Origin of the sequence: Burkholderia sp. AU4i, assembly GCF_000466765.1 — a bacterium.
GTDB lineage: Bacteria > Pseudomonadota > Gammaproteobacteria > Burkholderiales > Burkholderiaceae > Burkholderia > Burkholderia cepacia.
Map to the genome: position 1 here is coordinate 1 of NZ_ASSI01000215.1, position 53,309 is coordinate 53,309.

The 53,309-nt window shown below is 66.3% G+C and carries 44 protein-coding genes; 16 read left to right on the plus strand and 28 right to left on the minus strand.

Going from position 1 to position 53,309, the window contains the following annotated elements; translation table 11 throughout:
* Window positions 1-369 precede the first annotated feature (369 nt).
* From bla to L810_RS49875, 8 genes are all read left to right on the plus strand, one after another.
* Window positions 370-1,236, plus strand: coding sequence for a class A beta-lactamase (gene bla, locus L810_RS36615; protein WP_373453115.1), 867 nt, complete (start codon window positions 370-372; stop codon window positions 1,234-1,236).
* Window positions 1,237-1,321: 85 nt separating this feature from the next.
* Window positions 1,322-2,134 (plus strand): hypothetical protein, encoded by an 813-nt coding sequence (locus L810_RS47750; RefSeq protein WP_141667349.1) that lies wholly within the window; start codon window positions 1,322-1,324, stop codon window positions 2,132-2,134.
* 321 nt (window positions 2,135-2,455) lie between these two features.
* Window positions 2,456-3,715, plus strand: coding sequence for an MFS transporter (locus L810_RS36620; RefSeq protein ID WP_021163200.1), 1,260 nt, complete (start codon window positions 2,456-2,458; stop codon window positions 3,713-3,715).
* Between the two features lie 272 nt (window positions 3,716-3,987).
* The gene (locus L810_RS36625) at window positions 3,988-4,455 is read left to right on the plus strand and encodes a RidA family protein (protein ID WP_042977712.1); all 468 of its coding nucleotides are present in this window, start codon (window positions 3,988-3,990) and stop codon (window positions 4,453-4,455) included.
* Between the two features lie 18 nt (window positions 4,456-4,473).
* The gene (locus tag L810_RS36630) at window positions 4,474-5,211 is read left to right on the plus strand and encodes a class I SAM-dependent methyltransferase (RefSeq protein ID WP_042977713.1); all 738 of its coding nucleotides are present in this window, start codon (window positions 4,474-4,476) and stop codon (window positions 5,209-5,211) included.
* A 113-nt stretch (window positions 5,212-5,324) separates the two neighbouring features.
* Window positions 5,325-7,217 carry an SAM-dependent methyltransferase gene (locus L810_RS36635; protein WP_021163203.1) on the plus strand — a complete coding sequence of 631 codons (1,893 nt, stop codon included), beginning with the start codon at window positions 5,325-5,327 and terminating at the stop codon, window positions 7,215-7,217.
* A 233-nt stretch (window positions 7,218-7,450) separates the two neighbouring features.
* Window positions 7,451-7,975 (plus strand): chloramphenicol phosphotransferase CPT family protein, encoded by a 525-nt coding sequence (locus L810_RS46355; protein WP_162175309.1) that lies wholly within the window; start codon window positions 7,451-7,453, stop codon window positions 7,973-7,975.
* A 652-nt stretch (window positions 7,976-8,627) separates the two neighbouring features.
* On the plus strand, window positions 8,628-9,116 hold the full coding sequence (locus L810_RS49875; RefSeq protein WP_081052508.1) for a DUF3592 domain-containing protein: 489 nt from the start codon (window positions 8,628-8,630) through the stop codon (window positions 9,114-9,116).
* A 26-nt stretch (window positions 9,117-9,142) separates the two neighbouring features.
* Here L810_RS49875 and L810_RS47755 read toward each other — a convergent pair whose 3' ends face one another.
* Both L810_RS47755 and L810_RS36645 read right to left on the minus strand, forming a co-directional pair.
* On the minus strand, window positions 9,143-9,625 hold the full coding sequence (locus L810_RS47755) for a hypothetical protein (protein WP_141667350.1): 483 nt from the start codon (window positions 9,623-9,625) through the stop codon (window positions 9,143-9,145).
* Between the two features lie 158 nt (window positions 9,626-9,783).
* Window positions 9,784-10,434: a GntR family transcriptional regulator gene (locus tag L810_RS36645; protein ID WP_257009021.1), complete on the minus strand. Its 651-nt coding sequence runs from the start codon at window positions 10,432-10,434 to the stop codon at window positions 9,784-9,786.
* Window positions 10,435-10,487: 53 nt separating this feature from the next.
* On the opposite strand from L810_RS36645, the gene L810_RS36650 reads away from it, so the two are divergent.
* Window positions 10,488-11,654 carry a pyridoxal phosphate-dependent aminotransferase gene (locus tag L810_RS36650; protein WP_042977716.1) on the plus strand — a complete coding sequence of 389 codons (1,167 nt, stop codon included), beginning with the start codon at window positions 10,488-10,490 and terminating at the stop codon, window positions 11,652-11,654.
* 174 nt (window positions 11,655-11,828) lie between these two features.
* Here L810_RS36650 and L810_RS36655 read toward each other — a convergent pair whose 3' ends face one another.
* Window positions 11,829-13,175, minus strand: coding sequence for an MFS transporter (locus L810_RS36655; RefSeq protein ID WP_021163208.1), 1,347 nt, complete (start codon window positions 13,173-13,175; stop codon window positions 11,829-11,831).
* A gap of 296 nt (window positions 13,176-13,471) precedes the next feature.
* Here L810_RS36655 and L810_RS36660 point away from each other — a divergent pair, with 296 nt between their 5' ends.
* The 3 genes from L810_RS36660 (at window position 13,472) to L810_RS36670 (ending at window position 17,689) form a co-directional block, all read left to right on the plus strand.
* Window positions 13,472-14,509: a LacI family DNA-binding transcriptional regulator gene (locus tag L810_RS36660; RefSeq protein WP_175851698.1), complete on the plus strand. Its 1,038-nt coding sequence runs from the start codon at window positions 13,472-13,474 to the stop codon at window positions 14,507-14,509.
* Between the two features lie 188 nt (window positions 14,510-14,697).
* Window positions 14,698-16,479, plus strand: a complete 1,782-nt coding sequence (locus tag L810_RS36665) for an IlvD/Edd family dehydratase (protein WP_021163210.1) — start codon at window positions 14,698-14,700, stop codon at window positions 16,477-16,479.
* A 31-nt stretch (window positions 16,480-16,510) separates the two neighbouring features.
* On the plus strand, window positions 16,511-17,689 hold the full coding sequence (locus tag L810_RS36670; RefSeq protein WP_021163211.1) for a fumarylacetoacetate hydrolase family protein: 1,179 nt from the start codon (window positions 16,511-16,513) through the stop codon (window positions 17,687-17,689).
* A gap of 170 nt (window positions 17,690-17,859) precedes the next feature.
* Here the strand turns inward: L810_RS36670 and L810_RS36675 are convergent, their stop codons facing one another.
* From L810_RS36675 to L810_RS36715, 9 genes are read right to left on the minus strand one after another with little or no spacing between them, the layout of a single operon-like run.
* Window positions 17,860-18,138, minus strand: a complete 279-nt coding sequence (locus L810_RS36675) for a hypothetical protein (RefSeq protein WP_021163212.1) — start codon at window positions 18,136-18,138, stop codon at window positions 17,860-17,862.
* Window positions 18,139-18,193: 55 nt separating this feature from the next.
* Entirely contained in the window at window positions 18,194-19,717 is a 1,524-nt protein-coding gene (locus tag L810_RS36680; protein ID WP_021163213.1) for a UxaA family hydrolase, read from the minus strand.
* Entirely contained in the window at window positions 19,714-20,874 is a 1,161-nt protein-coding gene (locus L810_RS36685) for an altronate oxidoreductase (RefSeq protein ID WP_021163214.1), read from the minus strand. Before L810_RS36685 ends, L810_RS36680 begins: the two co-directional genes overlap by 4 nt.
* Before the next feature lie 31 nt (window positions 20,875-20,905).
* Window positions 20,906-21,916 (minus strand): zinc-binding alcohol dehydrogenase family protein, encoded by a 1,011-nt coding sequence (locus tag L810_RS36690; RefSeq protein WP_021163215.1) that lies wholly within the window; start codon window positions 21,914-21,916, stop codon window positions 20,906-20,908.
* A 22-nt stretch (window positions 21,917-21,938) separates the two neighbouring features.
* A complete protein-coding gene (locus tag L810_RS36695) occupies window positions 21,939-22,814 on the minus strand; it encodes an amidohydrolase family protein (RefSeq protein ID WP_021163216.1) in 876 nt (291 codons plus the stop codon).
* A complete protein-coding gene (locus L810_RS36700; RefSeq protein WP_021163217.1) occupies window positions 22,811-23,827 on the minus strand; it encodes an aldo/keto reductase in 1,017 nt (338 codons plus the stop codon). Before L810_RS36700 ends, L810_RS36695 begins: the two co-directional genes overlap by 4 nt.
* A gap of 36 nt (window positions 23,828-23,863) precedes the next feature.
* A complete protein-coding gene (locus L810_RS36705; protein WP_011549866.1) occupies window positions 23,864-24,811 on the minus strand; it encodes an ABC transporter substrate-binding protein in 948 nt (315 codons plus the stop codon).
* 42 nt (window positions 24,812-24,853) lie between these two features.
* Window positions 24,854-25,885, minus strand: coding sequence for an ABC transporter permease (locus tag L810_RS36710; protein ID WP_011549867.1), 1,032 nt, complete (start codon window positions 25,883-25,885; stop codon window positions 24,854-24,856).
* Window positions 25,878-27,422 carry a sugar ABC transporter ATP-binding protein gene (locus tag L810_RS36715; RefSeq protein WP_021163218.1) on the minus strand — a complete coding sequence of 515 codons (1,545 nt, stop codon included), beginning with the start codon at window positions 27,420-27,422 and terminating at the stop codon, window positions 25,878-25,880. The genes L810_RS36710 and L810_RS36715 overlap by 8 nt, the downstream gene beginning before the upstream one ends.
* 233 nt (window positions 27,423-27,655) lie before the next feature.
* Here L810_RS36715 and L810_RS36720 point away from each other — a divergent pair, with 233 nt between their 5' ends.
* On the plus strand, window positions 27,656-28,357 hold the full coding sequence (locus L810_RS36720; RefSeq protein WP_021163219.1) for a FadR/GntR family transcriptional regulator: 702 nt from the start codon (window positions 27,656-27,658) through the stop codon (window positions 28,355-28,357).
* Between the two features lie 147 nt (window positions 28,358-28,504).
* On the opposite strand, the gene L810_RS36725 is transcribed toward L810_RS36720, so the two are convergent.
* From L810_RS36725 to L810_RS36745, 5 genes are all read right to left on the minus strand, one after another.
* Window positions 28,505-30,925 carry a glycoside hydrolase family 3 N-terminal domain-containing protein gene (locus L810_RS36725; protein ID WP_021163220.1) on the minus strand — a complete coding sequence of 807 codons (2,421 nt, stop codon included), beginning with the start codon at window positions 30,923-30,925 and terminating at the stop codon, window positions 28,505-28,507.
* A 156-nt stretch (window positions 30,926-31,081) separates the two neighbouring features.
* Window positions 31,082-32,248 carry an ABC transporter ATP-binding protein gene (locus L810_RS36730; RefSeq protein ID WP_021163221.1) on the minus strand — a complete coding sequence of 389 codons (1,167 nt, stop codon included), beginning with the start codon at window positions 32,246-32,248 and terminating at the stop codon, window positions 31,082-31,084.
* A 72-nt stretch (window positions 32,249-32,320) separates the two neighbouring features.
* Window positions 32,321-33,166 carry a carbohydrate ABC transporter permease gene (locus tag L810_RS36735; protein ID WP_021163222.1) on the minus strand — a complete coding sequence of 282 codons (846 nt, stop codon included), beginning with the start codon at window positions 33,164-33,166 and terminating at the stop codon, window positions 32,321-32,323.
* A 2-nt stretch (window positions 33,167-33,168) separates the two neighbouring features.
* Window positions 33,169-34,086, minus strand: a complete 918-nt coding sequence (locus tag L810_RS36740) for a carbohydrate ABC transporter permease (protein WP_021163223.1) — start codon at window positions 34,084-34,086, stop codon at window positions 33,169-33,171.
* Window positions 34,087-34,123: 37 nt separating this feature from the next.
* Entirely contained in the window at window positions 34,124-35,419 is a 1,296-nt protein-coding gene (locus tag L810_RS36745; RefSeq protein ID WP_021163224.1) for an extracellular solute-binding protein, read from the minus strand.
* 315 nt (window positions 35,420-35,734) lie between these two features.
* Here L810_RS36745 and L810_RS36750 point away from each other — a divergent pair, with 315 nt between their 5' ends.
* Together L810_RS36750 and L810_RS36755 are read left to right on the plus strand one after the other, a co-directional pair.
* Window positions 35,735-36,793, plus strand: a complete 1,059-nt coding sequence (locus tag L810_RS36750; protein ID WP_051392377.1) for a LacI family DNA-binding transcriptional regulator — start codon at window positions 35,735-35,737, stop codon at window positions 36,791-36,793.
* A gap of 302 nt (window positions 36,794-37,095) precedes the next feature.
* A complete protein-coding gene (locus L810_RS36755) occupies window positions 37,096-39,201 on the plus strand; it encodes a TonB-dependent siderophore receptor (protein WP_042977732.1) in 2,106 nt (701 codons plus the stop codon).
* 43 nt (window positions 39,202-39,244) lie between these two features.
* On the opposite strand, the gene L810_RS36760 is transcribed toward L810_RS36755, so the two are convergent.
* The 6 genes from L810_RS36760 to L810_RS36785 form a co-directional block, all read right to left on the minus strand.
* A complete protein-coding gene (locus L810_RS36760; protein ID WP_021163227.1) occupies window positions 39,245-40,498 on the minus strand; it encodes an arsenic transporter in 1,254 nt (417 codons plus the stop codon).
* A 37-nt stretch (window positions 40,499-40,535) separates the two neighbouring features.
* The gene (locus L810_RS36765) at window positions 40,536-41,801 is read right to left on the minus strand and encodes an MFS transporter (RefSeq protein WP_042977734.1); all 1,266 of its coding nucleotides are present in this window, start codon (window positions 41,799-41,801) and stop codon (window positions 40,536-40,538) included.
* Between the two features lie 13 nt (window positions 41,802-41,814).
* Window positions 41,815-42,360: a hypothetical protein gene (locus L810_RS36770; RefSeq protein WP_021163229.1), complete on the minus strand. Its 546-nt coding sequence runs from the start codon at window positions 42,358-42,360 to the stop codon at window positions 41,815-41,817.
* 40 nt (window positions 42,361-42,400) lie between these two features.
* Window positions 42,401-43,171: a hypothetical protein gene (locus L810_RS36775; protein WP_021163230.1), complete on the minus strand. Its 771-nt coding sequence runs from the start codon at window positions 43,169-43,171 to the stop codon at window positions 42,401-42,403.
* A 168-nt stretch (window positions 43,172-43,339) separates the two neighbouring features.
* A complete protein-coding gene (locus L810_RS36780) occupies window positions 43,340-44,725 on the minus strand; it encodes a sigma-54-dependent transcriptional regulator (RefSeq protein ID WP_021163231.1) in 1,386 nt (461 codons plus the stop codon).
* Entirely contained in the window at window positions 44,707-46,206 is a 1,500-nt protein-coding gene (locus L810_RS36785; RefSeq protein ID WP_021163232.1) for a sensor histidine kinase, read from the minus strand. Before L810_RS36785 ends, L810_RS36780 begins: the two co-directional genes overlap by 19 nt.
* Window positions 46,207-46,399: 193 nt before the next feature.
* On the opposite strand from L810_RS36785, the gene L810_RS36790 reads away from it, so the two are divergent.
* Window positions 46,400-47,356 (plus strand): mannuronate-specific alginate lyase, encoded by a 957-nt coding sequence (locus L810_RS36790; RefSeq protein ID WP_021163233.1) that lies wholly within the window; start codon window positions 46,400-46,402, stop codon window positions 47,354-47,356.
* A 189-nt stretch (window positions 47,357-47,545) separates the two neighbouring features.
* Here L810_RS36790 and L810_RS36795 read toward each other — a convergent pair whose 3' ends face one another.
* From L810_RS36795 to xylB, 5 genes are all read right to left on the minus strand, one after another.
* Window positions 47,546-47,875: a hypothetical protein gene (locus L810_RS36795; RefSeq protein WP_021163235.1), complete on the minus strand. Its 330-nt coding sequence runs from the start codon at window positions 47,873-47,875 to the stop codon at window positions 47,546-47,548.
* Between the two features lie 38 nt (window positions 47,876-47,913).
* Entirely contained in the window at window positions 47,914-49,149 is a 1,236-nt protein-coding gene (locus L810_RS36800) for a sugar ABC transporter permease (RefSeq protein WP_021163236.1), read from the minus strand.
* Window positions 49,146-50,705, minus strand: a complete 1,560-nt coding sequence (xylG, locus tag L810_RS36805) for a D-xylose ABC transporter ATP-binding protein (RefSeq protein WP_021163237.1) — start codon at window positions 50,703-50,705, stop codon at window positions 49,146-49,148. The genes L810_RS36800 and xylG overlap by 4 nt, the downstream gene beginning before the upstream one ends.
* Before the next feature lie 60 nt (window positions 50,706-50,765).
* Window positions 50,766-51,794, minus strand: a complete 1,029-nt coding sequence (xylF, locus tag L810_RS36810; protein ID WP_021163238.1) for a D-xylose ABC transporter substrate-binding protein — start codon at window positions 51,792-51,794, stop codon at window positions 50,766-50,768.
* Between the two features lie 115 nt (window positions 51,795-51,909).
* Window positions 51,910-53,309, minus strand: a 1,400-nt coding sequence (gene xylB, locus L810_RS36815) for a xylulokinase (RefSeq protein WP_257009022.1), incomplete at its 5' end; no start/stop codon positions are given.

Consider the following 53,309-nt stretch of genomic DNA (forward strand, 5'->3'; position numbering starts at 1 on the left):
GAATAAATCAGCGTTTCCCTAGAAACATTCCCGAAATCTACTGAGGCGCAACCTTGTGGTGCAGTGATCGATCTGGTCTCTTATGACAGGCTTTTGTAGGCGACTCGGGGCTCTAGATCTGCCGGCTGATAGAGGCCTGAGTGACCTTCATTTTCGATGTCGTACAAGCGAAACTCGGACAGCCGCGCTGCCGACTTAAAACCGCGAAGGTCATTCAAGGGCGACTCGTTTGCATGTCGGAGGTATAAATTTTCCTTGGACGTCGCGCAATATTTCATTGTTTTTCGCTCGGACGAAGAGGTGCGATATTGGCGATTCTTCCGGGGAGGTGGTTAATTGATTACACGAAGGCAATTCACCGTTACGGCATTGGCCAGTGCGATAGCCGGTGTTGCGGCTCAAGCAGTTTGCTCGGCGGCGCACGCGCAGCAGGGCACGGTGCTCGCGAGCCCGTTTGAGATGCGACTAGCGCAAATCGAGGCGCAGGTCGGCGGGCGACTCGGCGTGGCAATACTCGATACCGCTAGCGGGAAGCAAGTGGGTTGGCGCATGTATGAGCGCTTTCCGATGTGCAGCACGTTCAAGATCCTGTTGGCGTCACTGGTGTTGATGCGTACGGACCACGGCCAAGAAGATCTCACGCGTAAGATCGTATTTTCGAAGCGCGAAGTGGTGCCTTCTTCACCCGTCAGCGGCCCGCGCGCGGACAGTGACGGGATGACGATCGCGGAACTCTGCGAAGCAGCGCTCACACACAGCGACAATACGGCGGGAAATCTATTGCTTACAAGCGTTGGCGGCCCAACAGGACTTACTGCCTTCGCACGCAGCATTGGTGACAAATTCACCAGACTTGATCGCAACGAGCCAGCACTTAACGAAGCAGCAGAGGGGGATCCGCGTGATTCGACGACGCCGGCCGCGATCCTCTCGGACATGCACGCGCTTTTGCTCGGGAGCACCCTTTCGTCGAGTTCTCGCGACCAGCTCATCGCCTGGCTTGTCTCCAACAAGACCGGAGACGCACGTTTGCGCGCTCGATTGCCAAAAGACTGGCGCATCGGTGACAAGACGGGCACAGGCGATCACGGTACCGTCAACGACATTGCTGTTGTATGGCCTGCGGGCCGCGCGCCGGTCTTCGTAGGTGCGTACCTCACGGGAGCGACGAACGCGACCTCGACACAGCGCGATGAGGCTATCGCAAAAATTGGCGAACTGGTCACGGAAATATAGCGGCGTCGAGAAGTCTATTGTTCCGCTTACGTTTATACTTGTGTTCTTAACGAAATATTTATAATTAAAAATTGATCTATGCGTTATGGTAAATTTTCTGTTTAATAAAACAATTATATCTTTCACATCTGTCTATTTCATGATTTTACGGTGCGCGGTTGCTTCGCCGTACATGGGACATGGTAGTGTATCCGATGATCCGTTCAGCACCCCATATTTCGCGAAAATCGATGGCAACATGGTACTCTCAGTTACCTTGCCACCAAAGCTATTGGGGCTGGACATGAACGACCGGAATTCAATCAAGTCCGAAACGGGCGACTTCAAACAAGCACGCTATACTTTCCCGGACGCGAAGGTTCCGAAATCAATCCTACACGATCTGACCAAGATATATCTTTATGATCGTCGACGCGATGTACCAATTGTGTCTTCGGGAAGGGACTGGGTAATCGCGGAATTTTTCAGGGCGGGATCCCATATACCCGTTTCACGCTTTCGGCTGCTGGGTAGGAAGGTCGAACGCCAGGAACAGCTGGATGAGACTGGACGAACGATTAGGATCATCGCTATCGGCTGGGCTCGCTCGTCCACGGCGGAAGATGACGAGACAACAGATATGTCAGAGCTCGGTCAACATCCCGTGTGGATTCGAGTATTCAAGGTATCTCCTGCGGGAAAGAAAATACTCGTTGCTTTAGCCTGGCGACGGAAGCGTTTCGCTACGGCACCTGAGATCTATGACGAACCAGACGACAAGTTGCTCGCTTTCGGTCTACCGAATGGAACTGTGAAGTGGCATACAAAGGCCGAGTTCCTGAAAGCGTGGGATATTGACCCCAATGCTACAAAGTTATTGGGAAGGTCCGTGTCGACAGAAAAATCGCACCAACCATGACCAATCCTTACTGGAGTCTTATTTTTCCGACTACTCTGAACTATTCGCACTAGACAGAAAATTTCTTCAGTCTTTGTCACGCGGTACCCGAGCACTTTTTCCGATTTCGCTTGCACCTCACGTTACGTCAGCTTTTATGGTTCATACGGACGAGACGGCCTGGGCATTGACGTGGCGCTGCAGCTGGCTCTTGATCTGAATGGGCCGTATGCGCATGGCCATTGACCACGTATCTGATCCGCTGACCGCGGGCTGAAGCAGCGTGCCAGGCGCGCGTGCTTACGTCCGCTTGTCCAGATTCATCAGTAGGGAGCCACTTTCATGGCGTTAGCCGCCGAACTGAAACAGAATGCTTCGCTGTATTTCCTGGCGTTGGGTGCCTTTGCGATTGGTACCGAAGGATTTATGCTCGCGGGGCTGCTGCCGATCATCGCGACAGATCTGTCCATCAGCGTCGCGGAGGCGGGGCAGCTCGTGACCGTCTTTTCGATTGCGTACGCGATCAGCTCGCCGATCCTGACGACGGCCGGTGCGGGCGTGAACCGGCGGCATTTCCTGATTGTCGCGCTGCTGTGCTTCGCAGCCGCCAATTTCGCGGCTTGCGCATCGCCCGGCTATCTGCCGCTGCTGGCCGCGCGCGTCCTGCTAGCCGTATCGGCCGGCCTGTACATGCCGAGCGCGAATGCGCTCGCCGGCTCGCTGGTCGCGCCGGAGCGTCGGGGGCGTGCGCTCGCGACCGTCCATGGCGGGGTTACGATCGCCGTCGCACTTGGCGTGCCGCTCGGCGCGTGGATCGGCAGCCACTTCGGCTGGCGTGCGACCTTCGCCAGCATCGGCGTGTTGTCCGCGCTCGTGACGCTCGGGGTGATGGTCGGCTTGCCGCGCGGGGTCGGCGCGAACCTGTCGGTACCGTCGCTCGCCCAACGGGTGGCCGTCGGGCGCCAGCCCGCCGTGCTGGTCACGCTGCTCATTACGACCCTATGGGCCGCCGGCATCTGGACTATCTATCCCTATCTCGCGCCGTTCTTGACAGGCCGCCCTGGCTTCAGCGGCGCCCAAGTGGGCGTCGTGCTGCTGCTGTATGGCGTGTTTGCCGGCATCGGCGTATCCATCGGCGGTCGTGCGATTGATCGTCTCGGCAGCGGGAAGGTATTGATCGCCTGTCTGATCGTAATGACGCTGTCGTATGAGAGCCTGACCGCCAGCGCGCTGCACCTGGAACCCGCGCATGCGCGCGTCGCGATCCTGATCGCGATCGCCGCATGGGGTGCAGCAGGCTGGGCGTTCAACCCGGCTCAGCAAACCAAGCTGATCGACATCGCCGGCCTTGACGTCGCGCCGGTCTCGCTGTCGCTCAATTCATCGTTCACGTATCTCGGCTTCGCGCTCGGCGCGGCGCTTGGATCGTTCATCGTCGCGTACCGCTCCGTGACTGACATTGGCGCGATCGGTGGAGTGTGCGAGGTCGCTGCGCTGCTCATCACGCTGGTGACCCATCGCCGTGTCCGGCCTACGGCGACGCGCATTCACGGCGCGGTCCCGGCTGCCCCCACGCCCGCCGAACGTTCGACGCAGCCATGAAACGACACGAATGCAAGACAACGTAACGGGACACGATGAGCCCGTAGTGCCTTCGTCACGGTTGACGTCGACAGCGCCGGACTGACAGAGGTCTTGACCCGACGATCGACATTGACGGATCGTTGTGGGCGAGTCGGAAATCGTGATACGAGGAAAGGTACCTCACTCACGCGGAGGCGATCGTGATGGAGGCACCGGCAGACGTGTCAAACTGATGAGCGAAGCCGTCGCACCTTTCTGGTTCAAACCGATCACCAAAACCGGGGACTGCTATGACTACCGAAGAGCGACTCAAAAGTTCAGGGTTAGTACTGCCTCCAGTTCCTTCTCCTATCGCCAACTTCGTGAGTTGGCGGCGATCCGGCCAGATTCTTTATCTATCCGGTCAGGGGCCACGCGATGCTTCCGGCATGATTATCAGCGGGAAATTAGGTCGGAACTACAGTGTCGAACGAGGCTATGCCGATGCCCGTCAAGTGGGTCTGCAGCTTTTGTCGACAATTCAACAGGCGGCAGGATCGCTTGATCACATTGCCGGCGTTTTGAAAATCTTCGGCATGGTGAACGCAGCGCCGGACTTTTGCGATCATCCGAAGGTCATTAACGGCTGCTCGGACCTGTTTGTGGAGGTACTAGGCGATCGCGGTCGGCACGCCAGGTCGGCGGTTGGGATGGGTTCGCTACCCAACGGGATGTCGGTGGAAATCGAAGCGATCGTCGAGATCGTGAACGGGCACTAAGACATCGATGGTGACGCAATGACGAATGCGATCTCGCGGCACTACGATACGCTCCTTGCAGAGCACTACACCTGGATGTTTGGAATGCCTTTCCGGGACAAAGTGGATGAGCAAAGAAAACTGCTCGAGGCGCTGGGAGTAGTGGCCGGCAGGCATGGAACAGCACTCGATCTCGGCAGCGGGCCCGGATTCCAGTCGATTGCACTCGCGAGCCTGGGTTTCGAAAAAGTCGTTGCTGTCGATACGAGCCAGACGCTACTAGACGAACTCAATAACCAGAAGGGCGATCTTCCAATCGAGACGGCCTTCGCTGATCTGCGAGGCTTGGATCGCCTGGTCGTTCCTCGGTCTGCGGAGGCAATCGTGTGCATGGGTGACACGCTCACGCACCTGGACAGCATGCAGGACGTGAAGGACGTGTTCAGGAAGGCGCGAGATGTCTTGCAACCGTCGGGCCTTCTGATCCTGACTTTTCGGGATCTCTCCATCGAGCTAACGGGGTTGGACCGGATTTTCCCCATTCGCGCTGATCGCGATCGCATCATGACGTGCATGCTCGAATATGGCCCAGATGCCGTTGTTGTCAATGACCTTGTCCATGTTCGAGAAGCGGGAGCCTGGACGCTTCACAAGAGCAGTTATCAAAAGCTCCGGCTGCATCCTGATACGCTTTCGGACGAATTGAGGCGAATGGGTTTCACCGTGAGAACAAACGCGCCAATTGGCAGAATGCACGCACTTGTCGCGGAGAAGTGATCGCAGGCCGTGGGAGGAAATCACGCGTTGAAAGTTGCTTGCACAACCTTTTATATTTCCCTTGCACCTGACGTTGCGTCAGCTTTTATAGTCGGTACCGACGACTGGGAAAAATGCGACTGAAAATCGGCGATCTGGCGAAGAAGGCGGGACTTAGCGTCCGTGCGTTGCATCACTACGATGCAATCGGGTTGCTGTCGCCGTCGCAGCGTACCGAGGGCGGTGCGCGCCTTTATGGGCGCGACGATCTCATCCGGCTGCACCGCATCGAAGCATTGAAGCGGTTCGGGTATTCGCTTCCGGACATCAAGGCCAGCCTCGATGGTCAGTTCGCCGATGCACCGCTTCTGCTTCTGCAGCGCCAGATCGCAGAACTCGACGCGCAGGCGTCGCGCGCGCAGCGTCTCGGTCGTCACCTGCGATACATCGTGGACATGCTCGCCACCGACGGCGAGACCACGACAACCGACTGGCTGAATGCTCTGGAGCTGATGAACATGGTTCAAAAACACCTCGATGACGACGAATTCGATGCGCTGCTGGCGGCCGGCCCTGAGTCGATGCCGTCGACCGATCCGGCATGGTCCGCGCTGATAGACGAAGTTCGCGAGGCCGTGCAACGGCCATTGCCGACTGACAGCGACGCAGCCGTGGCGCTCGCATGGCGCTGGATCCGGCTTGTGGTGCGGATGACCCGCAATGACCCAACGCTCGCCGCCAAGCTGATGACAATGCAGCTCGACGAGCCGCGTGCACCACAACTCGTCGGCATCACCGCGCCGATGCTGGCGTGGATCAATGAAGCATTCGTGCACGCGCGCTGCGCGCTATTCGCGAAGTATCTCGGTGCGGCGCAGATGAGGGAAGTGCGTAGTCGCCAGTTCGCGATGATGAACAGCCGCGCCTGGCCCGCGCTGGTAGGCGATTTGCGCGCGCAGATGGAAGACGGGGTCGATGCAGGGGCGGCACCGGTACAGGCGATCGTCAAGCGCTGGCAGCAATTGTTTCGCGACAGCTTCTGCGGGGAGGACAAGGTGCTCGAGGCGCGCGTGCTCGATGTAATGATGCGCGAGCCCGATCTGCAGCTCGGTGTCGGCATCGACGACGCGTTGCTTGCCTATCTGCACCAGGCGAACTTCGCTGGCCACGGCGTGATCGCAGCCAACGCCGGACCCAAGCCGAGCGCGTTGATGGTAGCCACGCAGCGGGCTGCGCACCAGTTGCTCGATCGGCCTCTGGTGCTGGACGATCCGGTCGCTCTCGCTGTCCTTGGTGCGACTGAAGCCCAGGCCGTGCACGACAACATCGACCGGTTCCGGCATCCGGCTTCGGTCGGACTGCGCAGTTCGGTGATCGTACGCAGCCGGTTGGCCGATGACGTGTGGGCGGCGGCGATCGAACGAGGTGTTCGCCAGTATGTGGTGCTCGGCGCGGGGCTCGATACCAGCGCGTACCGGCATCCCCATGCGGCCGGGCGTATCTTCGAAGTCGATCTGCCGGCGACGCAGGCATGGAAGCAAGCGCGCTTGCGCGAGGCCGGCATCGCGTTGCCGCCATCGCTGCATTTCGTACCGGTCGACTTCGAGCGCGTCGGCTTGGCCGAGGGTCTTGCACGTGCCGGTTTCGACGCGGATGCGCCGGCCATATTCAGTTGGCTTGGGGTGACGATGTATCTCGACGAGGCGGCGGTCATCGATACGTTGCGTTTCGTCGTCGATTGTTCCGAAGGCAGCGCGGTGCTGTTCGACTATGCTCTGCCGCTGTCGAGTCTGCCGCCGATCCTGCGTATCGCGATGGAGCAGATGACGTCGCAATTCGCCGAGCGCGGGGAGCCGTGGAAGAGCTTCTTCGAGCCCGACGCGCTTGTCGAAACGTTGGTCTCGCTGGGTTTCGGCCACTGCACCACGTGGACGCCGGACGATTTGAATCAGCGTTATTTATCGAACCGCACCGATGCGCTGCTTCTCGGAGAGACGCCCACACGGCTGGTGCTGGCGACGGTCTGAATCCAGTGCCGCTTTCTGTTCCGGTGTCGATCGGTTAGCCGGCCTCAGTCAGCTATTCGACGGGGCGGACAAGGTAAGCGCAAAGTCCTATCATAAGCTCCAGGGTTATGGAATCGGGGCCTTACGGTCGGGGTTCGAAGTCCGCGATGCGAATTGACGACTTTATTTTGGCGAGACTGTTCATAATATCGTCAACTTAGCCGCGGGACCGCTTGCTCCGCGAGGATTCTGGAGTGACAGATTTAATTTGCGTGACGTTGTCCAAGTATCTGTGCGAGAACCTGCAGGAACGCTACTTACATGTCGAGCTTGATGCATTCCGGCAGATGGAGCCTGCCAATTATTGGGACGTCGAAAAGCCGTTGGCACGAATTCGCGTAGCAGCCCTGTGTCGAGCAATTAATGCAACGGCGGTTACATTTTCAAGACACGGCCAGGCCGTGATCGTCGATCATGTTCTCTCGCCCGAGGCGTGGCGCTACATGCTCGAAGACATGATCGGGCTACCGGTACTGATCGTTGGCGTTTTTTGTGAGCTCGAAGTCCTGATGGAGCGTGAACAGAACCGCGGCGACCGTAAGCTCGGACTGGCCGAGTCTCAATTTCACTCGATTCACGCTAATCGGCACTACGATTTCATCGTAGACACATCATCTTCGAGTAGCGCTGAATGCGGTCAGCTAGTGCTGGCGTGGTTGCAATCGCAGCCGACGCCTGCTGCATTCGCGAAAATGAACCAGCAGTTTTTCTGTAGCTAAGATGGGCAGGTAGCTGCCGCCCGTCATCGCGGACACCTGAGCGGATGGCCAGCTTCGAGCGATCGGGAGCGTGCCGCTGGTAAACTCGGGCCGCCAAAGCAATTTTTTCCGGTCACATGAGCACGCAACCCACCGCAGCACCTGCACCCGTCACCCCCATGATGCAGCAGTACCTGCGCTTTATCTGACAAGGCCTGACGCACAAAGCCACGCCGAGACCTACGCCGATAGTTTTGGCGATGGGCCGCTACCGACGGTGGATTCAACCGGTCGATGCAACACCTCCACTGCTTACGCAGCTTCTAGTGTGTTGCATCGACCGGTTGAATCCACCACCGGATGGCGAACTTCGTGCGATCCCGTCCGGCCCACTGGTAAACTCGGCGGGCCAAAGCAACTTTTTCCGTTCACATGAGCACCTAACTCGCAGCAGCACCTGCAACCGTCACCCCAACGATGCAGCAGTACCTGCGCGTTATCTGACAGGGCCCGGCTAGAAAAGCTACGTCCAAAGCTACGCGTATTCCTTGGGAATTGAGACTCTTGATCTATTTCGGCCCGTCTGTCCCCGTGTACGACTTCAACCAGGCCAAAAAAGAGCGATCTCAACCGAGACAACGGATTACAAGTGAAAACAAGGACAAATACGCGGATGTCCATCATCGTCTGGACAACTCTAGTTCTGGCGGGGAGTGTCATCGTCTGGATCGGAAACGCGACCGCGTCGCGAGTCTATTTCGTGATAGTAGAGCGGTCATGGTCCTCGACCGACGCGACCGTTCTATCATCGGAAACAATTTCTCGATCCCAGAAGAGCGGGAGGATCTGGACACCGTCGTGGACATACTCGTATATCGTGCACGGTCGTCGATATGTGAGTCAAAGTAGCAGCACCATTTACGGTTACAACGCGACATGGTACGGATCGCAAGAACTTGCCAAGCGAGCTGCGCTATCCCGCCCTGCTGGCTATACGCTGCCAGCTTACTTCGACCCGGCCGATGCCAGTCACTCGGTCTTGGACCGAGCAACGTGGCGAGGAGAGGACTGGATCACGCTGGCTCTTCTTCTGCTGCTGCTCGCTTCAGTTGCGAAGGGGCTTCAAAGCTTCTGGCGGGCCCATTCGAAGAGGGACGGGTAGGCTACGCGCAACCGGTTTAGGGGCAGTCATCGTCGATCAAGGCGCAGCTCACGCCACACTTGCATTCCCTGATACCAACCGACAATGGGTATCAGTGTCGCCGCGCCGAAAGTTAAAATCATTGAAACGGCAAGTAGATGCTCGCCCGCAACCGGCCTGAAAACAAAACCTAAAACGACGACGGACGCGAAAAGCGCACCAAACAAAATGGCGGCAAATCGCAGAGACGCTATTGAGGCAACGCCCTCAATGCGCCCACTCTGATGGTCGCGCCAACCCTCCAATGTTTGCCAATCGTTCGGATTTCGGAGTACTGCGGTTACGATCATTCCGCTCTCAACTCGAACAGTTCCGAGAATCTGCACAGCGTATTGTCGCTGACCGTCTATGGTGGCATTGAATGTCGTGTGCGTCCCGAACCTTGTTCGGGTCATTGCCGCGCCCGACACATCATCGATTGCCGCTGTAACTCGGTAGAGCTTCACTTTTCTAACGCCCCAGTCATCCATCGACACTGATTGTCGACGATTCAGGCAATCGCGTCGAGCGACTCTTCCTGGCCGGATGCCGCCCGACGCGTTTGACTATAGCTACCCCAGAGAAAACGCCAGCCATTTCCCATACCAGCCTTCCGCACCGGTCAATGCCCCCGGCCTGACCCACATCCCTACCGCCCACCCAACGCCTGAGCCAGCGCATCCCCCGCAGCCAGAATATGCGCGGACAGCGCCGCACACGCCGCGTCCACATCCCCCTCGCGTATCGCCCGAACGATGTCCCAATGTTCGTCGTTCGAGCGATCCTGCCAGTCGAGTTGCTGCCACGTCGCATACAGATGCCGTGAACTGGCCCGATGCATGTCGCCGATCGCGGCGACGAGCCGCGGCATCCCGCACGGCGCGGTCAACGCCCGATGAAACCTCAGGTTCAGCGTGCCCAGCACGGCGATGCCGCGCGCCGCCGCCTCCTGATCGAGGATCGCATCGAGTTCCTCCAGCGCCCGTGCGTCGAGCGCGGGAATCGCCTCGCGCAGCGCCAGCGCCTCGAAGGCCGCACGCATCTTCGCCATTTCAAGCACGTCCGCCGGCTCGAGCGGCGCCGCCCGCACGCCCCGTCGCGGTTCCACCACGGCCAACCCCTGCGCTTCCAGCCGTCTGAACGCCTCGCGCACCGGCACATGACTCGCGCCGAACTCTGCCGCGATGTGGTCCTGACGCAGCCACTCCCCCGGCGCGATGACGCCCGAGATGATGCGGTCCGCCAATGCGCTGGCGATCCGATCGGCCAGCGAGCGATCCTCCTTGACTTCCAAATTCATTCCGACCACCATGCATAGATTATCTATTAAATTGTAACAAATCCGGAGGCTCGATGCGCCACCACCGCCCTGTCCGTCTGCAGCACATTGCCGGCATCGGCGTCGATCGCATGGGCTCGATCGCCGATCATGCCGACGTCGACCTTTTGCGACTCGAAAATCTCGATACCGACCTCCCACCCACTTCGGAAGCGCTCGCCTTCACCCGAGAAGCCATTCAGCGAGACTCGGCCAACTCCTATTTGCCCTTCGTCGGTCAGGATCGGCTGCGCGCGAGCGCTGCCGCCCACGTGTCGGCGCTTTCGGGGCAGCGCTTCACGGCCGACCAGGTGGTGGTGTCGGCCGGCGGACTCTCCGGCATTCTGAATACGCTGCTCGCCACCGTCGAGACGGGCGACGAAGTCATCGTCACCGATCCGACCTACGCCGGTCTGCTGAACCGCATCCGCCTGGCGGGCGGTGTGCCCAAGCAAGTCCCGTTCGCCTTCACGCCGGGCGGCGAATGGAAGCTGGACCAGGCGGCACTGCGGGCAGCAATCGGTCCGAAAACGCGGGCCATGCTCCTGATGTCTCCGTCAATGCCTTCGGGCGGCTTCTTCGATGCGTCCGACTGGCAACTGATCGCGAGCCTGTGCGTGCAGAACGATCTGTTGCTGATCCTCGACAGCGCGATGGAACGGCTGCTTTTCGATGGACGCACGGTTATCCATCCCGCCGGCCTGCCCGGCATGGCCGAGCGTACGGTCACGGTCGGCGCGGCGTCGAAAGAGTTGCGCATGATCGGCTGGCGGGTCGGCTGGATCGTCGCGCCGGAATGGCTGATTCCGGATCTGGTGGCCGTGTCGCTCGCCAATGTCGTGGTACCGGTCGGCATAGCCCAGGAGGCCGCGGCGGTTGCGCTCGAACATTCCGCATCCGATCTGCCTGGCTACGTGAGCGAACTCGAGAGACGGCGGGACACGGTCGCCGCCGAACTGTCGGGGCTCCCGTTCGGCATGCCGGCGGGCGGCTGGTCGATGCTGCTGCGCGTCGCCGATTTCGGTCTGACCGGATCGCAGATGTCGGAACGGTTGCTGCGCCGAGGCGTATGTGCGACGGCCATGACCGGATGGGGCGTCGCCCACGGCGAGCAGTACGTCCGTTTCGTGTTCTCGAACGAACCGGTCGACCGGTTGCGCACGCTCGGGGACAAGGTGCGCTCCGCACTGGAGGACGCATGACGGCCGCTCACGAGAAAGCGGAGTCCGCCGGGCGTCCCTGGCTGGAAGCAGCCGGAATTCCGCGTGTGGTGGTCGAGCAAACTCACACAAGATCGAGCCGCGTGACGTGATGCATCCGGCGCCGAGGCGGCGCGATGCCCCCGCCCCGGCCGGACGTAACGTCGCGCGAACGCCCTACCGCCCCACCGGCGGCCGCAGGATATCGCGCGGAATCGACGCGATCAGCACGCAGCTGACCAGCAGGCAAGCGCCCAGCGCATAAGTCCCGTTGTTGATGTTGCCGGTCATCTGCTTGGCGACGCCGGTGATCATCGAGCCCGTGAAGCCGGACAGGTTCCCCACCGAGTTGATCAGTGCGATGCCGGCGGCCGCGGCCGTGCCGGACAGGATCTGCCCCGGAAAGGTCCAGTAGATCGGCATCAGCGCGAGGATGCCGCAGGTGGCAATGGTCAGGAATACGATCGACAGCGCCACGTTGTGCGCGAACGCTGCGCTCAGGATCAGGAAGACGCCGCCGATCAGCGCGGGAATCGCCGCATGCAGGCGGCGTTCGCCGGTCTTGCGCGAGTGCGACGCGTTCCACACCATCGCGAAGATCGCCGTCAGGTAAGGAATGGCCGTCAGCACGCCGATGTGCAGCGGGCTGTGCACGCCCGACGCGCGGATGATCGACGGCAGCCAGAAGGCCAGCCCGTAGAAACCGGTATTGAACGTCAGCAGGATGAAGGTGAGCAACCAGACGCGCGGGCTGCGCAGCGCGGCGCCGATGCTGTGCGACTTGTGCGCGGCCTCGGATTCGAGATTGCGCGACAGCACCGCCTTTTCGTCGGCGGACAGCCACTTCGCCGTCTGCGGGCCGTCGCCGAGGCAGGCCAGCACGATGAACGCCACCACGATCGACGGCAGCCCTTCGAGCAGCAGCATCCATTGCCAGCCGCTCATGCCCGACAGGCCGTGCGTCTGCTCCATCAGCCAGCCGGACAGCACGCTGCCGAGCGTCAGGCTCAGCGGGATCGCGACCAGGAAGCCCGACATCGCCACGCTCTGGCGCCGCGCCGGGAACCAGTAGTTCAGGTACAGGATGACGCCCGGGAAAAAACCCGCTTCGCACAGCCCCAGCAGGAAGCGCAGCGTGTAGAACATCGTGGTCGTCTGCACGTGGAAGAACTGCGCGAGCGGCACGATGAACGCCATCGACGACGACACGATGCCCCACGTGATCATGATCCGCGCGATCCAGAAGCGCGCGCCGTAGCGGTGCAGCAGCAGGTTGCTGGGCATCTCGAACAGGAAATAGCCCCAGAAGAAGATGCTGGCGCCGAGCGCATAGACGCCGTCGCTCAGGTTCAGGTCGTCGAGCATCTGCAGCTTCGCGAAGCCCACGTTGACGCGGTCCAGGTAGGCCACGACGTAACAGAGCAGCAGCAACGGCAGGATGCGCCGCATGACCTTGCGGTAAAGGGCGTCTTCGGACGAGTCGGCCGCGGCCGGTGCGGCAGCGGCCTGCGTAAGGGATGGCATCGGTCTGTCTCCTGATTGTGTCGATCTTCTTCGTACCGTCGCGTGCACTGCGTGCATCTATGTTACCGGTAACATCCGGTACCCAAAAAAAGCCGACGAGGCGACGGAGCGATCGGCAATCTGATACCGGTAACACATTCGAAGGTAGCATGCGGCGACACGCGTGTACAAGTGCCGCCGGACGCGTGGTTTCCCTAGTGCGACTCTCACCGCGGCGGGCACGCCGCGCCCCGCCTGCGCGGTATGCCGCACCGGTATGATGTAGCCTTTCCGGCCTTCTCCCGATCACGATTCCGATGCCCAGTCCCACCGCCGTCCGGCCCGCCGGGCCGCCCCGCATGTCCGACGTAGCGCGCCTCGCCGGCGTATCGAAGATGACGGTGTCGCGCGTGCTCGCCGGCCACAGCGTGGCCGCCGAAACGCGCGCACGGGTCTGCGAGGCCATCGACCAGCTCGGCTACGTGGCGGATGCCGCTGCCGGTGCGCTGTCGTCGGGGCGCTCGGAATTCGTCGCGGTGCTGGTGCCGTCGCTGTCGAGTTCCAACTTCTCGGACACCGTGCGCGGCCTGACCGATGCACTCGAGCCGCATGGTTTGCAACTGCTGCTCGGCGATACCGACTACGACCTGGAACGGGAAGAACGGCTCGTCCGGTCGATGCTGCGACACCAGCCGCGCTGCATCGCGCTGACGGGGTCGCAGCACACCGATGCGACGCGCAAGGTATTGGAGCGCTCGGCGATTCCGGTCGTCGAGATGTGGGACCTGCCCACGCGCCCGATCGACACCGCCGTCGGCTTCTCTAACGTGCGCGCCGCCCGTGCGATGGTGCGCCACCTGGCCGAGCGCGGTTACCGGCGCATCGGCTTTCTGGTCGGCGCGAGCGAACTGGATCGCCGCGGCCTGGACCGGCTCAAGGGCTACCAGGCGGAGATCAAGGCGCAGGGGCTGGGCGAACCGCGCGTCGTGCGGCTGGGCGAATCGCCGATCACGATGAGCCACGGCGGGCCGGCGATGGCCGCGCTGCTGGAGCAATGGCCGGATACCGACGCGGTGATGTGCGTGAGCGACATGTCGGCGTTCGGCGCGATCATGGAGTGTCACCGGCGCGGGCTTGCCGTGCCGGCCGACATCGCCGTGGCCGGCTTCGGGAACTTCGAAGTGGCGACCTGCTGCCATCCGACCATCACGACCGTATCGGTCGACGCGTACGGCATCGGGCAGCGCACGGGCGAAGCGTTGCTGGCGGCGCTGCAAGCGCGTGACGGCGGCGAGCGGACCGAATCGAAAAGCATCCGTATCGACTACACGATCATCGCGCGGGAAAGCGCCTGACGGGCCGACGGCCGCACGCATCCCAAGACGCGACGCGCGCGGCGTCGTACCGGCCCCTGCCCCGCTCCTTCGCCACGCGCGCACGAAATCCCTTCCGCTACGCAAAAAGCCCGTGCTAACATCCAAGCGATGTTACCGGTATCATCCGGCATGCAGAATGAAAAAAGCCCCTCAGGAGACAGCCTGCCATGTCACACACCCCTCGCCGCCTGCGCAGCCAGGAATGGTTCGACGACCCCGCGCACGCGGACATGACGGCACTCTATGTCGAGCGCTTCATGAACTACGGGTTGACGCGCGAGGAACTGCAGTCGGGCCGCCCCATTATCGGCATTGCGCAGACGGGCAGCGATCTCGCGCCATGCAACCGCCACCACATCGAGCTGGCCGAACGCACCAAGGCGGGCATCCGCGACGCCGGCGGCATTCCGATGGAGTTCCCCGTGCATCCGCTGGCCGAGCAAAGCCGCCGGCCCACCGCCGCGCTCGACCGCAATCTCGCGTACCTCGGGCTGGTGGAAGTGCTGCACGGCTTTCCGCTGGACGGGGTGGTGCTGACGACCGGCTGCGACAAGACCACGCCCGCGTGCCTGATGGCGGCCGCCACCGTCGACATGCCCGCGATCGTGCTGTCGGGCGGCCCGATGCTCGACGGCTGGCACGAGGGCAAGCGGGTCGGCTCGGGCACGGTGATCTGGCATGCGCGCAACCTGCTCGCGGCGGGCGAGATCGACTACGAAGGCTTCATGCAGCTGACCACGGCCTCGTCGCCGTCGATCGGCCATTGCAACACCATGGGCACCGCGCTGTCGATGAACAGCCTCGCCGAGGCGCTCGGCATGTCGCTGCCTGGCTGCGCGAGCATTCCCGCCGCCTATCGCGAGCGCGGCCAGATGGCTTACGCGACCGGCAAGCGCGCGGTCGAGCTCGTTCGCGAAGACCTGCGCCCGTCGACAATCATGACGCGCGCGGCATTCGAGAATGCGATCGTCGTCGCGTCCGCGCTGGGCGCATCGACCAACTGCCCGCCGCACCTGATCGCGATTGCGCGCCACATGGGCGTCGAACTGAGCCTGGACGACTGGCAGCGCTTCGGTGAAGCCGTGCCGCTGCTCGTCAACTGCATGCCGGCCGGCGACTACCTCGGCGAGAGCTTCCACCGCGCCGGCGGCGTGCCCGCGGTCCTGCGCCAGCTCGATTCGGCCGGGCTGCTGCGGCGCGACTGCCTGACCGTATCGGGCCGCGCGATCGGCGAGATCGCCGACACCGCGCAGGACGCCGACCGCGACGTGATCCGCACGCCCGACGCGCCGCTCAAGCATGGCGCCGGCTTCATGGTGCTGTCGGGCAACTTCTTCGACAGCGCGATCATGAAGATGTCGGTGGTGGGCGACGCGTTCCGCCGCACCTACCTGTCCGAGCCGGGCGCGGAGAATACGTTCGAGGCGCGCGCGATCGTGTTCGACGGCCCCGAGGACTATCACGCGCGCATCAACGATCCCGCGCTGAACATCGACGAGCGCTGCATCCTCGTGATCCGCGGCTGCGGCACGGTCGGCTACCCGGGCAGTTCCGAAGTCGTGAACATGGCGCCGCCCGCCGAACTGGTGAAGCGCGGCGTGACGTCGCTGCCGTGCATGGGTGACGGACGCCAGAGCGGCACATCGGCCAGCCCGTCGATCCTGAACATGTCGCCGGAAGCGGCGGTCGGCGGCGGCCTCGCGCTGCTGCGCACGAACGATCGCGTGCGCGTGGACCTGAATCGCCGCAGCGTCGACGTGCTCGTCGACGAGGACGAACTCGCGCGCCGCCGCGAAACCGAAAGCTTCACCGTGCCGCAGGCGCAAACGCCGTGGCAGGAACTCTATCGCCGGTTCGTCGGCCAGCTGTCCACCGGCGGCTGCCTCGAACCGGCCACGCTGTACCTGAAGGTGATCGAGCAGCGCGGCAACCCGCGCCATTCGCACTGACCCACCGCCCCCGACTCTTGCCGAGCTGACCATGCATACGCCTTCCGTTTCCGATTGCCTGCCGCACGACCTCGACCACGCGCTGCTGATCGGCCGCGTCTGGCGGCACGACGGCGCCCACGCGGGCCCGAGCGTCGTCGCCGTGCGCGGCGGCGAAGTGTTCGACATCACGCGCACCGTGCCGACCACCGCCGACCTGTTCGATCGCCCCGATGCAGCCGCCATCGCGCGCACCGCTGCCGGCGATTCGCTCGGCCGTGTCGAGCCGTTGTTGCAGGCCGCGCTGGACGGCACGCCGGGCGCGACGCACCTGCTCGCGCCGTGCGACGTGCAGGCGATCAAGGCGTGCGGCGTGACCTTTGCGGTCAGCCTGATCGAGCGCGTGATCGAGGAACAGGCAGGCGGCGATCCGGCCAAAGCGCGCGAGGTACGCGACACCATCGCCGCGACCATCGGCACCGATCTATCGAAGATCGTGCCGGGCTCGGAAGCCGCGCTGCGCCTGAAGGCGGAGCTCGAACGCCGCGGCGCCTGGTCGCAATACATGGAAGTGGGCATCGGCCCGGATGCGGAGGTGTTCTCCAAGGCGCAGCCGATGTCGGCGGTCGGCTTCGGCGCGGACGTGGGGCTGCTGCCCGTGTCGGTGTGGAACAACCCGGAACCGGAGATCGTGCTGGCGGTCGCCCGCGACGGCAGGCCGGTGGGCGCGACGCTCGGCAACGACGTGAACCTGCGCGACATCGAAGGCCGTTCGGCGCTGCTGCTCGGCAAATGCAAGGACAACAACGGCTCGTGCGCGATCGGCCCGTTCGTGCGGCTGTTCGACGACGGCTTCACGCTCGACAGCGTGCGGCAATGCAGCGTGTCGCTGCGCGTCGAAGGCGCGGACGACGGCTTCGTACTCGACGGCATCAGCCACATGCGCGAGATCAGCCGCGACCCGGCCGACCTCGTCGCGCAGACCTGCGGCGCGCATCACCAGTATCCGGACGGCTTCATGCTGTTCCTCGGCACGATGTTCTCGCCGATCCAGGATCGCGACGCGCCCGGCGGCGGATTCACGCATCACCTCGGCGACCGCGTCACGATCTCCACGCCCGCGCTCGGCGCACTCGTCAACACCGTGCGGCTTTGCACGGAGATCGCGCCGTGGACCTTCGGCGTGCGTGCGCTGTATGCGAATCTGGCGGCACGCGGGCTGCTTGCCTGAGCGGAACGGCAGCGGTACCGGCCTGCCCGCCCGCGATCGATCACAGTCAGCCACGGCGTGGGCGACGTACCCGCGGATCAGCGCGGCCACGGACGCGATCCGGCTGTCGGCGGCGAACCGGCAGCGCTCGATCCTGCCACGGCGCCGCCCACGGGCGGCTTCGGCTTCGACTACGCGAAGCGACCGGACGCTGCCATGCCGGCGCCGTCCGGGCCAGGCCGCGTACCGAAGCGCCGTTGCAGCTCGATGATCGTCGGCAGATTGAAATCGTGGACGTCCGGCGCGGCGCCGCCCTGCCGCCGGCTCACCTCGACACAGAGTTCGAGCGCCCGTGCGCGCGTCTCGGCGAGCAAGCGCAGCGCTTCGCCGAGCAAGCCCTTCTCCAGGTCAGACAATGAGCCATCCTGAGCGATTTCGCCGATCGCCGGCTCGCTCATGGGGGTTTCCATCGCGGCTTCTCCTTCGCTGTCCGATTGCGCACGCGGTCGCACGTCGCCTTTCGCGTCACATGACCGCGCCGCGCAGCCACGGTACGAACTCGCGTTCGCCGATGCCGTTGTCCTCGCTGCGGGATCGTCGCCCGGAGGCAACGTCGAGCATCAGCCGGAACAGCCGCTCGCCCGCTTCGCCGACCGAGAGCGAACCGGCGACGATCCCGCCGCTGTCGAAATCCATGTCCGATTGCATCCGCTCGTACAGGCCGGTCGTCGTCGCGATCTTGATCGTCGGCACCGGCTTCGAGCCGAAGACCGAACCGCGGCCCGTCGTGAAGCACACGAGATTCGCGCCGCCGGCGATCTGCCCGGTGGCCGACACCGGGTCGTAACCGGGCGTATCCATGAACACGAGCCCCGCTTGCCGCACCGGCTCCGCATAGTCGTAGACCGCGCGCAGCGGCGAGCGGCCGCCCTTCGACACCGCACCGAGCGATTTCTCGAGAATCGTCGTGATGCCGCCGGCGAGGTTGCCGGGCGACGGGTTGTTGTTCATTTCGCCGCCGTTGTCGGCGACGTAACGCTCCCACCACTGCAACCTGCCGAGCAGACGCTCGGCCACGTCGCGCGACGCCGCCCGCGCGATCAGCAGATGCTCGGCGCCGTAGATCTCGGGCGTCTCGGACAGAATCGCGGTGCCACCGTTGCGGACCAGCAGATCGACGGCCGCGCCGAGCGCCGGATTCGCGGTGATGCCCGAGTAGCCGTCGGAGCCGCCGCATTGCAGGCCGACCGTCAGCCGCGAGGCCGGCACGGCGCTGCGACGCGCGCCGTCGGCCGCCTCCAGCAACTCGCGCACGATCGACACGCCTTTGGCCACGGTGTCGCGCACGCCGCCTTCGTCCTGGATCACCAGCGTGCGCACGGTGCCAGGTGCCGCCGCGTCGAGCCGCTGCGCGAGCGCGCCGACCTGGTTGACCTCGCAACCGAGGCCGACGAGCAGCACCCCGGCGAAATTCGGGTTGCGCGCATAGCCGACGAGCGTGCGCCGCAGCAGTTCGATGCCGTCGCCGGTCGCCGACATGCCGCAGCCGCTCTGATGGGTGATCGCGACGACGCCGTCGACATGGCCGAACGCGTCGAGCGCGCCGTGCCGGTATGCATCGGCGATCGCATGACAGACACTCGCCGAACAGTTGACGCTCGCGATCACGCCAACGTAGTTGCGGGTCCCCACGCTGCCGTCGGGACGCACGAATCCGTCGAAGGTATCGCGGCGATCGGCCGGAACCTCGTGGGTGTCGCCCGCCGGCCCGTCGTCGTGCGCATGCCGCTCGGGCATCCCGACGTTGTGCACGTGCACGTGCTCGCCCGCGGCGATGTCCCGCAGCGCGACGCCGATCGGCTGCCCGCATTTGACGATCGCGTCGCCGCGTGCGATCGGCGTGATGGCGATCTTGTGGCCGGCCGGTATCGCGGCCGCCGGCCGCAGCGGTGCGCCATGCACGTCGATCGGCACGTCCGGCGCCAGCGCATCGAGTGCGACGGCGACGTTGTCGTTGCCGTGAAGGATCACGATGGTCGGTTGCTTCACGATGGTGTTCTCCCTGTCGTTGCGGCCACCGGTTCGTAGCGGGCGACGAGTTGCCGCAACCGCGGTTGTTCGGCCGCCAGCGCCAGCGAATCGGCGAGCGCGAGCAGCGGCTCGATCCGCCGCGCGACCTTCTCGCGATGGTTGACCGCGATATCGGCGATGCGATGCGCGAGAAACGGATTGAGAAAGCGCTCGCGCACGCTGTCGACGTAGCGTTCCGCCGTTTCGCGCAAGCCCAGCGCCACGAATACCGGCGCGACTTCATCGCGCCACACGGCTTCGAGATCGTCGCGCAACCGCGCGTCGTTCATCGCGTCCAGCACCGTTTCCGATGCGTCGCGCCCCGCCGCGAGCCACTGCTCCGCGAGCCAGCTGTGCCCGAGATTGAGGAAGAACAGCTTCAGGCGCTCGTGGCTGCGCAAATCGTCGGTGACGACGATCTGAGCATGCGTGCACGGCAGCGCCATGCCGGCACGCCGCTCGATCGCCCATAGCGCGTAGGGCTCCGCGATCGCGCCGACCGGATGGAGCGGCTCGGACACGATGCGGTCGACGAGCGAGTTGACCCATACGCAGCGGTTGCCCAGATAGTCCGCGAACGCGTCGGGCAGCCGCCACCGGCGCGCGAGGTCCAGCACGATGTCGCGCAGCGTGTCGCCGTTGTTCGTCACCAGTTCGCAAGGCAGGATGGAGACGCCGTCATCGGGCCGCACCTGCCAGCGCGCATGCAGCAGCGCCAGCAGCTTCGCCGGAAAGCCGTGCGGTGCGTGCTTCGGCTGGGCCAGCAGGTCCACGGTGTCGCGTGGATCGGCGCGATACCCTGCGTCGCCGGTGTTCGACACGATGACGCGTACGGTCTCGATCGCGGCGCCGCGTATCTCCGCCCAGTCGTGCTCGGCGTCCCACGCGCGCTGCACGGCGCGGCACTCGACGACTTCGTCGACCACGCCGCCGCGGTCGCGCCCGCGAATCCGCACCGGATAGCGACCGGTGGCGCGCAGCGCGTCGATGCGGGCGCGGCTGGCCGGATTGCCGGTCGTCTGCACGATGCCGATGCCGCCCATCGCGTTGCCGTCGTCCAGCGCCTGCGAGACGAACAGGTCGACGTGCGCGAGCAGGAAGCGGCTCGTGCCGAACTGCAGGATCGGCGGCGTCATCGCATGCGCTCCGCGTGCCGGATGCGATCGATCAGCATTCGACGAGCGCCTTCACGACGGTCTGCCCCGCATCGAGCAAACGCGGTAGCGCATCCGGCACCTCTTCGAGCCGCATCCGGTGCGTGTTCAGCGCGCGGTCCGGAATGCGCCCCGCGCGCATCGCGTCGAGCACCGTCGCGAAATCCTCGGCCGTCGCATTGCGGCTCGCGAGCAGCGTGGTTTCCCGCTTGTGGAATTCGGGATCCGAAAAGGCGACGTGCCCGCGCACGATCGAGATCAACGTGTATTTGCCGCCGTGCGCGACGAATTCGAAACCGCGATTCATCGCATCGAGGTTGCCGGTGGCGTCGAACACCGCATCGAAATACTCGCCGTTCGTCAACGCCGCGAGACGCGCCGCGTCATCCGCGCCCACCTCCACGGTCGCATCGACCGTCAGATGTTGCCGGCAAAACGCCAGTCGATCCGCCCGCGTGTCGAGGCATGTGACATCGGCGCCACGCAGCTTCGCGAAGATCATCGCGGCCATGCCGATCGGCCCGGCGCCGACGACCAGCGCCCGCTGCCCGGCGCGGACGTCCGCGCGCCGCACCGCATGCGCGCCGATCGCGAGGAATTCCAGCATCGCCGCCTGGTCGAGCGAAATGCCGTCGGCCTTGTGCACGAACTGCGCGGGCACGCTCAGGTATTCGGCGAGCGCGCCGTCGCGATGCACGCCGAGCACCTTGATGTTCACGCAGCAATTCGTGTTGCCGTGCCGACAGGCGATGCAGTGCCCGCACGACAGATACGGCATCACGTACACCGCGTCGCCGGCGCCGAGCCCCGACTCGGGTTCCGCCTCGACGACGACCGCCGAAAGCTCATGGCCCATCACGCGCGGATAGTCGAGGTACGGCTGGTTGCCGGTGAAGATATGCAGGTCGGTGCCGCAAATGCCGACCCGTTGCACGCGCAACAGTACTTCGCCGCTGCCGCGCACGGGCAGTTCGCGCTGCTGCACGCGCAGCACGCCGGGGGATTCGCAAATCACGCTGAGCATGGCGGGTTCCTTTCGTTCTGGTTCATTCGTCGTGGCGTGCGGTGTCGATCCGGTAGAAGCGGTGTGCGTTGCCGCCGAAGAGGCCGTCCAGCGCCGCGGCGCCGAGCAACCGCGCGCAATCGTCCTCGCACGCGGCCAGCCATTCGCCGTAGCCGCCGCACGCCGACGCCAGCCGCAGCACCGGCCAGTCGCTGCCCCACATCAGGCGCGTCGGCCCGAACAGCTCGGCCAGCGCGTGGACATACGGCCGCGTGCGCGCGCGCACGACATCCGGGCCGGCCGACGGCCCTGCCTCCGTCCAGAGGCCGGACAGCTTGCAATGAAGGTTCGGCAGGCGCGCAAGCCGGCCCATCGCCGACAGCCACGGCTGCCGTTCGCCGCGCTCGATGAACGGCTTCGCGCCATGGTCGATCACGATCGGCAGATCCGGATGGCGTCGCGCGAATGCATGCAGCGCATCGAGATGGCGCGGCATCACCAGTGCATCGAAACGCAGCCCGTGCTCGCGCATCGCGGCGACCGCGCGATCCAGCCGCGGATCGTCGATCCACGTGTCGTCGGGCAGATCCTGCAGCATCGGTCGCAAGCCGCGCGCCTTCGGCGCGGACGCAAACGCAGCGATCCGCGCCGGCGCGTCGTCGGCCTTCAGGTCGACCCAGCCGACCACCGCGCCGACGCTCGGCGTTTCGTCCGCGAGGTCGAGCAGAAAGCGCGTGTCGGCTTCGCTCGGCAGCGATTGCACGAGGACAGTGGTGTCGATGCGCGCGGCGTCGAGCAGCGGCGCGAGATCGGCGGGACCGAAATCCCGGTGAATCGCATCGAGTTCGGCCGGCGGCCAACTGCCGGCCCGTGCGTCGATGCGCCAGTAGTGCTGATGAGCGTCGATGCGCATGGTCATGCGTGGGCTCCCGGAACCGGCGCGTGCGCCGCGATCAACCCTTCGTCGCGCAGCGCATCCCACAGTTCGGCCGGCGCGGGACGCTCGAACCAGTCGATGTTCTGCTTCAACTGCACCACGCTGCGCGCGCCGACCACGCACGATACGACGGCTGGATGACCGAACGGAAACTGCAATGCCGCGGCGGGAAGCGGCACGTCGAAGCGGTTGCACAGCGCGCCGAGCCGCGTGGCCTTGTCGATCACGTCGGCGCTCGCGTCCGCATAGTTGAACTTGCCGTTGCCGGCGAGCAGGCCGGAATTGAACACGCCGCCGATCACGATCGCCGTCCCGTCACGGGCGCACGCGTCGAGCAGCGGTTCGAGCGCCGTCTGTTCGAGCAGCGTGTAGCGGCCGGCCAGCAGCACCGCATCGAGCGCCGCTTCGTTCAGCGCGTCGGCCGCGACTTCCCATTCGTTCACGCCGAGACCGAACGCACCGATCTCGCCGCTGGCGCGCAGCGCATCCAGCGCGCGAAACCCGCCGCCGCGCGTCAACTGTTCCCAGTAGTGCGCGTGACGATCGCCGTGCGTCATCGCGCCGATGTCGTGCACGTACAGCATGTCGATCCGCGCGAGCCCGAGCCGTTGCCGGCTGTCGTCGTGCGAGCGCATGATGCCGTCGTAGCTGTAGTCGTACACGGGCCGGAACGGCAGCGGCTCGGCCCAGCCGTCGTCTCCCGGCCGCACGCTCGCGTCGGCGCGCATCAGCCGCCCGACCTTCGTGCTGAGCGTGAACGCACGGCGCTCGCGCGGGGCGAGCCCCGCGCCCACGCGCCGCTCGGACAGCGTGTAGCCGTAATACGGCGCGGTGTCGAAGTAGCGCAGGCCGGCGGCCCAGGCGGCGTCGACCAGCGCGGCGGCGTCGGCCGCCGACATCGGCCGATAAAGGCCGCCGAGCTGCGAGCAGCCGAGGCCGAGCGCGGACACCGTCAGCCCGCTGCGCGGCAAGGTGCGCGTATCGTTTGCGTTCATGAGTGGTAACTCGATGCGTGCAAGCGGCACGGGTGATCAGTACAGGACATTCTTCGCTGCTTGCGAATCGAGGTTCTGCTTGTCGACCATCACGACGCCGGTATCGATCAGCTTCGGCGCGGGCTTGCGCTCGATCACGTCGAGCGCCGTGCGCACGCCCTGGTTCCCCATCTGCCACGAGCCCTGCACGGCGATCGCCTGCACGGTGCCGTCGCGCACGAAGCCCTGCAGGTCCTCGTTGCCGTCGAACCCGATCGCCACCACCTTGCCCGCCTTGCCCGACTGCTTCAGCGCACGGCCCATGCCGACCGCGGTCGGCTCGTTCGCGCCGAAGATGCCCTTCAGGTCCGGGTTCGCCGACAGCACGTCGGTCGTCTGGTTCAGCGCGGTCGCCATTTGCGATTGCGAGTAGTACGGGCCGACGACCTGCAGCTTCGAATGGCTCTCGATGTACTTGCGGAACCCACCGACGCGGCTGACCTCGGAGCCCGCGCCCGGCACGTATGACATGATCGCGATCTTGCCCGACTGCCCGACGCGGTCGATCAGCGCCTTCGCGCACAGCGCGCCCGCCTTCTCGTTGTCGGTCGACAGGAACGCCTGGTAGTACGGCTTGCCCGCGTCCGCGATCGCCGAGTCGATCAGCACGACGGGAATGTGCGCTTCCCACGCCTTCTTAATCGCGGGCACGAGCGCATCGGGATCGGACGGCGCGAGCACGATGCCCGCCACGTGACGCGTGACTGCGTTGTCGACCATGTTGACCTGCCCGCTGATGTCGGACTCGGCCGCCGGGCCCTGGAACGTCATCGTGTAACCCTTGGCGCCGTCGAGCGCCGCCTTCGCGCCCTTCTGCACGTTCTGCCAGTAGTTCGAATTGACCGTCTTGACGATCACGGCGATCTCGCCGCCCGCCGCATACGCGCCGCTGCTGCACACCGCGAACACGCACGCCGATGCCGCCAGCAGGATGGATTTGTTCATGTCTCGCTCCGCTTCTCGTTGGTAGGGACTGCTTGCTGCCGGTCAGGGCCGGCGATTGCGCAACTGGTCGATCCACACCGTGCCGAGGATCACGACGCCGATGATGATCTGCTGGATGAAGCTCGACACGCCGTTCATGTTCAGGCCGTTGCGCAGCACGCCGATCACGAACGCGCCGATCGCCGTGCCGGAGATCGTGCCGACGCCGCCCATCAGCGACGTGCCGCCGATGACCGAACTGGCGATCGCGTCGAGCTCGTACATCACGCCTTCGTTCGGCTGCCCGGTGACGAGCCGCGACATCAGCACGCACCCGGTCACGCCCGCGAGCGCGCCGGACAGCACGTAGGTGAACAGCTTCACGCCCTGCACGTTCACGCCCGACAGCCGGGCGGCTTCCGCGTTCGACCCGACCGCGTAGATATGGCGGCCGAGCGACGTTCTCGACAGCAGCACGGACACCACGACGAACAGCACGACCATGATCACGACCGGATACGGAATGCCGGGAAAGGTCGTGTCGGGGAACCCGTCCGCGCCGATGCGCGAGATCCGCAGCAGCGCGCCGTTGCCCAGCGCGCCGAACGCGTCGCCGAGATCCGATACCGGCCGCGCGCCGGTGATCTGCAGCGCGATGCCGCGCGCGACGAGCATCATGCCGAGCGTCGCGATGAACGGCGGCAGGCCCATCTGCGTCACGCAGATGCCGTTGACGAGCCCGCACAGCGCGCCGACCAGGATGCCGGCCGCCATCGCGGCGGGCACCGGCACGCCGGCCTTGACCAGCAGCGCCGCGCACACGCCGGCCAGCGCGAGCACCGAGCCGACCGACAGGTCGATGCCGCCCGTGATGATCACGCAGGTGGCGGCCACGCCCAGATAGGCGATCGACGTGACCTGCAGGCCGACCGTCATCAGGTTGTCGACCGAGAAGAACGCCGCGCTCGAGATCGAGAACGCGAACACGAGCACGACGAGGCTGCCCAGCGCCGCGAACTTCTGGATCAGGTCGCGCCGCCGCTGTCGCGCCGCCCGTTCGTCGGCCTGGCTTCGATCGGATGTCATTTCAAGCATGGGAACGCCCCGACGCGTAGTGCATGATCTCCTCCTGACTGGTGTGTTTCGTATCGAGAAATGCGGTCAATCGACCTTCGTGAAAAACGGCGATCCGGTCGGTCATGCCGAGCAGTTCGGGCAGTTCCGAACTGATCAGCACCACGCCGACGCCGTCGGCGGCGAGCCGGTCCATCAGCCCGTAGATCGCGAATTTCGCGCCGACGTCGATGCCGCGCGTCGGCTCGTCGAAGAGCAGGATCTTCGAGCCGCGGTACAGCCATTTGCCGATGACGACCTTCTGCTGGTTGCCGCCGGACAGGTTTCGGACGCGCTGGTGCACGGACGGCGTGCGAATCGCGAGGTCCTGCACGTAGCGGCGCGCGACGTCGAGTTCATCGTCGAAGCGCAGGAATCCGAAGCGTGACGTGATGCCGCGCACGTTCGCGAGCGTGAGGTTCGCCGCGACGGGCATCGGCAGCGCGAGCCCCTCCTTCTTGCGGTCCTCCGACAGATACGCGATGCCATGCCGGATCGCCTCGCGCGGCGAGCGGATCGTCACGGGCCGGCCGTGCAGCGCGATCGTGCCGCCGTCGGGGCGATCCGCGCCGAAGATCGCGCGGGCGATCTCGGTGCGCCCGGCGCCCATCAAGCCCGCGAAACCGAGGATCTCGCCGCGGCGCAGCGCGAACGACACCGGCCCGAACACACCGTCGCGGCGCAGGTCCCGCACGTCGAGCAGCACCTCGTCGGTCGGCACCGATTGCCGCGACGGATAGGCGTCGTCGAGCGTGCGTCCGACCATGCGCGCGACGATGTCGTCGATGCTCACGTCGGCGAAAGCGTCCGTCGAGATGTGGCGCCCGTCGCGCAGCACCGTCACGCGATCGACGATCTGCGCCATTTCGTCGAGCCGGTGCGAGATATACAGGATCGCCACACCGTCGGCGCGCAGTTCCTCGATGATGCGAAACAGCTGCACCGTTTCCGTTTCGGTCAGCGACGACGTGGGTTCGTCCATGATCAGCACGCGCGCATCGTGCGACAGCGCCTTCGCGATCTCGACCATCTGCTGCTGCGCGATGGACAGCACGCCGACCTTCGTCGTCGGCGCGACGTTCAGGCCGATGCGCGCGATGCAGCGCGCCGCCTCCGCGTTCATGCGTTTCGTATCGACGAACGGCCCGCGCCGCGGCTCGCGCGCGAGGAACAGGTTCTCCGCCACGCTCAGGTGCGGGACGAGATTGAGCTCCTGATGAATGATCGAGATGCCGGCCGCCTGCGCTTCGGAGGCCGAATGAAACCGCACCGGCGCGCCGCGATAGTGAACGACGCCGTCGTCGGGCAGGTACTGGCCGCTGATGATCTTCATCAGCGTCGATTTGCCCGCGCCGTTCTCGCCGCACACCGCGTGCACCTCGCCGCGGCGCAGGTCGAGGCGAATCCCGTCGAGCGCGAGGACGCCGGGGAAGCGCTTGCGAATCCCGTCCAGACGCAGGATCTCCCGGTCCGGTTCGTCCTGCGCGGCCTGACCGGGCAGATTGCGAGGCATTGCCATTGCGTCTCCTGGGGATGGATCGACCTCGACACTATCCGGTCAGTCCAATTTGGATGAATTACAGCAATCAAAGCCATTTTGGTCAAGCCAATTTAATTATTCACATCCGATCTTACCAATAGTGAAAACCCGGACATCCGGATGAACGCGCCGCTACACGGGGCGATGCGGCGGGCGTGATAGACTCCGCGACACGCGCTTGCGCCCGAAGCGCATTGATCCCTATCACTCGGATGAAATCGACAGAACCCAAGCGGCTTTACCAATCGGTCGCGGCCCAGATCGTCGCGTTGATTCGCCAGGGCGAATTCGCGATCGGCGAGCGGCTGCCGCCCGAGCGCGAGCTGGCGCTGACGCTCGGCGTGTCGCGGCCGTCGCTTCGCGAGGCGCTGATCGCGCTGGAAATCGGCGGGCAGATCGAAATCCGGATGGGCTCCGGCGTGTATGTGCGCGATACGGCCGCCGACGCTGTCGGCCCGATGGCCACGCTCGGCGACAGTCCGTCGGAATTGATGCAGGCCCGCGCGGCCGTCGAAGGCAGCGTCGCCGCGCTGGCCGCCGCGCGGATGACGGCCGCGACGCTCGAGCGGCTGCGCCGCACGGTGCAGCGCATGAAGCGGCTCGCGGAGGCCGGCAAATCCCCGGTCGAAGCCGACCGGCAGTTCCACATGCTGATCGCGGAAGCCGCCGGCAACTCGGTGCTCACGCGCTTCGTCGGCGAGCTGTTCGACAGCCGCCACGACCCGATCGCGGCCGCGATGCGCGGCCATGCGGAGAATCCGCAGACGTGGACCGCCGCGGTGCGCGAACACGAGGACGTGCTGCTCGCGTTGCAGGCCGGCGATCCGATCGCAGCGCAGACGGCCATTCGCGCGCATCTTCGCGCGTCGGAAGCGCGGTGGATCGAGGGTGGGCTGAAAGCCGATCCGGATTGAGCGTGCGAGCGTGGGCATGCGTCGGCGTCGCAATGCCCCGCCCCCCGGGATCTGTTTGAACTGGCCGCTTGCTTGTCGATCCCGTCACGGGCTCGACGCCGGCCATTCCGACTCCGGAATGACCGGCCTTCGCTTCGTCACCGACACTCAGCCCGCTGCGACCGGACTGCCTGCCGTGACCTCGCAGATCATGCGCCAGTGGCGATCGAGCGTCCGCGAGGCTTCGCCGACCACGGTCGCGCAACCGGCCAGATGAATGTCCCGGCTGGAACTGCCGACCATGATGTCGAACTCGCCTGGCTCCACGATCCGCTCGCCTCGCTCGTCGGTGAAATTGAGCATGTCGACGGGCAGCCGGACGTTCACCGTCCTGCGCGTACCGGCAGGCACGAAAACGCGCTGGAAGCCCTTGAGTTCCCGCACCGGTCGCACGACCGACGCCACGCGATCCCGCACGTAGATCTGGACGACTTCCGTCCCGTCGCGCGGCCCGACGTTCTCGACTTCGAATGAGAACGCAAGGACACCGTCAGCGATGCTCGCCCTTTGGTCGATCCAGTCGAGCGCGCCATAGCGGAATTCTGTGTAGCTCAGGCCGAAGCCGAACGGATAACGCGAGCCGAAATGGTAGGCAATCGGCGTGCCGGCGCTTTTCAGCTTGTGGTTGTACACGTAGGGCACCGCGCCCGCGCTTTTCGGCATCGACAACGGCAATCTGCCGCTGAAGTCGGCCGCGCCGGAAATCAGCTTCACGAGCGCGTCGGCGCCACCCTGGCCCGGCGCGAACGCGACGATATGCGCGGCCACGGCATCTTCCAGGCCGCCCAGGTTGTACGGACGCCCGCCGGTCTGCACGACGACCGTCCGCGTCCCGCTCGCGACGACGGCGTCCAGCAGCGCCTGCTGCACGCCGGGCAAGTCGAGACTGTCCGTATCCGATCCCTCGCCGACGGTCCCGGACTGAAACAGCCCGGCCAGATCGCCGACGAAGACGATCGCGACCGCCGCGGCTTCCGCCACCCGCACGGCCTCGGCGATCTGGTCGGTTTCGCGGCTGACGGGCGCCTGCCGATCCGCGTCGATCGCGCGCGCCATGTCGACATCGCCCGGGAATACCGGCGTTCCCGCGCGGCGCTCGCGCAATATCTCGCAGCCCTTCGCGTACAGCACCCGATCGCTGCCGAAGCGTTCCCTGAACGCCTGCAACGGCGTCTTCACCGGCGAACGCGCGTCTTCGCCGGTCGTGATCAGATGCACCGGGAAGCTGTATCCGGACAGCAGCGCGAGCGGATCGTCGGCGGTGGGTCCGATGATCGCCACACGCGGCGCGCCGTCGGCTTCGAGCGGCAGCACCGCGGCGTTCTTCAACAGGACGATCGATTCGAGTGCGACCTGATCCGCGACGGCCGCCGCATCGGCGCCGTTCACATCGACGCCGTCCGGATCCGCGTACGGATGCTCGAACAGCCCGAGACGGAATTTCTCGGTCAGCACGCGCGACACCGCCGCATCGATCACCGGCATCGCGATGTCGCCGCGCTCGATCGCCGTCTTCAGGTGTCGTGCGCACTCGTGTCCCGGCAGTTCGACGTCGAGACCCGCATTGAATGTCAGCGCCGCGGCCTGCGCTTCGTCATGGGCGACGCCATGGTGCGTGAACAGCAGATTGACGCCGGCATAGTCGGCCACGACCAGCCCGTCGAATCCCCATTTTCCGCGCAGCGTTCCGTCGATCAGCGTCGGGTCCGCATGACACGGGATACCGTCGATGTCGTGATAGGCCGGCATCACGGCGCCCGCGTTGGCCAGCTTGACCGCCATTTCGAACGGCAGCAGGAAGACATCGTTGAATTCGCGCGGGCCGACATGGACGGGCGCATGGTTGCGCCCGCCTTCGCTGGCCGAGTGCCCGGCGAAATGCTTGAGCGTCGCCAGCAGGTCGCGGCGCTCGCCTTGCAGGCCGTCGACGTAACGACAGGCCAGCACACCGACCAGATACGGATCCTCGCCGAGCGTCTCTTCGGTGCGCCCCCAGCGCGGATCGCGCGATACGTCGAGCACCGGTGCGAGCCCCTGGTGGCAGCCGATCGATCGCGCCTGCCGCCCGATTTCACGCCCGGCTGCATGGAGCAACTCCGGGTTCCACGTCGCTGCATAGTTGAGCGGCGCCGGAAACAGGGTCGCGCCTTCGATCATCAGGCCGACGAGACACTCTTCGTGCGACATCACGGGAATGCCCAGGCGCGTATCCTCGACCATCCTGCGCTGCAGCGCGTTCAATGCGCGAACGCCTTCGCGTGCCTCGACCGAGTGCGTACCAAGCGGGCGCGTGATCTGTCCGAGACCGTGCCTCAGCAGTTCATCGACGGTAATCCCCGTCTGCCGCTGAGCGAAATCGGCGAGCCGCCACGTATGGTTGCCGTCCGACGACAACTTCAGCCAGCCGGCATGCAACTGCGCGATTTTTTCATCCAGGTTCATGCGGCCGAGCAAATCGGCCACGCGCGCGGGAATGGGCGCTTCCGGATTGCGGTACAACGCCGTTTGTTCTGCAAGATCGATTGACATAGGAGTCCAAAGTAAGTATTGAATGGATGCCCGAATGGGCCAGCTACCCGTTTCAGTGCGCGACGCAAGCGACAGCGTGCACCGCGCCCGTCTGGTCGAATCCATGCGCGGGGCGATCGAAGCACATCGGCGAAGCCGACCGGGTATGCCGTTCGATCACGCCGATCGCAGCGCGTAATCCTGTTGCCTTGCCGCAGCGAGGCGCGGCAACGCCACGCCGTCGGCATCGAAGACATGGCAGGCATCGGGCGACACATGAAGCGCGACGGCGCGGCCGCGCCCGATGTCGACATCGCCGGAGAGCTTCGCGATCACGCCGACGTCACGGCCTTCGCCGACGGTCGCGTGCAGATAGGTACACTCGCCGAAACGCTCGACCAGCCCGGTCGTCGCGTTGACGGCCTGACTTCGCGAGTCGCCTCCTGCGATGACGAAGTGCTCGGGCCGCACCCCCAGCGTGACGTCGGCCCCGACCTGCACGCCGCGTGCGTCGACCGCGGCCCGCACGAGCGCGCCGCCGTCCAGGCTGACCGAGAGTCCGCCTGCATCGGCCGCGACGATACGGCCCGGCAGGAAGTTCATCCGCGGCGAGCCGATGAAGCCCGCGACGAACCGGCTTTTCGGGCGGTGGTAAAGATCCAGCGGCGCACCGACCTGGGCCACGCTGCCATGGCGTTCCATGTCGGCGCCGGTGTGCAACAGCACGATCTTGTCCGCGAGCGCCATCGCTTCGGTCTGGTCGTGCGTGACGTAAATCGCGCTCGCCCGGTTGTACTCACGGTGCAGACGCGCAATCTCCGTTCGCGTCTGCACCCGCAGGGCGGCGTCGAGATTCGACAGCGGCTCGTCGAACAGGAATACGCCGGGCTCGCGCACGATGGCCCGTCCGATCGCGACACGCTGGCGCTGCCCGCCCGACAGCGCCGCCGGCCGCCGCTCGAGCAACGTCTCCAACTGCAGCGACGCCGCGGCCTGCCTGACCTTGCCGTCGATCGTCGCGGCGTCGATCTTCGCCTGCCGCAACGCGAAAGCCATGTTTTCGTAGACGGTCATGTGCGGATACAGCGCATAGTTCTGGAACACCATCGCCACGCGCCGTTTCGACGGATGCACGTCATTGACGCGCGTACCGTCGATGCGCAGTTCGCCGGCCGTGACGGTTTCCAGTCCGGCGATCATCCGCAGCAGCGTCGATTTTCCGCATCCGGACGGACCGAGGAACACGCAAAACTCGTTGGCGCCGATCTCGAGATCGACACCCCGAATGACCGGGGGATTGCCTTCGTATGCCTTCTGGACGTTCTTCAGACTGATGCTTGCCATGATTCGCCTTACTCAATAAGCAAGTGGATCCCGCCATCCCGTCACGCGTGCCGGGCGGCGGTCGAGCGGTCGCTACCCCTTCAACGATCCGGCCATCATTCCCTTGATGATCCGTTCCTGCCCGAACGCATAGGCGACGATCAACGGAAGCGACGTGAGCGTGACGACGGACAGCATCGCGGGAATGTTCGACGCGTACTGCCCCTGGAAATCCCACAGCGCGAGCGGCAGCGTGCGGTGTTCCGGCGTGGAGGTCAGCACGTACGCGAAGATGAACTCGTTCCAGAGGGCGATCGCGTTGTAGACGGCCACCGTCGCCAGGCCCGGCATCGACAACGGAAAGTAGATCCGCCAGAAGATCTTGAGCGGCCCGCATCCGTCGAGATAGGCGGCCTCCTCGAGTTCGTGCGGAATCTGCTTCATGAACTCAGTGAGAATGAAAATCGAGATCGGCAGGCTGAACGCAACGTACGGGCCGACGAGCGCCAGCGACGTGTCGTACAGGCCGATGTTGCGGATCATCAGGTAGATCGGCACCAGCGTCGCGTGAAGCGGCACGATCATCGATGCGACGACGAGTCCGAACAACGTCTTGTTGAAGCGGAACTGCAGGCGAGCGAACGCGTAGGCGGCCATCGCGCTGAGCAGCACGATGACGATCACCGACAGGCCGACCACGAAGAGACTGTTGCGCAGGTACATGAAGAACGCGCCATGCAGCACGTCCAGATAGTTCGACAGGTCGAGCCGGGACGGCAGCGCCCACACCGAAGCCGAATAGGTCTCTTCCTGCGACTTGAGACTGGTGACGACCACGAACAGGAACGGCAGCGTGGTCACCGCGAGCCAGATGAGCGCCAGCAGGAAGATCACGGGATGCCGCCGGCTGGCCGCCTGCCGGACTGAACGAGCGAACATGGTCAGGCCTTTTGTGAGTAGCGCTGCGTGACGCGCAACGCGGCTGCAGCCACCAGCGTCACGATGATGAACATCGCCGAAGCGATCGTGCTGCCGTAGCCGAGCTGGAATGAACTGAACACCCGACGATACATGTAGGTGGCCATCAGCTCGGACGCATTCTCCGGCCCCCCGCCCGTCATCACGAATATCAGGTCGAAGTAGCGCAGCGACCCCAGTACCGCGAGCAGTGCGGCGGTCCGTACCGTGCCTTGCAGATGCGGCAGCTTGATGCGCCAGAAGATCGTCGATTCCGACGCGCCGTCGAGCCGCGCGGCCTCGCCCAGTTCCGCCGGAAAAGACGACAGCCCGGCGAGAAACAGGATCATGTAGAACGGGATGTTCTGCCAGCAGATCACCGCGATCGTCGAAGCGAGCGCGAAGCGCGGATCGCCGAGCCAGTCCTGCGCGAACGCATGCAGGCCGAGCGCATGCAACCCGGCGTTCAGCGGGCCGAAGTTCGGATCGTAGACGTTCTTGAACAGCACGCCGATCGCGACGCTCGACATCAGCAGCGGCAGGAAATACAGGATCTTCAGCAGACGCGAGCCTTTGCCGGCCTTGTCGAGCAGCACCGCGAGCACGAGCGCGACAGGCAGCTGGATCACCACGGAGAACGCGGCGAGCAGCAAATTGTTGCCGAGCGCCTTCCAGAACACGTCGTCCTGGGCCAGATGCAGCCAGTTCGCGACGCCGACGAAACGCGCGTCACTACCGAGCCCGTTCCAGTCGACCAGCGACAACCGGAAACTGTCGACCAGCGGATAGAGCAGGAACACGGCCAACAGCAGGACCGACGGCGCCAGCAACAGCGCCGCGATCAACCGGTGCGGCGACACGAGCTGCGCTTTCGCGCGCGTCGCGATCATCGCTGTATCCACCCTGACCTCCTTCACGGTTGGTTCGATTCAGGCCGGCCTAGCGGCCCGCTTCCGCCTTTGCCGCGTCTTCCATCTGTTGCGCAGCCGCCTCGGGCGTCACCGACAGCCCCAGGAGTGCCTGCGAAATCTCCTTGTGCCGCTCGCCGAGACGCGGCGATAGTTCCTGGTCGTACCAGAGCTGAACGTTCGGCGCCTGCGCGACCAGTTCCTGCACGCGCTTCAGTAACGGGTCCGCGATGGTCAGATTCTTCACCGGCGGGAGTCGGGCATCGGCCAGTTTCGCGCGGATCGATTCGTCATCCGTCATCGTCCTGATCAGACGGAACGCCGCGTCATGGTCCGAACACTGCGTCGATACGCTCAGGTAACTGTCGCCGAGCGTCCCCACGAGATCGCGAACGTCGCCCTTGCCGCCGGGCATGCTCGGAAACGGGAAGAAGTCGAGCTTCTTGAAGAACGCGGGATTTTCCTTCTGGATGGTCGATGCTTCCCAGCTTCCCATCAGCTCCATCGCGGCCCGGCCGGCATACAGCAGGCGGCGGGACGCGCCGATGTCGTAGTCGAGCCCGTTGTAGCCGGGCGCGAATGCGCCGGCCTTGACGAGTTGCTGAAGATACTTGCCGGCGCCGACGAACACCGGATCCGCGAAACTGCCGCCCTTCGTGCGTTCGACGGCGCGACGAACAACATCCGGGCCGCCGAGCCGGTCGACCAGATACATGTAGTACATCGATCCGGGCCACTTGTTCTTGTTGGCCAGCGCGAACGGCGCGACCCCGTGAGACGTCAGCACCTTCACGACGTTCATCAGGTCGTCCCAGGTCGCGGGCGGCGCGAGGTTGTATTGCCGGAACAGATCCTTGTTGTAAAAGATCACGGCAGCCGCCGTGTTTTCCGCCGGAACGCCATAAATCTTGCCGTCGTAGGTGACGGCCTTCCACGACGCCGGCAGGAAGCGATCGCGATAGGCCGGATCCTTCTGCAGATAGGGCGTAAGGTCCACGACCTGGCCCGCCTTCACATACTCTCTCAGCGGCCCGCCACCCCACGTGTCGAACACGCAGGGCGGCTGTCCGGCGCCGAACGCCACTTTCAGCTTCGCCTTGTAGGAATCGTTGAGAACGTGGGAATCCTCGACCTTGTAACCGGGATTCTGTTTCTCGAACCGGTCGGCGGCTGCGCGTACGGTTTTGGGCCCATTGCCCTCAGTCTGGTGATCCCATTCGACGATGACTTTCGTCGACTGCGCATGACCGACGCCGGCCCACAGCGCCGAGGCTGCCAGCAGCGCCATCACGGCGCGCGAGATCCTTCGAACCTTGATCGAAAGCATCCACGTCTCCATCGTTGTTGGTATCGCCAACCGAGAGTTAGCGTTAACGTTACGAGATGTTAGGTTCGATTCATCGCCATCGCCATCCGGGTATACCCATCGTCGAATTCACCGCCCCGCCGCTCCGGTCAAACCGAACTAAAATGACCCGATCGCCAGGCGTGGAGCGGCTTTCGCCGCATCGGCCGCGTCGGTTCAATGCCGAATCCGCATGCGACCTGTTAGAATAAACAGGAAAAACCGGACGTTATCGCTATCATCCATTGCGGCACGCGTGGGGCTCGGATGGCCGCCCTCGACCGCACGACCTCGCCAATGAGCAAACAGAATCCCACTCTCGCCCATGTCGCGCGTATCGCGGGCGTGTCACAGATGACCGCATCGCGGGCGCTCAATGACCGCCCGGGCGTTTCGCAGGAAACGCGCGAGGAAATATTGAGAGTCGCGGCGAACATCGGGTACGTCGTCAACCGCAGCGCGCAGAAGCTGTCCGGCGGACGCAATGGCATCATCGGGATCGTGACGCCCACGCTCGACAACGAATTCGTCGGTGAACTGATCATCGGCGTGGGGCGCGCCGCGCGGGTAGCCGGGTACGAGACTTTCGTGTACACGGTATTCGACGAAGACCGTCATTCGCATCAGTCCGTGCTGGGGTTGATGAAGCAGTTCACTGACGGCGTCGTCGCCATCCTGCCGCGCGATTCGATCTACTTCGACGCGCTCGCCGCCGCGAACGTCCCGGTCGTCGTCATCGACCAGCGCGGCGCGCTCGCGGGATTTCCGTCCATCTCCGTCGACAACTATGGCGGCGCATTGCGCGCAGTCGAACATCTGGCGGAACTCGGGCATACGCGCGTCGCGTTCATCGGCGGCGACGAGTCCATCGAAGGCGTGCGCGACCGGCGGCGCGGCTATCTCGATGCGGTCGCGCGATTCCGTCTGGCCGACGATCCCGGCTTGATCGCGCAGGGCGATCTGTCACAGATGAAGGCGTTCGACGCGGCATCGCAATTGCTTGCGCTACCGGAACGCCCGACCGCGATCTTCGCGGCGAACGACCTGAGCGCGTTTGGCGTCATCGCGGCGGCACGGGAAGCGGGCCTGAAAGTCCCTCACGATGTCTCCGTGATCGGCTTCGACGACATTCCGATGGCCTCCCAGGTCCATCCGCCGCTCACGACGATACGCCAACCGTTCGCGCCGATGGGACGCGCCGCAGTCAACACGCTGATGGCACAAATCGACAGCAACGAATCGGTGGCCCCTCGCATCGTGCTGCCCGCCGAACTCGTCATTCGACAATCGACCGGCCCCGCGCCCCGTGCGGTCGCGGGGAAAGTCTCGCCGTCGCGCAATCACCCGGCCAACTAAGGGATGGGCGCGCCGCCCGAGCAAATATTTGCTGCGGGGTGCGTTCGGCGGCAAGCCCGGGGTTGATATGCCCCGTCGCTGCCAGGCAGCCAATACCGAATTCCGGAATTCAAGCCTCCCCACATCCCCTCGCTCGCATCCGTGCGCCCCACCGTTTCGCTCCCCGTACCAATCCTCAAAATTACGATTGCAAATGCCTCTCATTTGCATTAAATTGCCGCGCAAATGTACTGTTTGGAACACCGATGTCGGCGCAAGGCCGCCCGCCGTGCCCGAACGCGAACGACACGAAAGGGAGAGGTATGAGCAGGAGGAACTGGGCGGCCGCACCGATGGCCATCGTCGTCGGCGCGACCGGCGTGGGCGCGGCCGACGCGCAGGAGGCGACGCTGCCCACCATCGAGATCTCGGGGCAGCGCGCGAGCGCGCCGTTTCGCACACGTGACTCGACGAGCGCGACGCGCGGCGAGGCGGACGTGATGGAGATCCCGTTCGCGGTCAGCAGCGTCGATGCGAAACTCGTGCGCACGGTCGCCGCGACGCGCGGCGAGGACCTGTACGACTGGGTCGCGGGCGTCGCGCGGCAGAACAACTTCGGCGGTCTTTGGGACAACTACGCGGTGCGCGGCTTCGCCGGCGACGGCAACACGTCCGGCACCGACTACCTCGTCAACGGCTTTTCGTGGAATCGCGGGATTAGCGTGCCGCGCGACACCGCCAACCTCGAGCGCATGGAAGTGCTCAAGGGGCCGGCGTCCGCGCTGTACGGCCGCGGCGATCCGGGCGGGATCATCAGCTATACGACGAAGCAGCCGCAGTTCGCTCGCGCGAACACCGTCGGCGTGTCGGCCGGCAGCTACGGCGCGTTGCGCGAGACGCTCGATTCGACCGGCCCCGTGACGAAGTCGCTCGCATACCGCTTCGTTGCAATGAACGAGAACAACGGCAGTTTCCGCGATACGGTGTCGAGCAAACGCTACCTGTTCTCGCCGTCGTTCACGTGGGACATCGGCGCGGACACGACGCTCCATTACGAGTTCGAGAGTGCGCGCCAGCGCGCGCCGCTCGATCGCGGCGTGCTCGCGGTCAACGGCCAGCTTGGAGCGATCCCCGCATCGCGCTTCCTCGGCGAGCCGCGCGACGGCGACTACGACGTGCGCAACACGGGCCATCAGTTCACGCTCGAGCATCGCGTCGATGCGAACTGGTCGGTCAACGCCGGGTTCGCGCAGCGCACCACCGACCTGTCCGGCCGCTCGTCCGAGGCGTTCGCGCTGCAGCCGGACGGCCGCACGCTGTGGCGCCGCTACCGGCAAGTCGCGTTTCATTCGAACGACCTGCAGGGCCGCATCGAAACGGCCGGCAAGTTCCGCACCGGCGGCATCGGCCACACGCTCGTGCTGGGTGTCGATGCGTACCGCTTCAACTACGACCAGTTCGTCGCGCGCTCGACGCCCACGGCCGCCGCGCCGTATGCGATCGACATCTTCGATCCCGTCTACGGCCAGCCGGTGCCCACGCCGCGCACCGCGACCAACCTGCTCGAGCGCGACGACGGCCAGGGGCTCTACGCGCAGGACACGCTCGCGTTCGGGCCGCACTGGAAAATCCTCGCCGGGCTGCGCTGGGATCGCTTCCACCAGTCGGTCGAGAACCGCCTGAAAGGCACGACGAGCAGCCAGGTGCAGACCGCGTTGAGTCCGCGCATCGGCATCGTGTACGAGATGAGCCCCGCCCTGTCGCTCTATGCGAACACCGCGTATTCGTTCCGGCCGAACAACGGCGCCGACGTCGACGGCCGCGCGTTCGATCCGGAGAAAGGGCACGGCTACGAAGCCGGCGCGAAATGGGCCGGCGCGCGCTGGCTCGCGACCGTCGCGGCGTTCTACGTCAACAAGCGCAACGTGCTGACCGCCGATCCGGCGAACGCCGGTTTCTCGCGCGCGGCCGGCGAGGTGCGCAGCCGCGGCGTCGAATTCGAATGGAACGGCGATCTCGGCCACGGCGTGCGCGGCCTCGTCAACCTTGCGTATGTCGACGCCGAAGTCACGCACGACGCGGTGCTGACACCCGGCGCACGCCTCGTCGACATTCCGCGCCTGAGCGGCAGCGCGCTGCTCCTGTACGAAACCGCGGTACCGTTCGCGGACAAGGCCGGTGCCGGCGCCGGCCTGATCTACGTCGGGCGCCGGGCCGGCAATACCGCGAACACGCAGGACGGGTTCGAGCTGCCGGCCTATGCGACCGTGCAACTGAACGGCTATGTGCAGGTCAACAAGCACCTGCGTGCGTCGGTCGTGCTGAACAACCTGTTCAATCGCACCACCTACGTCAGTTCCTACAACAGCCTGTGGGTCACGCCGGGCGCGCCGCGCAGCCTGTTCGCGTCGCTCGCCTATACGTTCTAGCGGGGGTTGGCCGGCCGGCTCTGTGCTCTGTGCTTCATGCGCTTCACGCGCCGAGCACGAGCCGCGCCGCCAGCGCGAGCAGCAAGGCCGGCAACATCACGCACGCGCCGACCGCGAGGAACGCGCCGAACCCGACCTGCAACCCTTCGCGCCGGATGGCCGCGAGCCACAGAATCGTCGCGAGCGATCCGGTGACGGACAGGTTCGGCCCCAGGTCGACACCGATCAGGATCGCGTCGATCACCGTTTGCGGGCTGCGTGCGGCGTCGACCGTCGAACTCGAGATGAGCCCGGCAGGCAGGTTGTTGACCAGGTTCGACGCCAGCGCGATCGCAACGCCCGCCGCGGCCGCGGCGGTCTGCTCGCCGCTTGCCGTCAGCGCGCGCAGCAGACCGGCGAGCGCACGCACCGCACCGCTCCGGTCGAGCGCCTCGACGAGTACGAACAGCCCCGCGACGAGCGGCAACACGCTCCATGAAATCGCGCGAACGATCGGCATGCACGCGGTGCGATCCTTGACCAGCACGCATGCGACGGTGGCGATACCCGCCGCCGCGGTCGGCAACCCGAGCGGAAGATCGAGCGCCGACACCGTCATCAGCGCGGCGGCCGTGATCGCGATGCCGGCCAGCGCGATACGCCCGCCGCCGGTAAGCGGCCGCGTCGGCAAACCGGATTCGCAACGGCCGCCGAGCGCGTGCCGCTGGGTCATCCGAAGCATCAGGAACGTGCATGCGATCGATGCGACGGACGGGATCGCGAAGTGGGCGAGCCATACGCCGAGCGACGGCATGCGCGCGCCGTACAGCACGAGATTCGCGGGGTTCGAGATCGGCAGCACGAAACTCGCCGCGTTCGCGACGAACGCGCAGATGTACAGCAGCGGCAGCGGATCGGCCTTCGCCCGGCGCGCGGCCGCGATGACCGCGGGCGTCAGCACGACGGCGGTCGCATCGTTCGACAGGAAGACCGTCGTCACGGTGCCCACCAGGTAGACGAGCGCGAACAGGCGCCGGGGCGAACCCTGCGCGAGATTGACGACGCGCGTCGCGACCCAGTCGAACAGCCCTTCGCGCCGCGCGACCTCGGACAGCAGCATCATGCCGGTCAGGAACAGGTACACGTCGCCGCCCTTCGCGACGGCGTCGAGCGCCGGATGCACGGGCAACAGGCCGCATACGACCAGCAGCAACGCGCCGCTCACGGCCCAGGTTGCCTCGGGCCAGCCGAACGGGCGGGCAATGACGCCCGCCGTGGCGAGCGCGGAAATCAGCCATGCAAGTGAAACGGAATTCATGGGCAGGTCGGGAATCGCAGGGAGAAGGAAAGCACGTTCAGGACGACGCGGCCGGCAGGTCGGCCGGCTTGCCGCACACGCTGCTCAGCGCTCGCGCATGGCCGAGCCAGAGCGCGAGCGCGCCCGTCGACACGGCGCCCAGCACGACGAATGCGACCGGATAACCGAAGTGCTGCGCGAGCACGCCGCCCAGCACGGGACTGAGCGCCGCGCCGATCCCCTGCGCGGTCGCGACGGCGCCCTGCCCGGCGTTCACGCGGCCGGAGCCGTGCAGCAGGCGCACGACCAGCGCCGGCACGACGACGCTTTGCAGGCCGGCACCGATGCCGTCGAGCACCTGCACCGGCCAGACGCCCGCCTCGCTCATCAGCACGGCGGCAAGCACGCCCCGCACCGGCAACACCAGGTAGGAAAGCAGCAGCACGCGCCAATAACCGTGCGCGCGAATCAGCCGGGGCGCGACCCACGCGGCCGCGATCATCACGAGCTGCGCGATGACGATGGTTTGCGCGGTGAACATGCTCGCGTTGCTGCGATGCGTGGCGACCACGCCCATTCCGTAGAGCGGCAGCATCGCCGCGTTGCCGAGATGAAACAGCGCGAGCGACGCGCCGAGCAGGACCAGCGGCCGGTTCGAGGCGAGCGTGCGCAAGCCGCCGGCGGGCGGCGCCGACGCGCCCATGGGCGGATCATCGCGCACGGCATGCGTGCGCGGCTCGGCATGGTCCCTGTCGAGGCCGCGTGCGCACGCGTGGTCGATGGCCCGCGCGGGAATCGCCAACGTACTCGCGATCGCGAGGAGCGTGAACACGGCGACGAGCGCGAACACCGCGTCGAAGCCCGCATGCCAGCCGAGCCATCCGGCGAGCGCCGCACCCACCACGTTGCCCGCATGGTTCGCCATCTGGTTGCGGCCGAACTGCCGGTCGAAACCCTGCCGGCGCGCGATGCCGAGCGTCACGCCCGCGACGGCCGGCGCCAGCGCCGCGCCGCCGACGGCGGCCAGGATCTGCGATGCCGCCACCGCCGGATAACCGTCGGCGAACATCAGCGCAAGCGAGGCCAGCGCCGTCACGGCGGTGGCCGTGACGATCAGCGCGCGCTTCGCGCGCAGCGCATCGACGAGCGCGCCGGCCGGCGGCGTCGCGGCCATCGCGGCGAGCCCGGCCAGCGTCATGACCGAGCCGATCGCGTCGGCACTCCAGCCGCGCGACAGCAGGATCACGCCGACGAACGGGCCGATGCCGGCCTGCACGTCGGCCAGGAAGAAATTGAGCGCCTCGAGCGCGCGCGCCGCTCTCATCGTCGACGGGCAGTCATTCGTCGTCCACATCGACGAGCTCGGCGATCTCGCTCACTTCGAGCACCGCGCCGTACCGCGTGACGACGCCTTGCCCCCACGCCATGACGTGGATACCGGCGCGCAGATAGTCGCTCAGCTCGGCTGCCGCATGCGGCGGCATCCGCAGCACGACACCGTTCGTCAGCAACGCGCCGTTCAGCTCGCCTTTCGGGCCGTGCAGCGCGAACGCGACTTCGCCGCTCATCTCCATCAGCTTGCGGCCGCCATGCGGCGGCTTCGGCGCACCGGGCACGGGCCCGTTGTCGACGATGTCGACGCCGTGGCGCCCGGTCAGCTGCACCGCCACGATCATCGCGGCGCCGCGCGACTTGACGCCGCGCACGCGGATGCGGTCGCCCACCTCGACATGGCGAACCAGCTCGCGGCCCAGGTGCGGCGGCACGTGAACCTGCAGGTCGCCGTTCAGGATCAGGCCGTCGATGTCCCCGTGCGGGTTGAGCAGGAACTGTGTGACGCGGCCGCGCGTTTCGGGCAGGCAGGCGGGATCGATCCAGTGCATGGCAGGACTCCTTGTGGGATGGCAGGAAGACGACACGCGATCAGCGCACGACGTCGTCATAAAGATTCACGACGCGGCCCGGCGAGCCGAATGCGGTGGCCTGCAGCGCTTCGCCGTAGGCATTGCGCGTGCCGTATCCGACCGCGGCAACGCGCGTGCCGGGTACGAGCAGCGCGCCGAACTGCTGCGCCGCCGGCACGGTCAGCTTGACGATCGCGCCGCTGTCGAGCATCACGCCGTCCGGCTCGCCGCGTGGTGCGCGCGTGACGCGCCGCACGACACCCGACACGCTGAGGCGGGCCAGATTGACGCCGCGCAACGCGGGCGGCATCGGTGCGGTGGGGGGCGGCGGCTGGTCGGACAACGATGCGCCGCTGCGGTCGTTGCGCACGACGCGCGCGTGGATGTCGTCGCCGACGCGACGTTCGCCGGCCACCGTTACCCGGTCGCCCGGCCGCGCGAGCGCGATCAGCTGCGTGCCGAGATGCGGCGGCACGCCGACGAGCGTCCCGTCGGTCAGCACGAAACCGTCGACCGCGCCTTCCGGGTTGATCGTCAGGCGCGAAAGCGTGCCGGACACGAGTGTGTCGGAGGCGACGGGCGACTGCGGCGGAGGCGGAAGAGAAGCCGGTTCGAAACCGGCGCGCGGCGGCGCACCGGGCGGTTCGTCCGCACGCGGCGGGAGTGGAATCTGCGCGGCGCAGGCGGTCGCCGCGGCGATCAGCGCGGCGGCACACAGTCCGGCACAGCTGCGGCGAACGGCGACGCGGCGCGGTGGCCGCGAACGCGCGGCGCGTGGGGTCGACTTCATGGCGGGCTCCGGCAACGGGTTGCGATGCCGTGATATCTGCAACACGCGTGCCAGCACGCATGTGCCCGCCGGGCCGCGTATAGAACGATGAACCGCGCAACACGTGTCGGGATTCCCGACACGTTTTACCCGCCGTTGTCGGGAATCCCGACAGGCGTCATGGCGCCGCTAGTCGTCGCGCTCGATACCCAGATGGGCCATGCGCGCATAGAGCGACTGACGGCCGATGCCGAGCTGCCGTGCCGCCTCCGCGCGATTGCCGTTCGCGCGCTCGAGCGCGCGCAGGATCGCGGCGCGCTCGACCGCCGCCAGCGCGTCGGGCAACGGCATGTCGAACAGCGGCGCAGGCAGCGCGAGCGTGTCGCCGCCGGACGCAAGCCCCGGCACGACGCCGAGCCCGAGATCGGCCGCGCCGATGGCGGGCCCGGGCGCCAGCGCGGCCGCCCGCTCCATCACGTTGCGCAGCTCACGCACGTTGCCCGGCCAGCGATGATCGAGCAACGCCCGCTGTGCGTCGTTCGTCAGGTGCAACGGGCGCGCGCCTGCCGCGCATGCCAGGAAATGCGCGGCCAGCGGCAGGATGTCGGCCACGCGATCCGCGAGCGGCGGCAGGTGCAGCGGAATCACGTTCAGCCGGTAGAACAAGTCTTCGCGAAACGTGCCGTTCGCGACGGCCTCGGCGAGATCGCGGTGCGTCGCGGCCACCACCCGGATGTCGATCGCCGTCGGACGATCCGCACCGAGCGGCGTCACCTCGCGCTCCTGCAGCGCGCGCAACAGCTTGGCCTGCATGGCGGTGGGCATGTCGCCGATCTCGTCGAGAAACAGCGTGCCGCCGTCGGCCTCGACGAGCCGCCCGGCGCGATCGACGTGCGCCCCCGTAAACGCGCCGCGTCGATGCCCGAACAGTTCGCTTTCGAGCAGGTCGGCCGGAATCGCCGCGCAGTTGACCGCGACGAACGGCCCGGCATGCCGCATCGACGCGGCATGCAGCACGCGCGCCGCCACTTCCTTGCCGGTGCCCGTCTCGCCGGTGACGAGCACGGTCGCGTCGCTCGTCGCGGCCCGGCCGATCTGCTTCTGCACGTCGCGCATCGCGGCGCTCACGCCCAGCAGCCGGGGGCGGGCCGATGCGGGTTCGCGCGCAAACCCGCCATCGTGCGGCTCGACGGCCGCCGGCGGCGCGTTCGCGGAAACGATGCGCGCGAGCAGTTGCGAGATGTCGCGACGCCCGATCGGCTTGGTCAGGTGATCGAACGCGCCGAGCCGCATCGCGTCGATCGTGTTGTCGCTGGTTGCATGGGCGGTCAGCATCACGACGGGGATCGCGGCCAGCGCCGGATCGTCGCGCAGCTGCGCGAGCACCGCGAGCCCGTCCAGGTCCGGCAAGCGGAAATCCAGAAAGATGCAGTCGACGCGGCCGCCGTCGCGCAGCGCGCTCAACGCCGCGCGCCCCGCTCCGGCTTCGACGACCCGATGACCGAGATCGGCGAGCGTCTCGGCCAGGCCGTCGCGAAATGCCGCGTCGTCGTCGACTATGAGGATGGTTGCCATGGGATTTCAATGACGAAGGATGCGCCGTGCGGAACGTCGTCGAGCCAGGCCTGGCCGCCATGCGCCGCGGCCACTTCGCGGACGACGGCAAGACCGAGGCCGGTGCCGTCCGCCCGCCCCGTCACGAACGGCTCGAAAATCCGCTCGCGCTGTTCGGCGGGAACCCCGGGGCCGGTATCCGACACGGTGATCCGCAGCCAGTCGCGTCCGGCGAACGTGCGACGCGCGGCGGCGAGCGTGACCGCACCGCCGTCGCCGGCATGGCGCAGTGCATTGAGCAACAGATTGTCGAGCGCGCGACGCATCTGGTCGGGATCGAACATGGGGAACGCGGCGGGCTGCGCAAGGCGTTCGCCCTGCTCGCCGGGCAGCCATGCGAGATCGATCGCCTGCCGCTGCGCGAGCTCGCGGTGCGTGTCGACGACCTGCGCGAGCCACGCGTCGACGTCGACGCGCGTCGCATGCGGGCTGACCGGCTGCGTCAGCGCGAGCAGGCCCGACAGTTGCGCATCGATGCGTTCGATCTGCGCCAGGATCACGCGCAGCGCGTCCTGCTGCCGTCGGCTGTCGCCGGCCAGCGCGTTTTCGGCTTTCAGCCGCATCGCGCCCATCGGGTTGCGAATCTCGTGCGCGACCTGCGCGGCCAGTTTGCCGAGCATCCCGAAGCGTTCCGCCTGCGCGAGCCGCGTGCGGAGTTCGGCGGCCTGCTGTTGCAGTTGCTCGGTGCGCCGCGCATGCGCGTTGAACGCATCGATGATCCGGTCGAGATCGGGCTCGCCGACATACGGCAGCTGCGGCGCGCGGCCGTCGGGCGCCAACCCGGCTTCGATCCGCGCGAGATTGCCTTTCCAGCGCCGCAGCGCGATGGCGAGCGCCGCCGCGATCGCGAGAATCACCGCGAGCACGCCCGCAAGGCCCGTCGCCAGCAGCTCGCCGTGCCGGCCGAGCGGCGGGCGGGCGCGCGTCAGCATCCAGACGAACAGGCCCGACCCGGCGCGGACCGGACACGCCGCCGCGATCACGGCATCCTGCGCGCCCTCGACCGCATTCGACGCCGTGGCACGCGTCGCGGCGGCCGCGCGCAGCGTGCGGAGAATCAGCGGCGTTTCCGCGTCCGGCACGTCGCGCTTGATGCCGCTGCCTTGATAAGTCGGAAAGGAATACGCAAGAAAACCGCCCGCCGCGGGTGCGCCGCCGGCCGTCCAGAAACCGCCTTCCATGTCCGGCGCGCGCGCCAGGACGATATCGAGGATCGCATGCATCAGCGCCGAATCGGGCTGCGCGCCGGCCTGCGCGGCGGACGCATCGTAGCGCGACGCGACCGCTTCGCAGGCCGCTTCACCGGCGGCCCGCGCGCCGGCGATCTGCTGCCCTTCGGCGGAACTGGCCATCACCCAGACGACCGCGACGAGCGTCGCGCAGAGCGTCGCGACGAGCGCCCAGAGCATGACGAGTTGAGTGGAAAACGGCGGACGCTTCATCGGATCGGGCAGGCGGTCGAGGGCGACAGGATAACGTAAAGCATACGACGCCGGGACCCGCGCCGCCGGCCTGCCGGATCGGGCAGGACATCGCGCCGAAGGGCAGCGGCCGCGATCGGGAAAGGCCGCTGAAAGATCGAACCGCTAGACTGCCTCCGGCTCGACGCCCCCAACCCGCCCCCTCGAGGACCGCATGCGCGCCATTTCTTTCCGAAGGCTATCGGTCGCGTTGTTCACCGTCGGCGCGCTGCTCGGCGCCGCGTCCGCCAGCCGCGCATGCGACGTGCCCGCGCCGGTGCGGACGATCGATCCGCCCGGCTACTACGACGACCCGACCGGTTATGCGCGCGACGTGAAGCCGATGCGCGATTTCATCGCGAAGCTGAACGCGGCGGCGGAACACGCCGACTGGTCGTGCGCGCTGACCCTGCTCGACAGCTGGGCGCAAGCGGATGCGCTGATGGGCAAGATCACCGGTTATCAAGGGTATGACGAGCGTTCGTGGGCCGGCACCGACTTCGCGATGGTGATCCTGCGCATGCCGCGCGGCATGCGCGAAGCGAACCGCGCGCAGTTCAACGCAATCGACCCGTGGCTCGAACGCATCGCGATCGCCACGCGCGATTCGGAAGCGATCAACCACCTGCACAACAACCTCGTGTACTGGGCGGGCCTCGACCTGATCGCCATCGGCACCGTGACCGACAACGCGAGCCTGATCGATTCCGGCCTGCTGCGGGTACGCGAAGGCATCCGCGACATCGGCGCCGACGGTTCGCTCGCGCGCGAAGTCAAGCGCGGCAACCGCGCGCTGCACTATCACACCTTCGCGCTGCTGCCGCTCGTATTCGCGGCGGAACTCGTGCAACGGCGCAAGATCGACCTGTACCGCGAAAACGGCGGCGCGATCGGCCGCCTCGCCAACCTCGTGATCGACGCGGTGGAAAATCCCGACAGTTTCAGGACGATCACGCCGGTCAGGCAGGACCTGTTTCCGTGGACGTTCCGCGACGAGCTGAGCTGGGTCGAGCCGTACTACGCACGTTTTCACGATCGCCGCCTGCCGGCGATCATCGCGCCGCGCCGCCCGTTCAGCGAATGGCGGCTCGGCGGCGACGTGAGCGCGGTGTGGGGTGCACCGCTGCCGTAACGGTCGCCGCGCGCGTTCGGGAGGTCTCGCCGCCGCGAACCGCCGCGACGGCGAAGCGAGCCGGGCCATGATCACGGATCGTGTCGACGCCCGCTTCAACCGATTTCCAGTACGAAATTATTCGGTCAACGCGCAACCTCGCGCAACCTCGCACAAACGGCGCGCCGGCCAGGCCAGGCCATTCACATATCAGCGTGCAGCGCCCGGAACGGGCTCGTTCATCGCATCGCCGTAGCGCTCCGCGCGCTCGACGATGCGCGCGAGCCGGATGATGTCGGTCAGCGCGAAATCGTTCGCGTCCGGCCGCGGACGATCATGCTCGTCCGCCACGCGCATCGCGAACGCGAGCGCTTCCGAGCGCTCGCGCAACAGCGTGCGCAGCGCATCCGCGATGATCCGGCGGTCGCGCGGATCGCCGAGGCCGAGCGCGGCCCCGCGATCGTATTCGACGGCCGGCGCCGCGAGCGGCGACGCCGTCAGCATGGAGATCCCGCGCATCGGTACCGTGTTCCGTTTCATGTCCACCTCTCGTTGACGGGCGGCCAGCGCGCGACGCCTCACCGCCGGTTCGACCGCGACACCACGTCGATCCACACCGCCAGCACCAGCACCGCGCCCTTGACGATCATCTGCCAGTACGCGTCGACGTCGAGCATCGACATCCCGTTGTCGAGGCTCGCCATCACGAGCGCGCCGATCAGTGCGCCGTACACGGTGCCCGAGCCGCCGCGCATCGACGTGCCGCCGATGAAGCACGCGGCGATCGCGTCGAGTTCGCCCATCGTGCCCGCCGACGGCGAACCGGCCGCGAGCCGCGCGGTGTTCACGATGCCGGCGAACGCGCACATCAGGCCCATCAGCGCGAAGATCGCGAGCTTCACGCGGTCGGTGTCGACGCCGGACAGCCGCGTCGCCTCGAGATTCGAGCCCACCGCATAAATGCGCCGGCCGAACACGGTCTGCGTCGCGATCCACGAGAACACGCCGAGCAGCGCGAGCAGCAACAGCACCGGCACCGGGATGCCGCCGTAGCGGTCGAGCGTCGCGACGAACGCGAACAGCACGGCCCCCGCGCCGACGATCTTGACGGCGTCCTGCCACAGCGGCGCGACCGCGAGCCGGTAGCGGCGCCGCGTGCCGCGCTGGCGCACGACCAGCAGCGCGACGAGCGCGAACAGCAGCAGCGCGAGGCCGTCGCCGGCCACGCGCGGCAGGTAGCCCTGCCCGAGGAACACGAAGCCGTCGGACACCGGAGCGATCGTCGAGCCGCCCGTCACGCCGAGCAGGATCCCGCGAAACGCAAGCATCCCGCCGAGCCCGACGATGAACGACGGCACGCGCCGGTAGGTCGACCACCAGCCGTTGAAGAGCCCGATCAGCACGCCGAGCGCGAGCACCGCCGGGACCGTCGCGGCGACGGGCCAGTGGCGGTTCACGTCGAGGATCGCCGCGACGCCGCCGAGCAGCCCGAGCAGCGAGCCGACCGACAGGTCGATCTCGCCCGCGATGATCACGAACACCATCCCGCACGCGAGCATCCCTGTGATCGACATCTGCCGCAGCAGGTTCGACACGTTGCGCGGCGTGACGAACGCGCCGTCGGTCAGCACCGAGAAGAATGCCCAGATCGCCGCGACCGCGAGCAGCAGCGCGAGGATCTTGTAGCGCACGAAGACCTGGCGAAGCTGGCTGCCGGTCGAGCGCCCGGCCGGTTGCCCTGCTTCGTGGCCGCTTGAACGGCGCGCATCCGCGTCCTGCGTCGCCGGGGTGGAGGAAGAAAGTTCGGAATTCATGTCGCACTCGCTGCAATGGGTTCGGTCGGCCGCCGGCCGGATTTCAGCGCGGCGCCGAGGATCTGTTCCTGTGTCAGGCCGTCGTTGACGAAGTCGCCGCGCAGCTCGCCTTCGCCGATCACCAGCACGCGATCGGCGAGCCCGAGCACCTCGGGCATTTCCGACGACACGACGATCAGCGCGACGCCGCGCTTCGCGAGCGCGAACACGAGGCGGTAGATCTCCGCTTTCGCGCCCACGTCGACGCCGCGTGTCGGCTCGTCGAGAATCAGCACCTGCGGCTCGGCCAGCAGCATCTTCGCGAGCACGGCCTTCTGCTGGTTGCCGCCGGACAGGCTCGCGATCGGCAGGAACGGATGCGCGGCACGCACCGACAGCCGCTGCATCTCGGTGCGGATCGCGTCCAGCTCGGCGGCCGCGTCGATCCGGCCGCGCGCCGCGAAGCGCCGCAGCACCGTCAGCGTGATGTTGTGGCCGACACCGAGCTGCGGCACGATGCCGTGGCGCTTGCGGTCCTCGGGCACCATCGCGATGCCGGCGCGAATCGCATCGGCGGGCGTGCGGATCGACAGCGGCCGGCCGTTCATCAGCACGGTCGCCGTGCTCGCGCCCGGATACGCGCCGAAGATCGCCTGCATCAGCTCGGTCCGCCCCGCGCCGACGAGCCCGGCGACGCCGAGGATCTCGCCGCGCCGCACGCTGAACGACACGTCGTCCACCCGCTTGCGGCGCGGGTTCGTCACGTCGCGGCAGGTCACGTGGCGCGCTTCCAGCACGACGTCGCCGATCTCGTGCGGCTCGCGCGGGTACAAGTCGCGAATCTCGCGGCCGACCATCATCGCGATGATCCGGTCGGTCGTCAGCGCGCGCATCGGCTCGGTCGCGACATGGCGGCCGTCGCGGATCACCGTCACCGTGTCGCACACCGCCTCGACCTCGTCGAGCTTGTGCGAGATGTACACGCACGCGACGCCGCGGCCCTTCAGGTCGCGCACGATGTCGAGCAGGATGCGCGTTTCGGACGCGCTCAGCGACGACGACGGTTCGTCGAGGATCAGCAGCTTCGCGCGCTTGTTCAGCGCCTTCGCGATCTCGATCAGCTGCTGGTGGCCGCCGCCGTAGTTCATCACCGGCTGCGCGACGTTGATGGAGTCGATCCGCAGTTCGTGCAGCAGCGCCTCGGCACGCTGCACCATCGCCGCATAGTTCATGCGCCCGCCCGGCAGCGTGATCTCGTTGCCGAGAAAGATGTTCTCGGCCACCGACAGCTCGGGCACGAGCATCAGTTCCTGGTGGATGATCACGATGCCCGCGCGCTCGGTGTCGCGCACGCCGGACGCGACGAGCGGCGCGCCCTCCCAGCGGATCTCGCCCTCCCACGTGCCGTGCGGATACACGCCCGACAACACTTTCATCAGCGTCGATTTGCCCGCGCCGTTCTCGCCGCACAGCCCCACGCACTCGCCGGGCCGCACCACCAGGTCGATGCCGTCGAGCGCTTTCACGCCGTCGAATTCCTTGACGATGCCGCGCATCGTCAGCAAGGGTTCGGTCATTCGCTCATGCCTCGCAGTGTGCGCGCGGACGCACCGGTGGGCCGCCCGCGCGCCGCGCCGTTACTGGCTCGCCAGCTGCGCCTGGGTATAGAAGCCGTCCTTCACGACGACGTCGACGTTGCGCTTGGTCAACAGCGTCGGCTGCAGCAGCACCGTGTCGACCTTCTTCTTGCCGTTGTCGTATTGCGCGTTGAACGCCGGTTTCGTGCCCTTCGCGAGATCCACCGCGAGTTTCGCCGCTTCGCTCGCGATCAGCTTGAGCGGCTTGTAGACGGTCATCGTCTGCGTGCCGGCGATCACGCGCTTGACCGCCGCGAGATCCGCATCCTGCCCGGACACCGGCACCTTGCCGGCCAGGTGCTGCGCGGCGAGCGCCTGGATCGCGCCGCCGGCGGTGCCGTCGTTCGACGCGACGATCGCGTCGATCTTGTTGTTGTTCGCGGTCAGCGCATCCTCGACGATCCGCAGCGCGGTCGACGCGCTCCACTCCGGCACCCACTGCTGGCCGACGACCTTGATGTCGCCGCGATCGATCGCCGGCTTCAGCACCTTCAGCTGCCCTTCGCGCAGCATCTTCGCGTTGTTGTCGGTCGGCGCGCCGCCGAGCAGGAAATAGTTGCCCTTCGGCTTCGCGTCGACGACGCCCTGCGCCTGCAGTTCGCCGACCTTCTCGTTGTCGAACGAGATGTAGGCATCGACGTCGGCGTCGAGGATCAGCCGGTCGTACGACACCACCTTGATGCCGGCCTTGCGCGCTTCGGCGACCACGTTGCCGAGCGTCTTCGAGTTGAACGGGACGATCACGATCACGTCCACGCCGCGCGAGATCAGGTTCTCGATCTGCGAGATCTGCCGCTCCTCGCTCGCGTCCGCGGACTGCACGGACACCTTCGCGCCGAGCTTCGTCGCGGCCGCCACGAAATAGTCGCGGTCGCGCGACCAGCGCTCGACGCGCAGGTCGTCGATGCAGAAGCCGATTTCAGGCTTGTCCTTGCTCGCATGCGCGAGCGGTGCGCCCAGTGTCAGGATCGCCAGCGCAGCGGCGCCGGCAAGCGAGCTCAATACCGTACGACGTTTCACGGATTTCATGTCTCCATTCCTCTCTTTATTGGACTACTCCACGAACGCCGGGCAGCCGCCGAAGCCGGTCGCCCATCGTCTTGCCACCGCGCGGCACGGCTTCGTGCGGCGTGTCACGCGCCCGTCACGCGCCTGTCGCAAACACCGGTTCGAGCGCCCGATACAGCGCGCGAAACGTCGGCCGCCGCGCGTCGCGATACCACGCGTGGCGTGCCATGTCGGGCTCCCGTACCGCGACGACGGGCGGCTGCGGGCACACCGCGTCGAGCGGCGCATCCGGTTCGAGCGCGAGATGCGCGAGCCGCGCGGCGCCGAGCGCCGGGCCGACTTCGCCGCCCGCGCGCAAGGTCAGCGCGCGGCCGCTCAGGTCGGCCAGCATCTGCGTCCAGTACGCGCTGCGCGAGCCGCCGCCGATCACCGTGATGCTGTCTGGCGCGAGCCCGGCCGCATGCAGCGCGTCGATCCCGTCGAGCAGCGCGAAGCCGACGCCTTCGAGCGTCGCGTTCGCGAGATCCGCGCGCCGCGTATCGGGCGTCATCCCGTAGAACACGCCCTTCGCATTCACGTCGTTGTGCGGCGTGCGCTCGCCGCTCAGGTAAGGCAGGAACCACGGGCGCTCCGCGCGTGCGTTCGCTTCCGCGTCGGCGAGCAGCGCGGCAACGCCGTCGTAGCCAGCCAGTTGCGCGGTGAAATCGACGCAGCCGGCCGCGTTCAGCATCACCGACATCAGGTGCCAGGTGCGCGGCAACGCGTGACAGAAACTGTGAACCGCCGATTCGGGATTCGCGCGGAAACCGTCCGACACCGCGAAGTAGACGCCCGACGTACCGAGCGACAACAGTGCGTCGCCGGGCCGCACGATGCCGACACCCACCGCGCCGGCCGCGTTGTCGCCGCCGCCCGCGACGACCGGGATCTCGCGCAACCCGAGCGCACGTGCGACGGCCGGCAGCAGCGTGCCGGTGATGCGGTTGCCCTCGAACACGGCGGGCATCTGCGCGCGCGACAACCCGCATGCGGCGAGCAGCGTGTCGTCGTAATCGCGCTTCGCGACATCGAGCCACAGCGTGCCGGCCGCATCCGACGGATCGGTCGCGAACGCGCCGGTCAACCGGTAACGCAGATAATCCTTCGGCAGCAGCACATGGGCGATCCGCGCGAATACGTCCGGCTCGTGCCGGCGCACCCACAGCAGCTTCGGCGCGGTAAAACCCGGCATCGCGAGATTGCCGGCGACGGCGCGCAGCGTGGGCGCGAGCCGCTCGAGTTCCGCGCACTCCGCATCCGCGCGGCCGTCGTTCCACAGGATCGCGGGGCGCAGCACGTCGCCGCGCGCATCGAGCAGCGTCGCGCCGTGCATCTGCCCGGTCAGGCCGAGCGCATCGATGGTGCGCGGATCGATGCCGGCCGCGCGCGCATCGGCAATCAGCCTGTGGATGGGCTGCGGCGGCATCGCGATGGCGTCGGGCCCGCTGATCGGCGGCCTGCTGATCCACCTGTCCGGGTGGCGCAGCCTCTTCTTCG

What these genes read in the sequence shown, in the direction of transcription:
- L810_RS47750 (WP_141667349.1), top strand. Translation starts at nt 1,322, where the DNA reads ATGGTAAATTTTCTGTTTAATAAAACAATTATATCTTTCACATCTGTC.
- L810_RS36620 (WP_021163200.1), top strand. Translation starts at nt 2,456, where the DNA reads ATGGCGTTAGCCGCCGAACTGAAACAGAATGCTTCGCTGTATTTCCTG.
- L810_RS36625 (WP_042977712.1), top strand. Translation starts at nt 3,988, where the DNA reads ATGACTACCGAAGAGCGACTCAAAAGTTCAGGGTTAGTACTGCCTCCA.
- L810_RS36630 (WP_042977713.1), top strand. Translation starts at nt 4,474, where the DNA reads ATGACGAATGCGATCTCGCGGCACTACGATACGCTCCTTGCAGAGCAC.
- L810_RS36635 (WP_021163203.1), top strand. Translation starts at nt 5,325, where the DNA reads ATGCGACTGAAAATCGGCGATCTGGCGAAGAAGGCGGGACTTAGCGTC.
- L810_RS49875 (WP_081052508.1), top strand. Translation starts at nt 8,628, where the DNA reads ATGTCCATCATCGTCTGGACAACTCTAGTTCTGGCGGGGAGTGTCATC.
- L810_RS47755 (WP_141667350.1), bottom strand. Translation starts at nt 9,625, where the DNA reads ATGGATGACTGGGGCGTTAGAAAAGTGAAGCTCTACCGAGTTACAGCG.
- L810_RS36645 (WP_257009021.1), bottom strand. Translation starts at nt 10,434, where the DNA reads ATGAATTTGGAAGTCAAGGAGGATCGCTCGCTGGCCGATCGGATCGCC.
- L810_RS36650 (WP_042977716.1), top strand. Translation starts at nt 10,488, where the DNA reads ATGCGCCACCACCGCCCTGTCCGTCTGCAGCACATTGCCGGCATCGGC.
- L810_RS36655 (WP_021163208.1), bottom strand. Translation starts at nt 13,175, where the DNA reads ATGCCATCCCTTACGCAGGCCGCTGCCGCACCGGCCGCGGCCGACTCG.
- L810_RS36660 (WP_175851698.1), top strand. Translation starts at nt 13,472, where the DNA reads ATGCCCAGTCCCACCGCCGTCCGGCCCGCCGGGCCGCCCCGCATGTCC.
- L810_RS36665 (WP_021163210.1), top strand. Translation starts at nt 14,698, where the DNA reads ATGTCACACACCCCTCGCCGCCTGCGCAGCCAGGAATGGTTCGACGAC.
- L810_RS36670 (WP_021163211.1), top strand. Translation starts at nt 16,511, where the DNA reads ATGCATACGCCTTCCGTTTCCGATTGCCTGCCGCACGACCTCGACCAC.
- L810_RS36675 (WP_021163212.1), bottom strand. Translation starts at nt 18,138, where the DNA reads ATGGAAACCCCCATGAGCGAGCCGGCGATCGGCGAAATCGCTCAGGAT.
- L810_RS36685 (WP_021163214.1), bottom strand. Translation starts at nt 20,874, where the DNA reads ATGACGCCGCCGATCCTGCAGTTCGGCACGAGCCGCTTCCTGCTCGCG.
- L810_RS36690 (WP_021163215.1), bottom strand. Translation starts at nt 21,916, where the DNA reads ATGCTCAGCGTGATTTGCGAATCCCCCGGCGTGCTGCGCGTGCAGCAG.
- L810_RS36695 (WP_021163216.1), bottom strand. Translation starts at nt 22,814, where the DNA reads ATGACCATGCGCATCGACGCTCATCAGCACTACTGGCGCATCGACGCA.
- L810_RS36700 (WP_021163217.1), bottom strand. Translation starts at nt 23,827, where the DNA reads ATGAACGCAAACGATACGCGCACCTTGCCGCGCAGCGGGCTGACGGTG.
- L810_RS36705 (WP_011549866.1), bottom strand. Translation starts at nt 24,811, where the DNA reads ATGAACAAATCCATCCTGCTGGCGGCATCGGCGTGCGTGTTCGCGGTG.
- L810_RS36710 (WP_011549867.1), bottom strand. Translation starts at nt 25,885, where the DNA reads ATGCTTGAAATGACATCCGATCGAAGCCAGGCCGACGAACGGGCGGCG.
- L810_RS36715 (WP_021163218.1), bottom strand. Translation starts at nt 27,422, where the DNA reads ATGGCAATGCCTCGCAATCTGCCCGGTCAGGCCGCGCAGGACGAACCG.
- L810_RS36720 (WP_021163219.1), top strand. Translation starts at nt 27,656, where the DNA reads ATGAAATCGACAGAACCCAAGCGGCTTTACCAATCGGTCGCGGCCCAG.
- L810_RS36725 (WP_021163220.1), bottom strand. Translation starts at nt 30,925, where the DNA reads ATGTCAATCGATCTTGCAGAACAAACGGCGTTGTACCGCAATCCGGAA.
- L810_RS36730 (WP_021163221.1), bottom strand. Translation starts at nt 32,248, where the DNA reads ATGGCAAGCATCAGTCTGAAGAACGTCCAGAAGGCATACGAAGGCAAT.
- L810_RS36735 (WP_021163222.1), bottom strand. Translation starts at nt 33,166, where the DNA reads ATGTTCGCTCGTTCAGTCCGGCAGGCGGCCAGCCGGCGGCATCCCGTG.
- L810_RS36745 (WP_021163224.1), bottom strand. Translation starts at nt 35,419, where the DNA reads ATGCTTTCGATCAAGGTTCGAAGGATCTCGCGCGCCGTGATGGCGCTG.
- L810_RS36750 (WP_051392377.1), top strand. Translation starts at nt 35,735, where the DNA reads ATGAGCAAACAGAATCCCACTCTCGCCCATGTCGCGCGTATCGCGGGC.
- L810_RS36755 (WP_042977732.1), top strand. Translation starts at nt 37,096, where the DNA reads ATGAGCAGGAGGAACTGGGCGGCCGCACCGATGGCCATCGTCGTCGGC.
- L810_RS36760 (WP_021163227.1), bottom strand. Translation starts at nt 40,498, where the DNA reads ATGAATTCCGTTTCACTTGCATGGCTGATTTCCGCGCTCGCCACGGCG.
- L810_RS36765 (WP_042977734.1), bottom strand. Translation starts at nt 41,801, where the DNA reads ATGAGAGCGGCGCGCGCGCTCGAGGCGCTCAATTTCTTCCTGGCCGAC.
- L810_RS36770 (WP_021163229.1), bottom strand. Translation starts at nt 42,360, where the DNA reads ATGCACTGGATCGATCCCGCCTGCCTGCCCGAAACGCGCGGCCGCGTC.
- L810_RS36775 (WP_021163230.1), bottom strand. Translation starts at nt 43,171, where the DNA reads ATGAAGTCGACCCCACGCGCCGCGCGTTCGCGGCCACCGCGCCGCGTC.
- L810_RS36780 (WP_021163231.1), bottom strand. Translation starts at nt 44,725, where the DNA reads ATGGCAACCATCCTCATAGTCGACGACGACGCGGCATTTCGCGACGGC.
- L810_RS36785 (WP_021163232.1), bottom strand. Translation starts at nt 46,206, where the DNA reads ATGAAGCGTCCGCCGTTTTCCACTCAACTCGTCATGCTCTGGGCGCTC.
- L810_RS36790 (WP_021163233.1), top strand. Translation starts at nt 46,400, where the DNA reads ATGCGCGCCATTTCTTTCCGAAGGCTATCGGTCGCGTTGTTCACCGTC.
- L810_RS36795 (WP_021163235.1), bottom strand. Translation starts at nt 47,875, where the DNA reads ATGAAACGGAACACGGTACCGATGCGCGGGATCTCCATGCTGACGGCG.
- L810_RS36800 (WP_021163236.1), bottom strand. Translation starts at nt 49,149, where the DNA reads ATGAATTCCGAACTTTCTTCCTCCACCCCGGCGACGCAGGACGCGGAT.
- xylG (WP_021163237.1), bottom strand. Translation starts at nt 50,705, where the DNA reads ATGACCGAACCCTTGCTGACGATGCGCGGCATCGTCAAGGAATTCGAC.
- xylF (WP_021163238.1), bottom strand. Translation starts at nt 51,794, where the DNA reads ATGAAATCCGTGAAACGTCGTACGGTATTGAGCTCGCTTGCCGGCGCC.